55 protein-coding genes (1 of these 55 running past the window's edge) are annotated in these 57,671 nt (G+C 37.6%); 36 read left to right on the top strand and 19 right to left on the bottom strand.

From position 1 onward, the window contains the following. The 3 genes from EGT49_RS04530 to EGT49_RS04520 all read right to left on the bottom strand — a co-directional run. Positions 1–196 carry the beginning of an AMP-binding protein gene (locus EGT49_RS04530; protein ID WP_135371948.1) on the bottom strand. It extends 1,310 nt beyond the left edge of the window, so 196 of the gene's 1,506 nt are visible here — the first part of the coding sequence; the start codon lies at positions 194–196; its stop codon lies beyond the left edge, outside the window. 452 nt (positions 197–648) lie between these two features. Next, positions 649–2,028: a sensor histidine kinase gene (locus EGT49_RS04525; protein WP_167849755.1), complete on the bottom strand. Its 1,380-nt coding sequence runs from the start codon at positions 2,026–2,028 to the stop codon at positions 649–651. After that, entirely contained in the window at positions 2,028–2,720 is a 693-nt protein-coding gene (locus EGT49_RS04520) for a response regulator transcription factor (protein ID WP_135371944.1), read from the bottom strand. Before EGT49_RS04520 ends, EGT49_RS04525 begins: the two co-directional genes overlap by 1 nt. Positions 2,721–2,851: 131 nt before the next feature. On the opposite strand from EGT49_RS04520, the gene EGT49_RS04515 reads away from it, so the two are divergent. Further along, positions 2,852–3,289: a Fur family transcriptional regulator gene (locus EGT49_RS04515; RefSeq protein WP_135371942.1), complete on the top strand. Its 438-nt coding sequence runs from the start codon at positions 2,852–2,854 to the stop codon at positions 3,287–3,289. A 469-nt stretch (positions 3,290–3,758) separates the two neighbouring features. Here the strand turns inward: EGT49_RS04515 and EGT49_RS04510 are convergent, their stop codons facing one another. From EGT49_RS04510 to EGT49_RS04490, 5 genes are all read right to left on the bottom strand, one after another. Then, a complete protein-coding gene (locus EGT49_RS04510) occupies positions 3,759–4,556 on the bottom strand; it encodes a metal ABC transporter permease (RefSeq protein ID WP_135371940.1) in 798 nt (265 codons plus the stop codon). Position 4,557: 1 nt separating this feature from the next. Then, positions 4,558–5,223, bottom strand: coding sequence for a metal ABC transporter ATP-binding protein (locus tag EGT49_RS04505; protein WP_135371938.1), 666 nt, complete (start codon positions 5,221–5,223; stop codon positions 4,558–4,560). Between the two features lies 1 nt (position 5,224). Further along, on the bottom strand, positions 5,225–6,112 hold the full coding sequence (locus EGT49_RS04500; RefSeq protein WP_135371936.1) for a metal ABC transporter solute-binding protein: 888 nt from the start codon (positions 6,110–6,112) through the stop codon (positions 5,225–5,227). A 469-nt stretch (positions 6,113–6,581) separates the two neighbouring features. Beyond that, on the bottom strand, positions 6,582–7,004 hold the full coding sequence (gene arsC / locus EGT49_RS04495) for an arsenate reductase (thioredoxin) (protein WP_135371934.1): 423 nt from the start codon (positions 7,002–7,004) through the stop codon (positions 6,582–6,584). Continuing rightward, complete coding sequence (locus tag EGT49_RS04490; protein WP_135371932.1) at positions 6,997–7,461, bottom strand: Fur family transcriptional regulator; 465 nt, start codon at positions 7,459–7,461, stop codon at positions 6,997–6,999. The genes arsC and EGT49_RS04490 overlap by 8 nt, the downstream gene beginning before the upstream one ends. Positions 7,462–7,665: 204 nt before the next feature. Here EGT49_RS04490 and EGT49_RS04485 point away from each other — a divergent pair, with 204 nt between their 5' ends. The 3 genes from EGT49_RS04485 to EGT49_RS04475 all read left to right on the top strand — a co-directional run bounded on the left by EGT49_RS04485 (position 7,666) and on the right by EGT49_RS04475 (position 10,718). Next, complete coding sequence (locus tag EGT49_RS04485; protein WP_135371930.1) at positions 7,666–8,355, top strand: VIT1/CCC1 transporter family protein; 690 nt, start codon at positions 7,666–7,668, stop codon at positions 8,353–8,355. Positions 8,356–8,370: 15 nt separating this feature from the next. Continuing rightward, complete coding sequence (locus EGT49_RS04480; RefSeq protein ID WP_135371928.1) at positions 8,371–9,072, top strand: VIT1/CCC1 transporter family protein; 702 nt, start codon at positions 8,371–8,373, stop codon at positions 9,070–9,072. A gap of 116 nt (positions 9,073–9,188) precedes the next feature. After that, entirely contained in the window at positions 9,189–10,718 is a 1,530-nt protein-coding gene (locus EGT49_RS04475) for a WxL domain-containing protein (RefSeq protein ID WP_135371926.1), read from the top strand. Between the two features lie 284 nt (positions 10,719–11,002). Here the strand turns inward: EGT49_RS04475 and EGT49_RS04470 are convergent, their stop codons facing one another. After that, positions 11,003–11,329: a thioredoxin family protein gene (locus EGT49_RS04470; protein ID WP_218960988.1), complete on the bottom strand. Its 327-nt coding sequence runs from the start codon at positions 11,327–11,329 to the stop codon at positions 11,003–11,005. A gap of 162 nt (positions 11,330–11,491) precedes the next feature. On the opposite strand from EGT49_RS04470, the gene EGT49_RS04465 reads away from it, so the two are divergent. From EGT49_RS04465 to EGT49_RS04455, 3 genes are all read left to right on the top strand, one after another. Next, positions 11,492–11,761 (top strand): metal-sensing transcriptional repressor, encoded by a 270-nt coding sequence (locus EGT49_RS04465; protein WP_135371924.1) that lies wholly within the window; start codon positions 11,492–11,494, stop codon positions 11,759–11,761. 158 nt (positions 11,762–11,919) lie between these two features. Then, positions 11,920–12,462 carry a TVP38/TMEM64 family protein gene (locus EGT49_RS04460; protein WP_135371922.1) on the top strand — a complete coding sequence of 181 codons (543 nt, stop codon included), beginning with the start codon at positions 11,920–11,922 and terminating at the stop codon, positions 12,460–12,462. A 318-nt stretch (positions 12,463–12,780) separates the two neighbouring features. After that, positions 12,781–13,050 (top strand): hypothetical protein, encoded by a 270-nt coding sequence (locus EGT49_RS04455; RefSeq protein ID WP_135371920.1) that lies wholly within the window; start codon positions 12,781–12,783, stop codon positions 13,048–13,050. Between the two features lie 44 nt (positions 13,051–13,094). On the opposite strand, the gene EGT49_RS04450 is transcribed toward EGT49_RS04455, so the two are convergent. Continuing rightward, entirely contained in the window at positions 13,095–13,583 is a 489-nt protein-coding gene (locus EGT49_RS04450; RefSeq protein WP_135371918.1) for a cysteine hydrolase family protein, read from the bottom strand. A 156-nt stretch (positions 13,584–13,739) separates the two neighbouring features. Here EGT49_RS04450 and EGT49_RS04445 point away from each other — a divergent pair, with 156 nt between their 5' ends. Continuing rightward, positions 13,740–14,762, top strand: coding sequence for an LCP family protein (locus tag EGT49_RS04445; RefSeq protein WP_135371916.1), 1,023 nt, complete (start codon positions 13,740–13,742; stop codon positions 14,760–14,762). Positions 14,763–15,509: 747 nt separating this feature from the next. On the opposite strand, the gene EGT49_RS04440 is transcribed toward EGT49_RS04445, so the two are convergent. Further along, on the bottom strand, positions 15,510–16,238 hold the full coding sequence (locus EGT49_RS04440; RefSeq protein ID WP_135371914.1) for a GntR family transcriptional regulator: 729 nt from the start codon (positions 16,236–16,238) through the stop codon (positions 15,510–15,512). A 173-nt stretch (positions 16,239–16,411) separates the two neighbouring features. On the opposite strand from EGT49_RS04440, the gene EGT49_RS04435 reads away from it, so the two are divergent. From EGT49_RS04435 to EGT49_RS04395, 9 genes are all read left to right on the top strand, one after another. Beyond that, entirely contained in the window at positions 16,412–17,794 is a 1,383-nt protein-coding gene (locus EGT49_RS04435; protein WP_135371912.1) for a glycoside hydrolase family 1 protein, read from the top strand. Positions 17,795–17,833: 39 nt separating this feature from the next. Further along, a complete protein-coding gene (locus tag EGT49_RS04430; RefSeq protein ID WP_135371910.1) occupies positions 17,834–19,153 on the top strand; it encodes a PTS sugar transporter subunit IIC in 1,320 nt (439 codons plus the stop codon). Positions 19,154–19,262: 109 nt separating this feature from the next. Further along, positions 19,263–20,690, top strand: a complete 1,428-nt coding sequence (locus EGT49_RS04425; RefSeq protein ID WP_135371908.1) for a C69 family dipeptidase — start codon at positions 19,263–19,265, stop codon at positions 20,688–20,690. 322 nt (positions 20,691–21,012) lie between these two features. After that, a complete protein-coding gene (sdaAB, locus tag EGT49_RS04420) occupies positions 21,013–21,684 on the top strand; it encodes an L-serine ammonia-lyase, iron-sulfur-dependent subunit beta (RefSeq protein ID WP_135371906.1) in 672 nt (223 codons plus the stop codon). 10 nt (positions 21,685–21,694) lie between these two features. Continuing rightward, the gene (gene sdaAA / locus EGT49_RS04415) at positions 21,695–22,561 is read left to right on the top strand and encodes an L-serine ammonia-lyase, iron-sulfur-dependent, subunit alpha (protein WP_135371904.1); all 867 of its coding nucleotides are present in this window, start codon (positions 21,695–21,697) and stop codon (positions 22,559–22,561) included. 64 nt (positions 22,562–22,625) lie between these two features. Continuing rightward, positions 22,626–23,075, top strand: coding sequence for a DUF6978 family protein (locus tag EGT49_RS04410; RefSeq protein WP_135371902.1), 450 nt, complete (start codon positions 22,626–22,628; stop codon positions 23,073–23,075). A 1-nt stretch (position 23,076) separates the two neighbouring features. After that, complete coding sequence (locus EGT49_RS04405) at positions 23,077–23,841, top strand: DUF1828 domain-containing protein (protein ID WP_167849754.1); 765 nt, start codon at positions 23,077–23,079, stop codon at positions 23,839–23,841. Positions 23,842–23,892: 51 nt separating this feature from the next. Next, positions 23,893–25,305, top strand: coding sequence for a C69 family dipeptidase (locus tag EGT49_RS04400; protein ID WP_135371898.1), 1,413 nt, complete (start codon positions 23,893–23,895; stop codon positions 25,303–25,305). Positions 25,306–25,668: 363 nt separating this feature from the next. Then, positions 25,669–26,220, top strand: a complete 552-nt coding sequence (locus EGT49_RS04395) for a ClbS/DfsB family four-helix bundle protein (protein WP_135371896.1) — start codon at positions 25,669–25,671, stop codon at positions 26,218–26,220. A gap of 137 nt (positions 26,221–26,357) precedes the next feature. On the opposite strand, the gene EGT49_RS04390 is transcribed toward EGT49_RS04395, so the two are convergent. Next, positions 26,358–27,467: an SLC13 family permease gene (locus EGT49_RS04390; RefSeq protein ID WP_135371894.1), complete on the bottom strand. Its 1,110-nt coding sequence runs from the start codon at positions 27,465–27,467 to the stop codon at positions 26,358–26,360. A gap of 190 nt (positions 27,468–27,657) precedes the next feature. On the opposite strand from EGT49_RS04390, the gene EGT49_RS12440 reads away from it, so the two are divergent. After that, positions 27,658–27,810, top strand: coding sequence for a DUF6095 family protein (locus EGT49_RS12440; RefSeq protein WP_167849753.1), 153 nt, complete (start codon positions 27,658–27,660; stop codon positions 27,808–27,810). 62 nt (positions 27,811–27,872) lie between these two features. Next, complete coding sequence (locus tag EGT49_RS12435; protein ID WP_167849752.1) at positions 27,873–28,046, top strand: hypothetical protein; 174 nt, start codon at positions 27,873–27,875, stop codon at positions 28,044–28,046. An 88-nt stretch (positions 28,047–28,134) separates the two neighbouring features. On the opposite strand, the gene EGT49_RS04385 is transcribed toward EGT49_RS12435, so the two are convergent. Continuing rightward, the gene (locus tag EGT49_RS04385) at positions 28,135–29,073 is read right to left on the bottom strand and encodes a Dyp-type peroxidase (RefSeq protein WP_135371892.1); all 939 of its coding nucleotides are present in this window, start codon (positions 29,071–29,073) and stop codon (positions 28,135–28,137) included. 167 nt (positions 29,074–29,240) lie between these two features. Here EGT49_RS04385 and EGT49_RS04380 point away from each other — a divergent pair, with 167 nt between their 5' ends. Then, positions 29,241–30,230: a choloylglycine hydrolase family protein gene (locus tag EGT49_RS04380; RefSeq protein ID WP_135371890.1), complete on the top strand. Its 990-nt coding sequence runs from the start codon at positions 29,241–29,243 to the stop codon at positions 30,228–30,230. Positions 30,231–30,377: 147 nt separating this feature from the next. On the opposite strand, the gene EGT49_RS04375 is transcribed toward EGT49_RS04380, so the two are convergent. Then, entirely contained in the window at positions 30,378–30,968 is a 591-nt protein-coding gene (locus EGT49_RS04375) for an NADPH-dependent FMN reductase (protein WP_135371888.1), read from the bottom strand. A 183-nt stretch (positions 30,969–31,151) separates the two neighbouring features. Here EGT49_RS04375 and EGT49_RS04370 point away from each other — a divergent pair, with 183 nt between their 5' ends. Together EGT49_RS04370 and EGT49_RS04365 are read left to right on the top strand one after the other, a co-directional pair. Then, complete coding sequence (locus EGT49_RS04370) at positions 31,152–31,880, top strand: GntR family transcriptional regulator (protein WP_135371886.1); 729 nt, start codon at positions 31,152–31,154, stop codon at positions 31,878–31,880. A 100-nt stretch (positions 31,881–31,980) separates the two neighbouring features. Continuing rightward, positions 31,981–34,329, top strand: coding sequence for a phosphoketolase family protein (locus EGT49_RS04365; protein ID WP_135371884.1), 2,349 nt, complete (start codon positions 31,981–31,983; stop codon positions 34,327–34,329). Between the two features lie 329 nt (positions 34,330–34,658). Here the strand turns inward: EGT49_RS04365 and EGT49_RS04360 are convergent, their stop codons facing one another. Then, positions 34,659–35,036, bottom strand: coding sequence for a hypothetical protein (locus tag EGT49_RS04360; RefSeq protein WP_135371882.1), 378 nt, complete (start codon positions 35,034–35,036; stop codon positions 34,659–34,661). A gap of 361 nt (positions 35,037–35,397) precedes the next feature. After that, the gene (locus EGT49_RS04355) at positions 35,398–38,109 is read right to left on the bottom strand and encodes a cation-translocating P-type ATPase (protein ID WP_135371880.1); all 2,712 of its coding nucleotides are present in this window, start codon (positions 38,107–38,109) and stop codon (positions 35,398–35,400) included. Positions 38,110–38,616: 507 nt separating this feature from the next. Between EGT49_RS04355 and EGT49_RS04350 the strand changes: the two genes are divergently transcribed. Together EGT49_RS04350 and EGT49_RS04345 are read left to right on the top strand one after the other, a co-directional pair. After that, positions 38,617–38,802: a hypothetical protein gene (locus tag EGT49_RS04350; RefSeq protein WP_135371878.1), complete on the top strand. Its 186-nt coding sequence runs from the start codon at positions 38,617–38,619 to the stop codon at positions 38,800–38,802. Positions 38,803–38,939: 137 nt separating this feature from the next. Continuing rightward, positions 38,940–40,637 carry a BspA family leucine-rich repeat surface protein gene (locus EGT49_RS04345; protein WP_135371876.1) on the top strand — a complete coding sequence of 566 codons (1,698 nt, stop codon included), beginning with the start codon at positions 38,940–38,942 and terminating at the stop codon, positions 40,635–40,637. Positions 40,638–40,740: 103 nt separating this feature from the next. Here the strand turns inward: EGT49_RS04345 and EGT49_RS04340 are convergent, their stop codons facing one another. The 3 genes from EGT49_RS04340 to EGT49_RS04330 all read right to left on the bottom strand — a co-directional run bounded on the left by EGT49_RS04340 (position 40,741) and on the right by EGT49_RS04330 (position 44,220). Next, complete coding sequence (locus EGT49_RS04340) at positions 40,741–41,130, bottom strand: winged helix-turn-helix transcriptional regulator (RefSeq protein WP_135371874.1); 390 nt, start codon at positions 41,128–41,130, stop codon at positions 40,741–40,743. Positions 41,131–41,175: 45 nt separating this feature from the next. Then, positions 41,176–42,378 (bottom strand): MFS transporter, encoded by a 1,203-nt coding sequence (locus EGT49_RS04335; RefSeq protein ID WP_135371872.1) that lies wholly within the window; start codon positions 42,376–42,378, stop codon positions 41,176–41,178. Positions 42,379–43,416: 1,038 nt separating this feature from the next. Then, on the bottom strand, positions 43,417–44,220 hold the full coding sequence (locus EGT49_RS04330) for a tyrosine-protein phosphatase (protein ID WP_135371870.1): 804 nt from the start codon (positions 44,218–44,220) through the stop codon (positions 43,417–43,419). Positions 44,221–44,284: 64 nt separating this feature from the next. On the opposite strand from EGT49_RS04330, the gene EGT49_RS04325 reads away from it, so the two are divergent. From EGT49_RS04325 to EGT49_RS04270, 12 genes are all read left to right on the top strand, one after another. Beyond that, a complete protein-coding gene (locus tag EGT49_RS04325) occupies positions 44,285–45,397 on the top strand; it encodes a glycerate kinase (RefSeq protein ID WP_135371868.1) in 1,113 nt (370 codons plus the stop codon). Between the two features lie 82 nt (positions 45,398–45,479). After that, positions 45,480–45,962 (top strand): universal stress protein, encoded by a 483-nt coding sequence (locus EGT49_RS04320; RefSeq protein ID WP_135371866.1) that lies wholly within the window; start codon positions 45,480–45,482, stop codon positions 45,960–45,962. Positions 45,963–46,009: 47 nt separating this feature from the next. Beyond that, positions 46,010–46,555: a DNA-3-methyladenine glycosylase I gene (locus EGT49_RS04315; RefSeq protein WP_135371864.1), complete on the top strand. Its 546-nt coding sequence runs from the start codon at positions 46,010–46,012 to the stop codon at positions 46,553–46,555. A 40-nt stretch (positions 46,556–46,595) separates the two neighbouring features. Then, positions 46,596–47,087 (top strand): hypothetical protein, encoded by a 492-nt coding sequence (locus EGT49_RS04310; protein WP_135371862.1) that lies wholly within the window; start codon positions 46,596–46,598, stop codon positions 47,085–47,087. Then, the gene (locus EGT49_RS04305; RefSeq protein WP_167849751.1) at positions 47,084–47,893 is read left to right on the top strand and encodes an ATP-binding cassette domain-containing protein; all 810 of its coding nucleotides are present in this window, start codon (positions 47,084–47,086) and stop codon (positions 47,891–47,893) included. Before EGT49_RS04310 ends, EGT49_RS04305 begins: the two co-directional genes overlap by 4 nt. Positions 47,894–48,254: 361 nt before the next feature. Continuing rightward, positions 48,255–48,557 (top strand): hypothetical protein, encoded by a 303-nt coding sequence (locus EGT49_RS04300; protein WP_135371858.1) that lies wholly within the window; start codon positions 48,255–48,257, stop codon positions 48,555–48,557. Positions 48,558–48,623: 66 nt separating this feature from the next. Then, positions 48,624–49,148, top strand: coding sequence for a GNAT family N-acetyltransferase (locus EGT49_RS04295; RefSeq protein WP_135371856.1), 525 nt, complete (start codon positions 48,624–48,626; stop codon positions 49,146–49,148). Between the two features lie 124 nt (positions 49,149–49,272). Continuing rightward, positions 49,273–50,442, top strand: a complete 1,170-nt coding sequence (locus tag EGT49_RS04290; protein ID WP_135371854.1) for a metallophosphoesterase family protein — start codon at positions 49,273–49,275, stop codon at positions 50,440–50,442. A 13-nt stretch (positions 50,443–50,455) separates the two neighbouring features. Next, on the top strand, positions 50,456–52,351 hold the full coding sequence (gene asnB, locus EGT49_RS04285; RefSeq protein WP_135371852.1) for an asparagine synthase (glutamine-hydrolyzing): 1,896 nt from the start codon (positions 50,456–50,458) through the stop codon (positions 52,349–52,351). A gap of 884 nt (positions 52,352–53,235) precedes the next feature. After that, entirely contained in the window at positions 53,236–54,456 is a 1,221-nt protein-coding gene (locus EGT49_RS04280) for a carboxylate--amine ligase (protein WP_135371850.1), read from the top strand. Positions 54,457–54,474: 18 nt separating this feature from the next. Beyond that, positions 54,475–54,939 carry a universal stress protein gene (locus EGT49_RS04275; RefSeq protein WP_135371848.1) on the top strand — a complete coding sequence of 155 codons (465 nt, stop codon included), beginning with the start codon at positions 54,475–54,477 and terminating at the stop codon, positions 54,937–54,939. 146 nt (positions 54,940–55,085) lie between these two features. Then, positions 55,086–57,023 carry a M13 family metallopeptidase gene (locus tag EGT49_RS04270; protein WP_135372004.1) on the top strand — a complete coding sequence of 646 codons (1,938 nt, stop codon included), beginning with the start codon at positions 55,086–55,088 and terminating at the stop codon, positions 57,021–57,023. The last annotated feature ends 648 nt before the right edge of the window (positions 57,024–57,671 follow it).

The following is a 57,671-nucleotide window of genomic DNA, read 5'->3' as shown; positions in this document are numbered from 1 at the left end:
AAGTAACCGAATTAGTAAGAGCCACCAAAACCACATCGTTGTGACCAATACCCTTGTTTTCCCAATAGTTTTTCCAAACAGTTTCCTCTAAGTTAAGTTCACTACCGGTATACCAATGTTGTTTAGCGTCCTGCATAAGAGAACGATTTGCGCCGTTAAGAAGTTGTTGTTTTAATCTATCTGTAAGTTCTGACATATCACCAAGACCTTTCATGTGTTTGATTGAATAAACCTAGTTTACAAGCAAGAAGGAAATGGGACTACTGGGGTTTGGTAAGGTTTAGATAAGATTTTCTTAGAAAGAGAGCGTGGAGCAGGGGCGGTCAGCTCCCGGAGGATAGTGGAACTTCCCAAATTGCACGCGCACTTTGCGTGCGGTTCGGGAAGTTTCACTATCTTGTAGGGAGTTGCCCCTGCGGAACGCGTTTATGCCGCAAGTTTAGGAAAAAGAAAAAGGGAGCACTTATCCAAGAACCGCAATAAAATAAAAGAACAATTCCCATACCAGATTCCCTTCTTAAATCAAACACATAAAGAACAAACAAAAAGAAGTCACACCAACAAAAAAACATCAGCACGACTTCTATATATTTTTTTAAAATTAAACGGAATAAAAAATAAAATCGAGTTTGTTGCGAAAGACGGCAATTAACCACCAACATCAAAACAAACCCGGAACACACAACCATGCGGTTGATTATCCAAAACCTCAATCTCAGCGTTATTCAATTTAACCAACTGCGAAACAATCGACAATCCCAAACCGCTACCTTGAATCTCACTCGAATGGGAAGTATCAACCCGATAGAATCGTTGGAAAATCAATTTCTTCTGATCATCTGCAATACCAAATCCTAAATCTTTAACGCACAAATGAGCTTTGCCATCGACTTGCTTTAAACTAAGCGTAATTGGTGATTTGTCATCAGAATACTTATTGGCGTTGTCCAAAAGGGCGACCAAAATCTGTTTCAAAGTATCACTATCGCCTAAAACGTGGATGTCCGGTTCAATTTCCAAATTAACTTGGTGGGGTAGAGAACTCTGATAGTGCTCGCCGATAGATTGCGTGATAGCTGATAAGTTCACATCCGCTAAAACTAATTTGGCCCGGTCGGCTCGCGATAAATGCAGAAGATTCTCAATCAAATTCTGCATCCGCAAAGATTCTTCGTCGATGAAATCTAAAGATTCGGGGATGACTTCTGGATGTTTTTGCCCGTGGCGCTTGATTAAATTGATGTTGCCACGAACGGCCGCAATTGGGGTCCGTAATTCGTGTGAAGCGTTGGAAACAAAGTCCTTTTCGCGTTGCAGGCGCTCATTTTGAGTCGTCAATAAGTCGTTGAAAGCAGTTCCTAATTCGTTGATTTCTTGCGGACTATCGGGAACCTTCAAAGTCGGTTGATCGACCACGGAATCCTTGATGGTATTGCGCGTTTCCTTAACCAATTGAATCGTCGGAGCACTCAACTTTTCGGCTAAACGTTGGGCCCACCAGGTTCCAAAGCCTAGTGTCACGAAGACGACAATGCTGATGATGATTAATAACAAAATTAAACTATTGAGTAGGCGGTTCATACTGACCCAGATTTGATAAGTTGTATCCTCATCTTTTTGCGAATAAAACAAGAAGAATCCAAAGCCGTTGACGTAAACTACGTGATCAAACAGGCTGAATTTTTTTTGAGCGATAAACTTTTTCGAGGCACTGGAAGTCATGATAACTTGGCCACCGCGGCCGGAAGCAGCCGTGATCGAAGAACTGCTAGTTTTGACCCGAATGACGGTATCTTGTTTGGAATGGCGATTATTTTGGCTACTCCAGTGGATGAAACTAGGAATATCGTCAATGTTGGCTCGGTTCAGACTCATCATCTGACCTTCGGCTTCACGGGTTGTCATCAAAGTTTGTTGCACGCCCACGATGATTAAAATTAAGGCACTGATTGATAGAGTAATAATAATAACTAATTTTTTTATGCCTTGACTGATTAAAGCTTGATACGAAAGTGGTTTTTTAGCCATTATTCCGTCACATCCTCAAGTGAGTAACCGACCCCTCTAATAGTTTGAATCAAAGGCTTATTTTCCTTGCCATCGATTTTACTGCGTAAGTAACCGACATAAACATCGACAACATTTTGTTGCCCAAGAAAATCTTCGCCCCATACGTTGTCTAATAATTCATCACGCGTGAAGACTTGACCGACGTGTTGTAAAAAGAACAATAAGAGATCATATTCACGACGAGTTAACTGGATATTTTCTTCCTTACGAAAGACTTGATGGGATTTAGTATTCAAAGTTAAATCGGCAATCTTGTATGTTTGTTCCGGTTCAGTCATGTGTTCCATTCTTCTTTGAATGACCCGAACTCGAGCTAACAACTCTTCAATTTCAAATGGCTTAGTGATGTAGTCGTCGGCCCCATTATCAAGGCCAGCAACCTTGTCACCAACATAATCACGAGCCGTCATAACGATAACTGGCACTTGGTCATGTTTTCTTATACGCCGCAAAACTTCCATCCCATCGAGTTTGGGTAACATCCAATCAAGCAAAATCAACAGCAATTCGTTTTGATATTTTTCATACATGTCTAAGGCTTCGACACCATCGTTAGCAATCACAACGTCAAAATCCTCAAATTGCAATTCCTTACCGACGTAACTGGAAAGACTACGTTCATCTTCAACAATCAAAATTGTATTTTTCATCACAAATCTCCCAAAAATCGTTTTATCTAATTATAGTAGCAAACCATTCTTAATTCTAACTAAAACTTTCTAATGCGTAATAATTACTAATTGTGTTACACTACTGAATGAACCAAAGAAGGATGATTCAAATGGAAAAAGCAATTGAAATTCTCAAAAAGAATAATTATAAGGTGACTAAGCAAAGAACCGACCTAATTGGTTACCTAAAAAACTTCACGATCCACTATGTAGCAATCAGTGATATTGCCAATTATATGCGTTCGTTGTATCCAGGGATGAGCAACAACACAATTTATCGTAATTTAAAGGAATTCGCTGATATTGGATTAGTTGAGTATCAAGAAAAAAATAAGACGCTGGTCAAATATCAATGTGATTTTGCCCATCGTCATCACCATCATTTTGTCTGTAAGAACTGCGGTCGAGTAACGGAATTAAAAGCTTGTCCAATGGAGTTCTTCTCAGATCAATTACCGGGATACACAATTGAGGGACATGCAATCGAAGTTTATGGTTTGTGTGCTAATTGTGCTAAAAAGTTGAAAAAGGAAACTGCTGACTTATAGTTGGTAGTTTTTTTGTTTTTGAGGAGAAGTATGGTCGCCCTCCACAAAAAACGCGATTGGGACTGGAACGATGTGGGCGCGACTTGGAACTACCGCAAAGTTCGCGGCATTTCCAAGCTCGGCCTTATTCTAAGCAATAAATTGCTAAGAATAATATCACATCTGAGCCCAATCGCATTTTTTGTTCCGGGCTAAAATAACGGATCTATTGGTTATGTGCTTTCTTTTTGGTTAAGGATAGTAAATTCTATTCAAAGTGGTGTTTTCTAACAGAATCAAATAGCGAAAATAAAGAAGCAGTATTAATGAGAAATATCATTAGTGCTGCTTCTTTATTTTAGTTCGTGAGCAAAGTGCATTTGTTATTTTTTGTTGTTAAAGAATAGAAGGTTATATCGTATCCATTTCAGAATTTACCGAGTTGTTGCGGAAGACGGCATCAAACACCACCAAAACTACAGAACAACACTTAATGATTCAATTTATAATTCTTGTATCCTAAGCCAATGAAATACGCAATTACTTCGTAAGTTGCGATGAAAAATGTTACTGGCCAATTGGTAATGAAAGCTAAGTATAAACCTAACCAAACACCGCTCAGTGCTAAACCGACTGAAACTAGGATCATCTTTGGTACGGAATGAGCTAAGTATTTGGCGGTAGCACCTGGTAAAGTCAATAGAACAAAGACTAACAAGGAACCGACAATTTGAGCGCCGATACTAACACTTAGTGCTAATGTAACTAAGAAGATGACTGATAACAAGCGAGTTTTTAAACCGCTGGCTGAAGCTCCGATGTGGTCAAAGGAATCAAAGGCTAATGGTTTGTAAAAGATGATGAAGATGATAATGACAAAGATTGCTAGTGCCAATAATTGTTGGACTTCTTTGCTGCTAATACCGACGATACTTCCAAATAAGATGTTAGTAGCGTAGCTGCTGGATTTTGAGGATAGGGATAAAAATAGAATCCCTAGTCCGATAAATAGTGATGACATGGCACTGATTGAAGCTTCTCTTCTGGAAGATTCGTTGCTGAGACCACCGACGGCGATGGAACTAACGATTGTGAAAAGAATCATTCCTGCTAGTGGTGAAATACCGACCAAAACTCCGAAGGAAGCTCCGGCAAAGCCTATTTCGGAAAGTGTGTGTGAGAGAAATGACATATTTCTGGAAACTACAAAGACGCCGACTAAGCCTGCTGTAATTGCGATGAAAGTGCTAGCGATGAAGGCTTGGCGCATAAATTCATATTGGAGCATTTTATCCCTCCATCTTAAACATATTTTTGGAAACGTCACTGACGTTAACTTGTTTTAAACTCTTATTCTCAAAGAGTAAGGCCCGTTTTGTATATTTCTTAGTTAAATCGTAATCGTGAGTGATAAAAATGACTGTTAAATGTTCCTTTTGATTGAGTTCGGCAACTAAATCCATCAACTGCATTTTTACTTCAACATCAAGACTGGCAGTTGACTCGTCTAAAATCAGAATCTTAGGATCATTTAAGAGTGCTTGGGCTAAATAAGCTTTTTGTTTTTCACCACCGGAAGCTAAGCCTAAGGGGCGATTTTTTAAATTTGTCAGACCAGTTTTTTTGAGAATAGTTTGAATCTTTTGATTTTGTTCTTTGCGCTTAGCTGGATTCAAAGTGAATTTATTGTTCAGACGAATAAATTGCTCAATACTCAAAGGATAGTCATTGTCGATGTTGCGAAATTGTGGAACGTATCCGATGGTGTGATGGGACATTTGCAAGTTTCCTGAAGTTGGCTTTTCCAATCCCATCATGATCTTGATCAAGGTTGTTTTACCGGAGCCGTTGGGGCCAATCAGACTGACGAATTCACCGTCGGAAATTTGGAAGTTCAAATCAGTGAAAACTAATTGATTACCAAAGGATTTACTTAAATGTTGCGCTTGAATCATATTATTCACCTTGCAGAATTTTTTCTAGATCTTGGTACTGGGAGAGCATCCATTGCTTATAAGTCTTACCTTTAGGCAATGTTTCGGTGACTTTGAGGACGGGGATGTCGTTTTTTTCAGCCTTTTGAACGAGGTTGTTAATAACTTTGTTGTCAGTTTGTGAATTGAGTACGAAGAAGGCAACTTTCTTATCCTTGAGGCCATTGTTCATCTTTTGAATTACTTGTGGAGTAGGGTCGGTGCCATTTTCGATAGCTTTTTCAAAACTCTTGTTGGCAACTTTATAACCGATAGCATTTAATGAATAGTCGAAAACAGGTTCGCTGACGTAGACGGATTTGTTATCACGCTTGGCATTTTCCTTTAGCTTGCCTAATTGGTCTTGGACCGGTTTAAGAGTAGCAATGTATTTTTGAGCGTTCTTTTCAAAGTATTCCTTATTTTTCGGCTGTTTCTTACCTAATTGTTTAGCAAGATATTTAGCATATTTAGGCATAGTCTGAGGTTCATACCAAATATGCGGATTGTCACCCATCTTTTTATGCATGACATTTTCACCGATTTTAATGAAAGTACTGTTGTCATCTTGGTTCAATTTGTTCATCCAAGAATCGTAGCCTAAACCGTTGGCAACAGTGATATCAGCTGTACTGACTTTCTTAGCAATATTAGTAGTTGGTTCGTAATCGTGTGGATCAACGTTGGGATTGTCGATGATTGAAGAAACAGTTCCTTTGTTACCGACGACAGCCTTGGCAACTTCACCATAAAAGTCAGTAGTCGTAACTATTTGTAATTTAGATGATTTTTTAGGTTGAGTAGAACAGCCGGTTAAAAAGACGATGAAGAGCAGCAAAATTGTAATAAGACGCGATTTTTTTGAAAACATAGTAATCTCCCTTAATGATAAATATGACTATTCAATCTTAAAGTAATTCTTTAAAAATGTAAATGATAAATTTTACTATTTGATGTTAAGCATGCCGTCCTCCGCAAAAAACTCGATTGGGACTGGAACGTGGTGGGCCGACTTGAAGCCTTTTTCAAAACCGGAAAAAGTCTCCAAGCTCGACCTTAATGTAAGTGCTAAACCACTAACATTAATTTCACCACTGAGCCCAATCGAGTTTTTTGCTCCGGACTGGAGTAGTTGTTCTATGGTTTATTTCTTTCTAATGTTTTAGAAATAGTTATTCTATTTCGATAAGAGTTTTGGAATAAAAATAGTTAAGGTTAATTGTCCCTTTGGGAGTGGCAACAATAAAAAAGAGGATCTTGTTAGAATGTGGCAATGTGCACGGTTCTAATAAGATCCTCTATTATTTTATGTACAAATTATATCAATAGATAAAACAAAACTATTGATTTTTTTGAACGTATTCAGCTAATTTCTTTATGTGTTCTTTGATGTCATTGCGGGCATCACGGAAATCGGCCATAATTTCTTCTTCACTGCCTGTACTGATAGCAGGATCATGAATTGGCCAATGTAGCCAGCGGCTGCTCTGAGGGATGATGCATTTGTCGCGGGCCTCACCGCACAAAGTAACTACGACGGTCGCGTTTTTCATGAAGTCGTTGTCGATTATTTTAGAAGTTTGCTTAGAGATATCGATGCCATCTTCGGCCATTATTTTGATAGCTCTTGGGTTGACGCCGTCGGCTCGGATACCGGCGCTTTGAATATTCCAGTTAGGCAAGTACTTTTTTGCGTACCCTTCAGCGATTTGACTCCGACAGGAGTTTCCGGAACATAGAAAATAAATACTATAATTACTCATTGTTTTTTATTCCTAATTTAATTTGGCATTCTGGACATAATCCGTAAACTTCCATGTGGTTACCGGAAATCATGTAGCCAGAAATTTCAGCCGTTTTTTGTTCGAGATTTTTTTCAGTATCACTAAAGCCGGGATACGTAACGTCTACTATTCGGCCACAGTTGGTACAAATGGCGTGATAGTGGGGGGTTCCGAAATAATCGTAATGGGTACTTCCGTCACCATTTTGTAATTCGACGACTAAATGATGGTCAACAAAAGTATTAAGGGTATTATAAATCGTAGATGCTCCCATATTTGGAAGCTCTTTGCCTAGAGCGTCACGAATTATTTCCACAGTTGGATGATTATGATGGCTAACTAGATAGGCCAAAATGATGTGGCGTTGTGGTGTAACTCGTAGTTTATGATCTTTTAAGATTTGCAATGTTTCTTCCATTACAGCATTACTAGCCATGAGTGTTCTTCCTTTCTACTTAGGAATCATTACAAGGTAATTATATTACTAAAAGCTAAGTGTTTACAATAAAAGGAATTTAAAAAGTTGAAACCGTTTTATTGAGGGCTGAAGGTTTACTTTTCTGAAAATAAGGATTACGATGTATTCGTTAATAAGTAAGAACCATTCCAATGTAATCCAAACAATTAAGGAGTGAGTACCATGCCTAAAGCAAAGAAAAAACAAAGTTTGGCTGAAAAAATCAATGTCATGCGTGCCAGTGTGATGGGCGCTAATGACGGGATTATCTCTATCGCCGGTATCGTTATCGGTGTTGCCAGCGCCCAAAGTAACAATCACGCGATCTTCTTAGCAGGTATTGCTGGGATGCTAGCGGGGACTGTTTCTATGGCTATGGGTGAATGGGTTTCTGTAAGTACCCAACGTGATACTGAAAAACGGGCCGTTGAAAAAGAATCAGCTAAATTAGATGGTCACTACGATGACGAATTCAGTTTCATTCGTGATAAGTATCAAGCAACCGGGATCTCTAAAGAATTGGCAACTCAAGCGACATCAGAAATGTTACATGATGATCCGTTGAATGTTGCTGTTCGTGAAAGATACGGATTCAACCCTAAGGAACAAACAAGTGCCATCGCGGCGGCCATGGCTTCAATGATTTCGTTCCCAACGGGATCAATTTTACCCTTAGTTTCAATTACAATGTTCCCTCAAAACGTCAAAATGATTGCGACAGTGATTGCAGTCATCATCGCCTTGACGATTACTGGTTATGCGGCTGCTACTTTAGGTGGTGCTAAGCGTGGTAAGGCGGTTATCAGAAATATCGTTTCTGGATTATTGACGATGTTTGTAACTTACTTGATAGGATCACTATTTGCACATTAGTAGGAGGGAAAGATTATGAAAACTATGACAATGTCGAAACCAAAGAAACAAAAGAAGACGATGGCTGAACGTTCAAATACCCTTCGGGCTGGTGTGTTAGGATCTAATGACGGAATCCTAACCGTTGTCGGGGTCTTGTTCTCAGTTGCCGTTGCTACAACGAATACTTTTACCATCTTCATCGCTGGATTATCTGATTTGTTAGCATGTGCTTTTTCAATGGCGTCAGGTGAATATGCTTCAGTTAGCTCTCAAAAGGATACCGAAAGAGCTGCGATTGAAAAAGAACGTGAACTGATCAAAAGTGATTTCCAATCTGAATTGGATGTCGTAGCTAACTATTACGTTGATCGTGGTGTTACGAAAGAAACATCTTATAAGATTGCAAAAGAATTAATGGATCAAGATGCTTTAGGAACAGTCGTTAGAGTTAAGTACGACCTAGAACTTGGACACTACATGAGCCCTTGGGATGCTGCCTTTTCATCACTAGTATCAGCTGCTTCAGGTGGTATTTTCCCACTAGTTGCGATGACTTTATTGCCAGCTTCAATCAAGTGGCCAGGAACAATTTTAGCAGTTACTTTGTCAGTTGGTTTGACGGGATTCTTGAGTGCTAAATTGGGTGATGGCTTAGTGAAGACAGCTATTATTAGAAATATCATTGTTGGTTTGATTACGATGGCAATTCACTATTCAGTTGGTTTAATGCTTTAAAAAGTTGAGTATAGGATAAAAAATATCGTAGGATGAAGTATTCCTTACGGTATTTTTTTTGCTTAAAAAGTGAATAATCTTATAATGGAAGTAGCAATGATATTGGGGTGTTTAAAATGGGGAAGAGGATAGTACAACTACTTTTGGTCTTAGTGATTGTTATGGGCTTAGTTAGAACTAGTTCAATTCGTGCAGCTACAACGACTACAGCGAGTTTTTCTGATTACACCATTTCGGGCAATTTTTATCAAGCAAAAGTCAATTTTCAGCTGTCCGGTGGGGGAGATCAACTGATTTTGGATTCACCAGATTCGAAAAATCTCAATTTGTCCAATTTGAGAGAACAATTAGGTAGTGAAAATGTGGTTGTTGGCAGTGATGACCGGATATTGGTCAATTTGAAAAAGGTAGCGAATAATGATTCGGGAACGTTTTATATTCAAATGAAAAAAGCTACCAGCGACGTTTTATCTGTGCGTGATATCAATAATCAAGTTTTAAGTAAATTCGATTTCACTACGGGTCAGTCGGGAACAACGCGGAATAGAATTCAATCCTTTAGTGCGCTTGCCACAAGTTCGGTCCCGGTTATTTCGGTGCAACCAACGACGGTAACGGATTATGATCACGATTTGACGATTCATGGAACGTGGCAGTCTAGTCAGAGTAGTATTACGATTTATTATAAATTTGAATCATCATCTCCGGGCAAATGGAGTGTATTAGGAACTTATAGCGGAACTGCCAATCAAATTCATGATTTTACGGGCACAATTCCGAAAGATTTGATAAGAGGAATGACTGGTGGTAGGAAAATTAATTTTTACACTAATTATGTCAATCCTACGGCAGATAATAAGGGAACTTCATATAATACAAATTTCACATTTGCACCATATGCTTTAAATGCAAAATTATTTATTGATAATAAAGAAATTAATACCACACAAGAGAATCCTTATGTTGCAAGAGGAAGCATTTTAACACTTACTCAAACTATGAGTACAAATGTTGGAGGAACGTTGAAATTCATTGTTGACGGTGATACTTCAAACGTGCCTTCGGTTAATTTAGCAATTCCGGGTATTTCTACTAGTACTACGCAAAGAATTCATCTAGATAGTTTAGGTAAAGATGATAATAAGGTGCATAAGGCAGTTTATCAGTTTGAAGCTGGAGGCAAAGTTTTAGTTTCATCAATTTTGTATTTTGTTGTCGGTAATGACTTGAGGCTAAACGTTCCGAGAACGATTGATTTTGGAACTCATAGACCAAGTGATTATCAAAAAGGATTTGAGAGTTCACCGACGGTTACAGGTGAGTTATCGATTTTTGATGGTCGTAATGGGGATGGAACTGCTCATTATAGTGGAAACTTGCAGCTCTTGGCTTCGGCAAGTGATTTTGTTAATGGTAAAGGGCATCGACTAAATGCTAGTTTGCTCTGGGATGGTCAGAGTATTTCGAGTGATAAGAAAAGTAAGGTCGAGGAATTAGTCCCACCAACCGCAAGTGATCCGGCGTTTAAGGATTTTACTGAAGATGTTAAGCATGATTTGAAGTTGTCGGTTCCTAAAAATACTGCGACTGAAAGTGGGACGTACTCTAGTACTATTACTTGGACCTTGCAGGATACTTTGCAGTGAAAAGTCGGTGTAGGGAAAATTTTGGATATTAAAATAGGCCAGGGTAATCGGTTTGATTGCCTTGGCCTGTGTTTTTAAATTGTTATTTTTTTTGTGAGTAGTTGTGGTTCTTTTGGCTTATAACCATGGGTCTATGCAGAATAGTCAAAACGCGTTCCACAGGCCAGGACTCGGCATATAGCTACGCTTCCCAAATCGCCCGCAAAGTGCGCGTGCAATTCGTGAAGCTAGGCTATCTGTCGAGTCCTAAGCGGGCCTGTTCCACGCTCTATCTAAACCACGCTCTACATATATTTCTCTAATTCCAGTCTAAACTTCTCTTCTGGTTGATAACCAACCATTCTGCCAACAACATTGCCGTCTTTTTTAACGATAAATGTAGGGATTCCTTGGATTCCGAAGTTATTTGGAGTTTCGGGGTTCTTGTCGACGTTCATTGATGTGAACTTGATCTTGTCGCCTAATTCGTCTTTGGATGATAACTTCTCCAAAATTGGGTTCATCATTTTACATGGAGGACACCAGTCAGCGTTAAAGTCGGTGATTACGAGTCCTGAATTTGTTTCGTCATTGTATGTCTTGTCTGATAATTCTGTAATATTAGCCATCATTCAAGCTCCTTCTCAATTTCTATAAAAATAATATACCCCCTAGGGTAAATTAAATCAACTATTTTGTTCTCTCGGCAATCACACAACTAATAAAGTAATAATTTGCGACCCGGTACCCGCATAGGTATAATGGTAGAAAGAATTCCATTTGGGAGGAAAGTTATGACACAAACACCCGAAGAAGTAGCCAGCAAAAAAATAACCAGTCGCCTTAAACGTTCACGCGGACAACTCGATGCCGTTTTAAGAATGATGGACGAAGGCAAGCCCTGTAATGAAGTGTTAATGCAATTGTCAGCCGTTAAATCAAGTGTCGATAAGGCAATGAAACTCGTCATTGCCCAAAATATTCGTAAAAGTTCCAATTGTACTAGCGAAAAGCAATTAGCCGAATTACAAGAATCATTGGATCTAATGCTAAAAACTAAATAGCATATGTAAAATCCGTTTGTGGATTCTGTTGTGATTATCTATTTAAATTGTTGCTGTTAAGTCAAAGAAAACGATTACAAAATATGAAGGGATTCCCCAAAAAAACTTGTTTTTTTGGGGGGTGAATTAAACTAATCGTGAAAAGAGAGGCGATTAGGATGATTCAGTTTGGAAAGAAGATTAACTTGAGACCTTTGTTAATTGGTCTGATTGTGGCTTTTATCCCAGGCAGTTTCTTCTATGCGTTTTTTGGTGCCTGGATAGGCCTATTCGTTGGACTTTGTTTCTTTGCAGCAATTTTTGTTTATTATTACATCAATTCACCAAAAGTTTTCAATTATTGGCAATTCGATGGCGAGAATGTTGAATATTATGATATGTCAAATTCTTGGAAACGTGCTTTGATGATATTGTTCCCACATTTTGTCAAAATGAATTCAATATCAAAAGAAGAAATCAAGTCAGTGAAAGTATTAGGGGATATGAATGAAGTAAAGAAATTGCCATCAATGGTGCCAGTTTCAAATGCTTATAATATTTTCTCAGCGCAAATGTCGATGATGAAAAATCCATTAGCAGTAAAAATTACCACAACTGATGGTAAAGTTATTAATCTAGATATTTCTCGTGATTACACTTATGACAAGGATAAGACAACCCAAAGTGTCGATAACTTCTTGAGTGATGTTAGAATTTCATAATTTAATCAAAATAAAGAAGCCGTACTAGTGAAAATTAGTCGGCTTTTTGTTTTGAATCTTTTAGTTTTTTTTAGGATTAAATTCAGTAACGTATAAACGGTTGGTAGTTATCAATAAATAAATTATGCGAATCATTTTCGGAAGTTAAGCAAGTTGTGTCGAGTGATTGGGATTTAGAATCTATGCCAATAAATAATTTCATAAAATTTTCCTCTCTTTATTTATACATTTTGAAAACTAGCCCCAAATTGACGTTGAAACGTGCTATATTGTCTTATGGTAAACGATTTCAGAATTTATTCAAAGGGATGATGGATAATGGACGAAGTACCAAAGACAGTCACAAATATTAGCTGGTTTGAAGGGGAAATCATCACGATCGACTTTGATCGTTCGGTTGATTTTGACCCCAAACAATTTGTTGAATTGACTAAATTAGGGCGTTGGATCGATTCTGACGACTTGTCAAAATTTTATTTAGTCAGAAAGTCAGATTCGGTTTTCCCAGATGATGTTATCAACAAAGTTTTGGGTAAGCTCAATCTCAATGGCTACGAATTGATTCACAGATACGTGGCATACGCCTAGAACAAAATTCCGACCAATTATAGTAGTTGGTCGGAATTTACGTTTTATTCAAAAGTAACGAAATCTTCATCCCAAATATTTTCGAAGAATGAAATCGTATCTTCGGCAATCATGTAATTGTTGTCGAAAGTCGTGGTAGCGTCGTGTTGCATTTGGATTTTGTAGCCTAAATCATGGGCCACGGTAATTGTAGCGTCGCAACAATATTCAGTTTGAGCACCACAAATTTCTAATGTTTTGATATTTTTTGCTTGTAGAATCTTTTGAAGATCAGTGTGATAGAAGGCATCATAGTGAGTTTTTGCTAACTTGAGGTCTTCTTTTTTTACGTCCAAATTCTTAGCCAGTTGCCACAAATCACTGTTCAAGGCCAAATCTTTATCGTGGTGCTGGATAAAAATAATCGGTAAATCTTGTTCCCGGTAAAGTGCGATACGTTTGTTGATCCGATTGATGAGATCATCGAAATTATAACTGTATCGAAGTGCTTTTTGCATGTCGATCACGATGAGCGTGTCTGTTAATTTTGACATAAAATCACTTCCCCTAAAATTTTCTTCAACTTGAGATTAACATTAAGCTAATCCTAATGAAAGCGATGTTATTACAATATGTCTCTATTTTAAAATTTGTCATTGAGGAGTATTTGTATTTATAATAAGTGATAATAAATTTTAAAGGTAGAAACCATGAAAAAATTAAAAGTGTTTTCAATAATTTTAGGTATCATACTCGTATTAATGTTGGCAATTGGAGGAATCTACGTCAATAAAATGCAGGATGCCCTGAATTCTTTGAATACTAGTAAAAGTAGTGTTTCGAAAAAAATTAAACAGGGGAAGCCATTTTCGATTCTGTTATTAGGGGCTGATACAGGTGCCGATGGGCGAGTCGATCGTGGTAATTCGGATACGATGATGCTCTTGACTTTGAATCCCAAGAAGCAACAAACTGTAGCCTATTCGATTCCTCGTGATGCGTTGGCTGAAATGGTCGGCGACAAAAAGAAGAATGTTCAAAAAATTAACGCAGCCTATAATATTGGGCTATCACCCATGGCTAAGAAAACAGTCGGCAGCTTGTTAGGTGTACCAGTCGATTATCATGTGGCAATTAATATGGATGCTCTGAAAAAGACCGTTGATTTCGTCGGCGGAGTAACGGTAACAAGTGATTTGAAAGTTTCTTTTGATGGTGTAACGATTCCTAAAGGAACTCATCATCTCAATGGTAAGCAAGCTCTTACTTATGCTCGGATGCGTTATCAAGATCCACGTGGAGACTATGGCCGTCAAATTAGACAGCAACAAGTTTTAAAAGCTGTAACTAAGAAATTAGAAACACCTAAATATATCGTTAAAATTCCTGAATTGATCAAGACCGTAAAAGACGACATCAGTACCGATTTAACGGCCAAAGAAATTGACGAAATCGTTTTGAAGTATCGCTCAAGTTCTAAGAATATGGACTTCAATCAAATTCAAGGCAAGACCGCTTGGATCAATGGAAGTTCTTATCAAATTTTACCAACCGATACAATGCAAAGAGCTTCAAACAATTTACGAGATAACTTAGGTCTGAGTGATCAAACCTTGAATAACACCGAAACCAAGTTGAACGCAAAGAATGAAGACTTCTTCTCCGATGAGGACAGTACCGATTACGATACGTTTGGCTTGAATACTACTTTTTATAGTAATAATACTTACTAATAAATTGTTTGTTGGCTAAGGATGCCGTCCTCCGCACAAGTCCTGTGATTGACTGGAGAATGTCGGCACAACTTTGAGCTTTTTCAAACCCGGAAAAATCTCAAAGATTGGCCTTTTGTAGGTGCTAAAGCACCAACAAAAATTTGGAGCCTGACATCACAGGACTTGTGCTCCGGACTGAATAGTGATTCTATGATTTATTTCTTTCTACTGATTTAGGGATGACCATTCTATTCAAAATTTTCTTTGGATGATTTAAAGAATAGTAACATCTGTTCTGTAGAACCTGATAATTCGGTTATCACAGAACTTTCAACAAAATATTCCATTTAACTCAAAAATAAAGAAGCTGTATTAATGAATAATTATTTCATTAACATAGCTTCTTTTTTTGCTTTATGCGATTCTTTATTATTTTTGGAATTAAATTAATCGAATCTATAAACGTATCCAGACCATGTATCAAGGTTTGGCTTACTAATAAATAGAAGTATATCCATTACAGAATTTATTGAAATACTGCAAAGATTTGAAATCCAGTCTGGAGCAACAGCTCTGGGAAATGCTCAGCCGTGAAATTCTTGTTGGCGATTTATCGCTTACAAGAAGGCCAATCTTGGAGATTGCGCGTACTTTGCGTAAGCTTCAAGTTGTGCCCACAGCGTTCCAGCGTTTCCCAGAGCTGTTGCGGAAGACGGCATCTAACCACCATCCAAGGAAACAAGATAAACAAGCTTGTTCCACTCTCTATAAAGTAATATCCGCTGTAATTGAACTGGTCTTATATGGAAAGCGAGATTGAGAAATTTCAAATGGTTGACCGTCGTCTAAATAGCTTAGTTGGTCAATCACCATCACAGGTTCACCAATTTTTTCGGCAACACCAGTTTCAAGGTCTTCTTCGTTTGCTGCATCAGCTCGAACAGTTCGATGTGAGCCTTCGATACTTAAATTAGCTACTTTTAAGAGATGCCCATAAATTGAGCCTTCTAAAACCTTTTTGGTTAAAGTGGCAATGGAAGTGGGCATAATCGTGTGTTCGTAAGCAAATATTTCGCCATTAACATAACGAACACGACGAATGACATAAACTGGTTGAGTAGGAGGGATGATTAGCTCATCGGCCTCTTTTTGAGTAGGGATACGAGCGGATAATTCTAAGACTTTACTGGTTACTTTTTTGCCTTGGTTCGTCAAGGTTGCCCCTAATGGCTTATCAATAGGAGAAACTTGTCCGCGATTGGTTGTCGCATCATCTGGTAAATAGTCTTTTCTGACATAAGTTCCAGAGCCTCGTTTTGAATAAACCATTCCTTCGACAATCAATAGTTGTAATGCTTTATGAACGGTGATTCTAGTAGTATTGAACTTTTTTGCGATTTGATTTTGATCAGGCATTAGTTCACCGGGTTCGTATTTCCCAGATTTAATATCTTCTCTGATGCCGTCAGCAACTTCCTTATATTTATATGCCATCTTACCGATATCTCCCTAATAATTCATTCGAATTCATTCTATCATGATTGAAAACGTTTTTCCTTATATTTTAAAAAGTATATACTTTTTTCTCTGAAAGTGTTTACAAGAGTAAAAAATAATGTATACTGTAAACGTATTCAAAAAATAAATGTGTGAGGTAGATGAATAGTATGACAGATAAATTACCAGAGAATTTCTTTTGGGGTAATTCCACTTCCAGTATGCAAACTGAGGGCGCTTGGAATATTGGAGGCAAAGGTAAATCCGTCTACGATGTGAGACCAGCTACAAAGGATGCTTCTGATTGGCACGATGCAATCGATGAGTATCATCGTTACGGCGAAGACTTTGATTTGATGGCTAAACAAGGGATGAATTTCTATCGTTTCCAAATTTCCTGGAGCCGTGTAAATCCAGAGGGTGACGGTGAATTCAATGAAGAAGGTATCGAATTTTACAATAAGTTGATCGATGCACTTTTAGCTAAGAACATCACACCGATGATTTGTTTGTACCATTTTGATATGCCTCTTCATTTAGCAGAGGAATACAACGGATTCTTATCACGCCACGTTGTTGATGCTTTTGTGCGTTATGGCGAAGAAATGGTTAAACGCTTTGGAGATCGTGTTAAATATTGGATTACCTTCAATGAGCAAAATCTCTATCACATGAGTGAAGCATTTCGAATTGCTGGTTACTTAAAGGGTGACAAAACAGATGATGAGTTGTATCAAATCAGCCATCACGTAATGTTGGCTCACGCAGGAGTAACTAATTACATTCATGAAAATACTGATTGCAAAATTGGTGGGATGCTCGCCTATAGTGAAGTCTATCCAGCATCACCAAATCCAAAAGATATTTTATACGCTCGCCAAATCAACGAGTTTCTCAATCGTGATTTGTTAGATGTTTTCGTTTATGGTCGTTATTCCAATGAAGTTCTTACCTTCATTAAGAACCACAACATTGATATGGATTATCAACCAGAAGACGATGAAACTTTAATCAAGGTGACATCTGATTTTATTGCTTTTAGTTACTATCGTAGCGATACGATCGATTCAACTAAGGTTCCTGAAGGAACAATTCCAAATTACTACTTAGACAAAGGTGTTAAGAAGAACCCTTATTTGGAAACTTCAGAGTTTGGTTGGCAAATCGATCCACTCGGTTTCAGAGACATTTTGACAAAAGTTTACAACGAGTACGGAGTACCAATGTTCCCAATCGAAAATGGTATCGGTGTTCGTGAAGACTTCGATGGCAGTGAGATTCAAGATGATTATCGTATCAAGTACCACCGCGACCATATCCAAGCTATGAAAGATGCTATTTTTGAAGATGGTGTTGAGGTAATTGGATACTTAGGCTGGGGCTTGATCGACATTCCTAGTTCAAGCGGTAACATGGATAAGCGTTATGGAACTGTCTATGTTAACCGTACAAACCACGATCTTTTGGACATGAAACGTGTTCCAAAGAAGAGTTACTGGTGGTTGAAGCACGTTATCGCAACTAATGGAGGTGATTTGTCGGATTTGGATTAGGATTTGAATTTTTTATAAACTTTTTTCGGGGGCGAAAGTATGTCATTACAGAATTCAAAAGCGGCTGACAAATTTGCGACATTTGCAGCCAAAATGGGTGCGCAAATTCATCTACGTTCATTGCGTGATGCGTTTGCCACAATCATGCCGTTGTATATCCTTGCTGGATTAGCGGTTTTGTTAAATAACACAGTGTTCACATGGATCTTCAAAGGTGACACTTTAACGCATGTTCAATATTGGGGAACCTTATTGAGTAATGCGACACTAAATATTTCAGGTATTTTAATTGCAGCTATGATCGGTTATTGTTTAGCTAAGAATAGAAAATTCGATAACCCAATCGCTGCTGCCTTGGTATCAATGGCAGCCTTAGTTACTATGATGCCTAACACAGTTTCATTAATTCCTGATGGTGCTAAAAAAGCAGTTGATGTTTCAGCTGTTCTACCATATTCAAACTTAGGTACAGGAGCAATGTTCGCCGGTGTTATCGTTGGTTTGCTTGCTACTGAAGCTTTTGTTAGAATTTCAAGAATCAAGAAACTACAAGTTCACTTAGGTGATAACGTTCCACCAGCTGTTGGTAAATCATTTGATGTTTTGATTCCTATCATCATTGTTCTATCATGTTCAGCTATTATTTCAGCACTACTTTACAACTTGGCCGGAATGAATTTGATCAACTTGATCACAACATTCATCCAAGAACCATTACGTCACATTGGTACAGGTATCTGGGGAGTTATCATTCTTTACTCACTAGGTAACTTACTCTGGTTGTTCGGTATTCACCAATCAGTTATTTACAGTTCAATCCTAGAACCACTTTTGATCATCAATATTACACAAAACATTGCCGCATATAATGCTGGTAAAGCTATTCCTAATATTATCAACGTTTCCCAAGTTCAAACTTATGGTTTGATGGGTGGTTCAGGTTCAACACTTTGTTTACTAGTTGCTACATTCTTAGTTGGACGTAGTGCCGTAACAAAGAACGTTTCAAAATTATCAATCGCACCTGGTATTTTCAACATTAACGAACCTGTTATCTTCGGTTACCCAATCGTTTATAACATTTCATTAGCTATCCCATTCGTATTAGTTCCAGTTATGGGTCTTGTAATTAGTTACGTAACAACAACATTAGGTTGGATGAGTCCTTGTGTCATTCAAGTTCCATGGACAACACCAATCGGATTCTCAGCCTTCCTAGCAACTGCTGGTGACTGGCGTGCCGTTGTTATCCAATTGATTACCTTTGTTCTAGGTGTTCTAGTTTACATTCCATTCGTAATGATCAACGATAAAGTTCTTATGAAGGAATCTAAAGACGACACTGTACAAGCAGCTTAATAGTTAGAAATACTAATTACTTAACAAACACTTCACAAATTATGTGGAGTGTTTTTTTTATAACGAGTATGATGATAATTGTAAGAAACAAACAAATGGGGGAAATAAAATGACAGATCGTATCGAATTATCAGCTTGTACCTCAATCATGGTAGGCAAGAAAGCTTCCATGGATGGCGCAACTTATATCTCAAGAAATGAAGATCGAATGAACGCAATTTATCCGAAAAAAGTGATCGTGCAACCAAGTGTTAATAACCGTCACGCAACTTATGTTTCAGCTTACAACCAAATGACCATGCCATATCCAGAAAATGGCTATCGCTACACTTCTACACCTAGTGTCGACCAAACGACTGGCCCTAATGAAGAAGATGGTTTTAATGAAAAAAACGTCGGTATGAGCGCAACTGAAAGTGTTTATGCCAACGAAAAAGTTTTAGCCTGTGATCCTTATGTGGAGAATGGTTTGGCTGAAGATTCACTAGCTACCTTAGTGTTACCTTATATTGATTCAGCACGAGAAGGAGTTAAATATCTGGGTGAACTAGTTGCCAAATATGGTTCAGCTGAAGGAAACGGTTTGCAATTCAACGACAAAGATGAAGTTTGGTACATGGAAGTTGTTACTGGTCATCAATGGGTAGCGGTTCGTATTCCTGACGACTGTTACGCCGTAGCTGCCAACCAGGTGGCAATTCAAGATATCGACTTCAACGACTCAGAAAATTACATGTGGGCCGATGGCATTCAGAAATTTGTTGCCGAAAACAATTTGAATCCCGACTCCGACCGTTGGGACTTCCGCCACATTTTTGGCACGGATACTGAAAAAGATCATCATTACAACACACCAAGAGTTTGGTTTGCTCAAAAATACTTGAATCCATCAATTGAACAAGATCCTGAATCAGCTGAATTACCATTCATCAGAAAAGCTGAAAAGAAAATTGCCGTTGAAGACGTTCAGTATATTTTGAAGTCTCACTACAACGAAACAAAATATGATCCACTAGGCAGTGGCAGTGAACACGACAAGAAAACTTATCGTTCAATTTCACTCTCCAGAACTGCCAATTCCCACATTCTTCAAATGCGTGATTCCAGTAAAAATGGTGCTGCAGGCCTAGAGTGGACCGGCTTTGGAATTCCAAGCTTCTGCCCACAAGTACCATTTTTCACCAACGCCAATGATATCGACGAATCATTCAGTTACACACCAGAAAAATTAGATTTGAAGAGCGCTTACTGGCTATATACAACCTTAGCGATGGTAGTGGAAAGTCACTACAAGGAATTCGTCGAACCAAATTTAGACTATCAAAAAGCTTTGTCACAATGGGCTAGAACTAAGATTGCCGAAGTAGACAAGAAAGCTAAAACCATGTCAGGAGAAGCATTGACAGACTATTTGACACAGATGAATAAAGAAATAGTTAAACACTATAATGATAAAACCAGAGAACATTTGGCCGATTTAGTTACGAAAGGTGCCGAGATGTCGAAGTTGACATTCTTGATGGATCCAAATTTGTAGAGCGTGTAGCAGGGGCGGTCAGCTCCCGGAGGATAACGTAATTTCACGAATTGCCCGCCGCACTTTGCGGGTGATTTGGGAAATTTTGTTATCTCGGAGGGAGTTGGCCCTGCGGAACGCGTTTTAGCTATATGGCATAGAACCATGGTTATTCCCAACAGAACAACCGCCATAACCAAAAAGAACCATGGTTATCCAAATAGAAACAAACCAAAGTCCAAACCAATAGAACCCCAACCCAAAACATAGTAAAATAACAGCGAATACAAAAAGGTATCCGCTGCTTTTGTTTTTAAAAGAAAAATATCCTGAGGTAAAAGTTATGAAAGAATTACGTTTCAAAAGCGTTTTTGACATCATCGGTCCGGTTATGGTCGGCCCTAGTAGTTCACATACGGCTGGAGCAGCTAGAATCGGTAAAGTGGTCCACGATATTTTTGGTGAAAAACCAGAAAAGATTACTATCGATCTCTATGAATCTTTCGCTAAAACCTATCGAGGCCACGGCACTGACGTTGCCTTAGTCGGTGGTCTATTAGGGATGGAACCTGATGATCGAAGACTCGCAGATTCTTTAAAAATGGCCTATGAGCAAGGAATTAAAGTGGCCTTTGTTCCTAAGAGTGACAAAGTTGAACATCCTAACACGGCTAAAATCACTCTCGTTAAAGGGGACCACGATCTGAGCGTGACAGGTGTCTCGATTGGTGGCGGAAATATTCAAATTTCGGAAATCAACGGATTCAAGATGTCGCTAAGTTTGGGCACCCCGACTTACATCACGGTTCATCAAGACGTTGCCGGAATGATTGCTAAAGTTACTGATGTCTTCTCGGAATTGAATATCAATATCGGCACCATGACGGTTACGCGCGCTTCCAAAGGTGAAAAAGCCATCATGATAATTGAAGTTGATGAACGCCGCGACAAAGCAGAAATCCTACAAAAATTACGTGCCTTATCACATGTTGATAACGCTACTTACTTTGAATAGAGGTACTGAGATGTTTTATACGATAAAAGAATTAGTTAAACAAAGTGCTGATTATGATTCAGTGGCTGATTTGATGGTTCAAACGGAAATGAAAAATACTGATCGTAGTAAAGAATTTATCCGCATGACGATGGAACGTAATTTGAAAGTTATGGAAGACTCGATCAAAGAAGGTGTCGCCGGAGTGAAGTCGGTAACTGGCTTGACTGGTGGGGATGCCAAAAAGATGAACGCTTACATCGAAAATGGTGATTTTTTAAGTGGAGAGCCGATTTTAGAAGCCGTTCGTAACGCTATAGCGGTCAATGAAGTCAATGCTAAAATGGGCTTGATCTGTGCAACACCAACTGCTGGTAGTGCTGGAGTCTTAGCTGGAGTTTTAGTAGCGACCCGCGACAAACTACATTTAACTAGAGACCAACAAGTTGACTTTTTGTTCACTGCTGGAGCTTTTGGATTAGTGATTGCCAACAACTCTTCAATTGCTGGTGCCGAAGGAGGTTGCCAAGCTGAAGTAGGTTCCGCTGCCGCAATGGCCGCTGCTGCTTTAGTTTGTGCCAAAGGTGGAACAGCCCAACAAGCAGCTGAAGCAATTTCCATCACTTTACAAAATATGATGGGCTTGATTTGTGACCCAGTTGCCGGATTAGTCGAAGTTCCTTGCGTTAAAAGAAATGCCTTAGGAGCCTCACAAGCAATGATTTCAGCTGATATGGCTTTGGCTGGTATTACTAGCGTTATTCCAACTGATGAAGTAGTAGAAGCAATGCATCGAGTTGGCCAACAAATGCCATCGATCTTTAAAGAAACTGCCGAAGGTGGCTTAGCAACGACACCAACTGCTTTGAAATTGAAGAAAGAAATATTTGGTGACTAGAAGTGTTTTTTACGTAATTTGTATATTGTGAAAAGATTTTAATAATAAAATTTGAGGTTTTCTAATGGATAAAGATACATATAAAAAACTCTTGAGTTTGGAAAAGATTTTGACCAATAAACAAATTACTGTGGCTTCCCAGGATGAACAACGAAAGTATCCATCTCGGGGAATTTTTTCTGTTAATCATAAGTTTGAAACTGTCATGAATAGAAAGGGACATAAAAGAGATAAATTGTCTTTAATGATGAATTCAAATGATGGGAATATGATGAGATTTGATATTATTGGCAAACCTCATCAAGGGTATCCAACTCCACATTTACATGTTTTTACTGGAGAAAATACATTTGATAGTAAATTTTTGTCAAGTGAAGAATTACCGTATACATTTGATGAAATTGTGAGCAACCCTTCAGCTTTTAAAAAAGATTTAGAGTTGTTCTTGAAATATAATAATGTCGAATTAAAAAATGTTATTTTTTATGATTCATCGATTAAAGGAGGGAATTGAAATGATGAAGTCTTCTTGGGTTGAAGAATACCTTGATTGGCTAAAAGAACAGTACCAAATTAGTGATCTGGGAAATAGTGAAGAGATAATTACACCGTTTGTAAATTCAATTGGGGATAATATCACTATCTATGTTTCTCCAAATGAAGATGGATCTATCACTTTGACAGATGATTTTGATACAATTGGTGATTTAACAATGATGGGCGTAAATTTATCTTTACCGTCTAGAAAAGTTTATTTAAATAACATTATTAATGAATATGGTATTCATAATGTGGATGGTGAACTCTTTGTTGTAGGTAGCAAAGGGGATTTTCCAATGATGAAACAGAATTTGGTTCAGGCAATAATTCATATTGATGATTTACTTATGACTCGTAAGGAGAATGTGACAAGTATTTTTAAAGAAGAAGTATATAGCTACTTTGATGAAAATGATTTTGGTGGACTAAAAACTTATCGGCCATTTGGAAGTAGTGGTAATAGTTATTTGATTGATTATACAATCCCTAAAAGAGAACACCGACCATATAGATTTATTAATTTTACTAATTCTTCGTCGTTTGCAAGTATTGCAACTACGGGGGCAATGTATGGTGATATATCTTCGGGTACGGAATATAATGTGAAAAATTCAGAATTCATATTAATCTATAACTCCGAAATAGCTTCTCCGAGTCAAAAAGGATTTAATATTGCGGAACGTTTCAATTTAAAATTAATACCTTGGAATAATAAACACGAAATACTAAAATTAAAGTAATTATCGAACCTTTGGAATTCCAAAGGCTCTTTTTATAAGTGGGGGAAAATTATGAAACGACAGACACATTCAGCTTGCACATCAATCATGGTAGGTAAAAAAGCTTCACGAGATGGCTCAAACTTTATTGCTCGAAATGAAGATAATTTCGTCGCTATTTGGCCTAAGAAATTCTTTGTTAAAAAAGCAGTTGAAGATCAAGATAAAAAATATGTTTCACCCTATAATCAATTAACCGTTGATTTGCCTAAAAAAGCATACCGTTATACAACTTCACCTGATGCTGATCCAAGTGAAGGATTGTATGAAGAAGACGGTGTTAACGAGAAAAACGTGGGGATGAGCGCTACTGAAAGCGTGATGGCTAACGAGGCAGTTTTAGCCTATGATCCATTGGTGCCAGAAGGGGTTGCAGAAGACTCCATGACGACACTTGTTTTGCCTTACATCGATTCTGCTCGTGCTGGTGTTGAAAGACTCGGTGAGTTGATTGAAGAATTTGGCTCCGCTGAAAGTAATGGCGTGGAATTTGTCGACGCTGACGAAATTTGGTATATGGAGATTGCGACTGGTCATCACTGGGTGGCAATCAAGATTCCTGACGACTGTTACGTGGTAGCTGCCAATCAAATCGGTATTGAAGATATTGATTTTACGGACTCCAACAATTTTATGTGGTCAAAGGGAATTGAGGATTTCGTCGAAGATAATCAGTTGAATCCTGATTTTGATCGTTGGGATTTCCGCCATATCTTTGGTACAGATACGAAAAAAGACCGTCATTACAACACGCCAAGAGTTTGGTATGGTCAAAAGGTGTTGAATCCAAGTACTCAACAAGATCCAGAATCTTCTGAGTTACCATTTTTGAGAAAGCCAGAAAAGAAAATTGCTGTCGAAGATATTCAAAGAATCCTGGCCTCACATTACAACGAAACCAAGTTCGATCCACTAGGTAGCGGCAGTGCTGAAGATAAAAAACGTTATCGGGCAATTTCGCTGTCCCGGACAGAAAATTCTCACATCCTACAATTGAGACCAAATGGCGAGACTATTGAATGGAAAGCATTGGGAATCCCAAGTTTCAGCCCCTATGTGCCATTTTTCACCAACGCTAATGCAATTGACGACTCCTACAGCTATGCACCCGCAAAACTAGATTTAAAGAGTGCCTATTGGATGTACGAAGCTTTGAATATGGTAGTTGAAAGCCATTATAAGGAATTTGTTGAGCCAAATTTGGATTATCAAAAAGAATTGAGATCCTGGTCACGCAAGAAAATTGCCGAAGTAGATGAAGAAGTTAAGAAGCTCGATCAAGTTGCTGCGGTAGATTACTTAACAAAACAGAACCATTTGATTGCTGAACACTTTAATGAAGCCACTAAAAAACATATGACCGATTTAGTTACCAAAGGTGCCGAGATGTCGAAGTTGACATTTTTGATGGATCCAAATTTATAGAACGTGGAAGCCAACGGGTAGGAGTCAGCAGATAGTCTAGCTTCACGAATTGCCCGCCGTACTTTGTGGGCGATTTGGGAAGCGTAGCTATATGTTGACTCCTGTTGGCTGGAACGCGTTTTGACTATATCGCATAGAACCATGGTTATAAAAAAATAAAGCACCAAAAAAACACTGAATCTAACAACAGATTCAGTGTTTTTTAACCCCAAAAATCCAGAAAAATTGCATAACTTTTAAATATACCACAATTAAAACGCTTTCTCACGAAAAATATGCTATATCATGAGCGTTTTTTCCCCAAAGTGACAATTTCTGTCCTATAATAGAAATTGGGATGTTTTCGTTTGAGAAATCAAATCAATGAAAGGTAGCGAAGGTATGCAGGTATATAAAAATTCAGCAGAATTAATAGACCAAATCAAAGAGAGTTATCATAAGTTCATTGATGAATATGAGGGTATAACAGATGATGTTGCCGATGAAAGAATTGAGCAAGTGGATAAGACTCCACGTGAGATGCTCTCATATCAAGTCGGATGGATTAATATGATTTTGTCATGGGAAAAGGCCGAAGCTGGTGGGGAAAATATTACGACCCCAACCCCAGGTTACAAGTGGGATCAAATGCGTCAGCTTTATCATGACTTTAATATCAAGTATGGATCCGATGGCATCGAAAATGAAAAAGAGGAATTAAGTAGTACTGTTGATGAGCTGGTCTCATGGGTCGGCAATATGTCACACGATGAACTATTCAAACCTGGCGAACGCAAGTGGGCAACCACAAAAGCAATGTGGCCAGTAGCTAAATGGATCAGAATCAATGCAGTTTCACCATTTAACAATTACAGTCGTCAAGTGAGAAAGTGGAAGAACTTTAATCTAAGAGATAGAAAGACTGTAAATTCATAATTATTAAGTACGGATAAAGAGTAGCTACCACGGGTAGTGAAAATTATCCGTATTTTTTTGTATCCGTTTTACAATAAAGATACTAATTGTTTCTAAAATTGGGTAAAATAAAAAAGTCATCCTAGTGTAGATGACTTTTACATTCCGAAATCTATTAGGAAATATCCAATTGTTCCTAAAATTATCAACATTGTAAAGTTAATAATTGTGAAATACATTAAATATTTTCCTGGATTCTTTTTAAAGAAGAATCGATATTGTTTGAAGGCCAATAAGTTAGCGAGGGATCCGACGACCGTTCCCAAACCACCAAGGTTAGTACCCAAGAAGATTGCATGGATATACTTGGAGAATTTTGAAACTAAGATTGTTGTTGGAACATTACTAATGAATTGACTAGTTATAATTGAAGTTAAATATGTGCTAGTTCTCGTTTGTAAAAATTGATGTAGATTATTAACGATTGCTGGTTCACGATTGATATTACCAACGGCGATGAAGAAACACATAAAGATTAAAACGATTGAATAGTCCACTGACTGTAAAATGTGAGGATTGATGAAGATTACCAACAGTAGTGCGGCAATCAATGATCCCCACATTGGGATTACAGAGAAGATTCCTAAGAAAATAATCACAGTGACGATAACAGTTAGTGTTAAACTTGGGATATTCAATTCAACAGCAGGCAACTCAGTGAGTTCGATTGGATCACTTGGAAAGAATCGAGTCACGAGAAAAACGGCCAAGAATGTGACAATCGTAATGGGTGTCGACATAATAAAGAATTGTTTAATACCAAGGTCAAAATGTGTTAATAGGAATAAGTTGTGGGTGTTACCAAACGGAGTGAACATACTTCCAAGGTTAGCCGCCATCGCAATTATAATGACGGGGAAAATTGGATTTACTTTAATGTGTTTGGATAGTTGATAAAAAAGTGGAACTAAAGTTAAAATTGTTACATCATTAGTTAAGAACATAGCTCCAAAGAATGCTAATGAGGCTAACATAAACATCATTTGCCGAGTAGTTTTCGCTTTGTGTGTCATGTACGCGGCATAATATTTTAGAAAGTCCAAATAGTCATAGATTTGGATTATAATCATCATAGATAAAAGTGAAGCAAGTGTCTTCCAATTAATGTCCATCATTTGCGGTGGACTAATGAAGATTGAGGTGAGGATTGCTGCTGCCCCAGCTATCCAAAGCACCTTATCCGAAAATACACGTTTTAATACAGCCATTTAAGTTTTCCCCTACAAAAAAGAAGTACCTTATCTAGTATAAAGATAAAAGTAACGTTAAAAAAGATAATTATGCAAAAAATGACGAATTATTTTTTAAAACTTAAATTCTTTAAAAATTTTTATCATAAAAAGCATAATACATCTTATCCTAAGTATACTAAAAGTCAATTATGAGGAGTGAGAATAAATGCAAATAATTTTATCAATTTTACTATTCATCGTCGGAATTGCCGTTATGGCAGTTTCTTTTAAAGCTAAGAAAGAATTAGTGTATTACTTGCTCCTAATTGCAGGGCTAGTTTTGTTTTTTGCAGGTATCCATGTTATCTTCCCAAAATAATCGTGCCAAGTGGACACTAGACTGATATAATCTAGTCGTATCAAATATTGGGGGTAACGCCTATGATCTTAAAGAGAACATCTCTTTTAGTATTAGTTTCAATAATTTTAAGTGTTATTGAAATGACCGTTGATCCTGCATTCATCTTAGGACGAGTGTCATTAGTCTTTTCAGGATCACTGTTGATTTTATTGTCGTTACTATTTATTAAGAATCTGTGGAAATCCACAAATTAATAAGATGACCAAAAAAGGAATCATGTCCAAAGTTAATTGGAAATGATTCCTTTTTTGATTTGTTTCATAAAATGTTTCACAGGAAACATTAATAGTCTCCGTCAGCAATTTTTTCGAGAGTTGGTTTTGAAGGGATGAAGAATAGATTACCAGTTATTGGAGTACTGAAGTCGAGTAAACGATCACTCTTAGTAAACATATTCGTCAACATTCGATTAGTGATAGCGAAATCCTTTGAGTAGCCAATAAAGTAGGTTCCTGTAATATCTTTAGCAGGGTCAGAGAAAGGAACGTTCATTCTAACAATCTTATGTTCAACGCCGCCTTCTTCATCTTTAGAGGCAACGTTATGAGCGTTAGGTAATTTCTCGTCGTCGGCTAATTCACGATCGGAGAACTTATGACGACCGATAGCTTTTTCCTGGTCTTCAGTTTTTAGATTCTTCCAAGCATCCATATTATGGATGTATTTTTGAGCAAAAGCGTAAGATCCGTTATTGAATTCAGGGTCATCGTCGATCAAAGTGTAATCCATTGACTCAACACCAGCAGGATTTTCAGTTCCATCGATAAAGCCAATGATGGCACGACCTTCCATGTATCTGAAACCATGAGTTTCATCTTCAACACTGGTGATAGGACGTAAAATACCCATAAATTGATCCATTAATTCGTAACAAACAGCCATCTTGGTAGCACGGACGTGAATAAAAATATCGCCGGGTGTGGAAACAGCTGTATATTTTGGTCCTTTGATTTCTTTAAAGTTTTCTAATTCTTTTGGTTTAGGAGCGTTTGGGAATAAATAATCCCAAGCATCTGATCCAAATCCCCAGGCAACGTGTGCTTGAGCTTCTGGGTCACGAATTCGCATACTATTAATGATTGAATTAGACATATCGGAAAAATCAGCAATAGCTGCCTTTTCTTTATCCAAATCTGTTCGATTCAACATTAAAGTTGTAAAAATAACACTTTCGCCCGCGTCTTTATAGACGTCTTGGGCTTTTTTTATGTCTACTGTCATGGAATCTACCTCCGGAATATTTGTTTACACAGTTAGCTTATCATATTACAAAATAAATCGTTGGGATTAAAATTCGTAAAATAAAATTCTTGATAATGTTAAAATTTTAGAGAATAATAATTTTTATATTATGTACGTTACAAGAAGTACGAAAGGGAGAAAAATTTATGTGTACAAGTCTTAGTTTAGAAGCCCTAGACGGATCAAAATTCTTAGCCAGAACAATGGATTTTGCCTTTGAATTGAATGGCCGGCCAACTTTCTTACCACAACAATACGAATGGATTTCTTCATATGATAAGAAATCTTATACAACTAAATATGCCATTATGGGAACAGGAGCCAAATATGGTCATAATTATATGGTAGCCGACGGTTTTAATGAATATGGTCTATCAGCTGCCGAATTGTACTTCGCTAATGCTGCAACTTATGACAAAGAACCAGTCGACGGTGAAATGAATCTCGTGGCGGAAGAATTTATTCTTTGGGCATTAGGAAACAACAAGTCAATTGAAGATTTGAAAGAAAATCTCAAACAAGTTCATTTGATCGAATCTGATCGTGGGGTCATGCAACAAAATCAACCACTTCACTGGATTTTTAGTGACGCAACTGGTGCTACTTACGTCTTGGAACCAGAAGGCGATGGGTTGAAATTGCAAGAGGACAAAGTCGGTGTGATGACTAATACTCCAGATTACAACTGGCACAAAACTAATTTGTCGAACTATTTAGGTGCTCAAACGACTAACTTTGGTGCCAAGAAGTTTGGTGATGAGGAAGTTATTCCATTAGGTCAAAATGGTACCTTTAGATTGCCCGGTGGTTACACTGCAGTTGACCGTTTCGTGAGAACTGCTTTTATTCGCAATTCAACTGAGAAACCTAAGGATAGTAAACAAGCTGTTAATACAATTTTGCATATGCTTGATAGTGTAACGATTCCTCGTGGCGTTAATATTAAGGAAAATGGCGAAGCTAGTTATACTCAATACCAAACAGTTTTGGATTTGACTAACAAAATCATGTATTTTGTTCCTTATGGTAATCGTAAGGTTTACGCTACAAAATTGACTGACGATTTGATTAAGAATCAAAAAGAACCAAAAGAGTTCGAAGTAGCTCTTGATCAAGAATTTGAAGCCTTGAACTAAAAAACTAAAGGTTAAAAATTGAATAAGCCTGATGTTATTAGAAACTGACGAAGAATTGTAGATTTGACCTACATATAAAATACCCGTTACACCTTGTGCGCAAACTATCGCATGGTGTAACGGGTATTTGTTTTAAGCAAAATTTTTTTATTTGTCGAAAGGATTATTTTTCAAAACAGAAGTGTAAAAGTTAATTTCAGCAATTGCCTCTTGCAGACGTTTTGCAAAGTGATCACTATTTTTGACATCAAGTAAGTGACCATCGTTGTCGAAATTATCATCGGCGTTCCACAACAAAACTGGTGTAGGCAAAACAATCATCTTGAGCATCTGTAGTATTGGTACGATTGAGTTAGCCGCCAAAATTCCACCGTCACTAAAATGTGAGTAAGCAATCGTTAGAACCGGCTTGCGATTAACTTCGGGATCAACCAAATCGAGTGCATTTTTCAAAGCACCAGTAATAGCGTGATCGTATTCTGGTGTCAAAATCAAGTAACCATCTTGTTGCGCTAAGGTTTTCAGCCATTTGTCTTCAATGTTATTTAGATCGTGAATGTGAGTCTCAAGTGGCGTTTCTTCGTGATCGTAAAGTGGCAACGGATAGTCACGTAAGTTGATCCAATTGTATTGCACGTCGGCGTTTTCCTGGACGCTGTTTTGTAAATATTTAAAGATTTTTTCACCGAGTGAAGTTTGGCGTGTCGTTCCTAAAATGACACCAATTTGTATTCCCATATTAGATACCTCATTTCTATATAATAATGTTATATCTGAAAGCATTTAGAGTGCAAATGATTGAATTGAGGGACCAAAAAATTTCTGGTATGTAAATGTTGATGATTATAAGGTATACTGATTTCGAAAGATAGTTACCATGTATAAAATTGGTTCGTCCCAATTTATGAAACGAGGAAAATTATGGCAGATTTAGTTTATCAAAAAATTATTACATCATTAAAAAAGTCAATTGATGAGGGTGAATATTCCGACATGCGCTTACCGGATGAACGGTCACTGGCTGAAAGTTATAGTGTCAGTCGTAGTTCGATTAAGCGGGCCTTAGGTTTAATGGCTGACCAAGGAATCATCTTTAAAAAACGTGGTTCAGGTACGTTTGTTAATCCACTCTATTTAAAGCAAGGTTCATCATTTAGTTATAGTGGTAAGAACTTAGGTATTACCGACAGTTTTAATGCGAACGGACAAAAGCCTGGCGTTCAGGTATTAAAATTTGACGTGGTCCATCCCGATAAGGATCTTCAAGATAACCTGTTTCTAAAGTCGAGTGAATTCGTATATTCATTCAAACGTTTACGTTTTTTGGACGACGTGCCTTTTATGATTGAAACTGGTTACATCCCCATCAAATTAGCTCCAGAATTGTCTGAGCAAATTGCTTCCGAATCGATCTTTAATTATGTAGAGTCTGAGTTAGGAAAAGAAGTTAATAAAACTTATCTGACGATTTCAGCGCAACCATCCGATGAGGAAGGCAAAGAATTGCTCAAGTTGTCTCCAAACGAGCCGGTCGGGATGATGGAAGGTATTTTCTTCTTGGACGATGGAACACCGTTTGAATTCTCTACCATGAAGTTACATTATAAGTACTTTAAGTATGATTCATTCGTTGATTTAGGTAATAAGTAAGTGTTTACAAAAATTGGGTCGAACCAATTATAAAAGTGGTTGACTTTTAATTGTTTTATGGTTATGATTACATTGTAAAAACGTAAGGAGTGTGCTGGTAATGACTGATTACTCATCAAAAGAATATTTAAACTTGATCGATAGATATTGGCGTGCAGCCAACTATGTTTCTGTTGGACAATTATATTTAAAAGATAATCCTTTATTAAAACGTGAATTAAAACCTTCCGATGTTAAGGTTCACCCAATTGGACACTGGGGAACTATCGCTGGTCAAAACTTTATTTATGCCCATTTAAATCGTGTAATTAACAAGTACGGTTTGAAGATGTTCTATATCGAAGGCCCAGGTCATGGTGGGCAAGTTATGGTTTCAAACTCATACCTTGATGGTAGTTACACGGAAATTTATCCAGAAATTACCCAAGACGAAAAGGGTATGCAAAAATTATTTAAGCAATTCTCATTCCCAGGTGGTGTCGCATCTCATGCTGCCCCTGAAACTCCTGGATCAATGCATGAAGGTGGAGAATTAGGTTATTCTCTATCACACGGTGTTGGTGCTATCCTCGATAACCCAGATGAAATTGCTGCAGTTGTAATTGGTGATGGTGAATCTGAAACTGGTCCATTGGCTGCTTCATGGTTCTCAAATACTTTCATTAACCCAGTTAATGATGGTGCCGTTCTACCAATTCTAAATCTAAACGGCTTCAAGATTTCTAACCCAACAATCTTGTCACGTAAGAGTGATGCAGATTTGACTAAGTACTTTGAAGGTATGGGTTGGGATCCAATGTTCGTTGAAGGCGACGATCCTCAAAAGATGCATCCTGAAACTGCTAAAGTTATGGATGAAGCTATTGAAAAAATCAAGGCTATTCAAGAAGAAGCTAGAAAACACCCAGCTTCAGAAGCTAAGATGCCAAAATGGCCTGTAATCATTTTCCGTGCACCTAAAGGCTGGACTGGTCCTAAGACTTGGGATGGCGAACCTATTGAAGGTTCATTTAGAGCTCACCAAATTCCAATTCCTGTTGACCAAAACGATATGCAACATGCTGACAAGTTAGTTGAATGGCTAGAATCATACAAACCAGAAGAACTATTTGACGAAAATGGTAAGTTGGACAGTGACATTGCTGCAATTATCCCTAAGGGACAAGCAAGAATGGCTATGAACCCTATCGTAAACGGTGGAGTTGATCCTAAACCATTGAAACTTCCAGACTACAAGAACTATGCTTTGAAGTTTGACAGACCAGGTACAAAGACAGCTCAAGATATGATCGAACTAGGTAAGTACTTAGGCGATGTTATCAAGAACAATGAAAAGACATTCAGACTATTCGGACCTGATGAAACAATGTCAAACCGTCTATATGGCGCATTCGATGCTTCTCCTCGTCAATGGATGGAACCTGTTAAGGAACCAAATGACCAATACGAAGCACCAGTTGGCCGTATCATCGACTCACAACTTTCAGAACACCAAGCTGAAGGATTTAACGAAGGTTATACTTTGACAGGTCGTCACGGTATCTTCGCAAGTTACGAAGCCTTCTTGAGAGTTGTTGACTCAATGTTGACACAACACTTCAAGTGGTTAAGAAAAGCAAATGAATTGAGCTGGAGAAATAAATACCCATCACTCAACGTTATTGCTACTTCAACTGCTTTCCAACAAGATCACAATGGTTATACTCACCAAGATCCAGGTATCATTACACACTTAGCTGAAAAGAAACCAGAATACATTCGTGAATACTTCCCAGCTGACACAAACTCATTGCTTGCTGTAATGCCTAAGATTTTGGATGACCAAGAAAAGATCAATTTGTTGGTTACATCAAAACAACCAAGACTACAATTCTACTCAATCGAAGAAGCTGAAGAATTAGCTGACAAGGGACTTAAAGTGATCGACTGGGCATCAAACGATAATGGAGATCCAGACATCGTTATCGCCTCAGCTGGTACAGAACCTAACCTAGAATCATTAGCAGCTATCAGTATTCTTAGAAAAGAAAAACCAGATATCAAGATTAGATACGTCAACGTCGTTGACCTATTGAAGTTGAGATCACCAAAAGTTGACCCTCGTGGTTTAACAGATGAACAATTCAACGAAATCTTCACAGTCGACAAGCCAGTCTTGTTCGCCTTCCATGGTTTCGAAGATATCATCAAGGAAATCTTCTTCGATCGTGCAAATCATAATCTATACGTTCATGGATATCGTGAAAACGGTGATATCACAACACCATTTGATATGCGTGTAGTTAACCAAATGGATAGATTCCATCTAGCAGAAGAAGCAGCCGTTGCCGTACAAGGCGATGCAGCCAGCGACTTCGCCGATGAAATGGAAGCCATTGTTGATAAACACAACAAGTACATCCGTGAATATGGTGATGACTTACCTGAGGTTAATAGTTGGAAATGGTAAAAGCAGAGCGTGGAGCAGGCCCGCTTAGGAGTGAGCAGATAGCCTAGCTTCACGAATTGCACGCCGCACTTTGCGGGCGATTTGGGAAGCGTAGCTATATGCTTACTCCTGGCCTGCGGAACGCGTTTTAGCTATAAAGCCAAGAACAATGGTTATTCCAGTCAAGAACAACCGTTATTCCAAAAAAGAAGTATGGAAGTTCTCAAAAAGAACAACCCATATTCCCAACCAAACAAGTCGTTATAAAATAAAATCCACTTCGAATACCAAAACCGTGGTCAAAAACCACATAATCACACCCAAAAGAAAATCAAAAACAAAAAAGAGACTCAGAAATCCCACCAAAAGGATTCCTGAGTCTTTTTTTCGTATTCTTCAAGCGGATTGAAGGCAAGCGGCTGATAAAGCATAATTGAAATCCCAATAAATGCAACAAATTGACCGCAAAAGAATATCCAATTAGTAGTCGCAAGTCCCATGTAAAGACCTAAAGAAATCACCAATTCACTTACAAGTGACATGAAGAAAAACATTATAACTAGATAAATAAAATAATCAATTATCAATTGAAGTATGGAAAAAGCCTTACTATTTTCTAGCTCGTATTTTTCAAAAGTGGTTAAGTTTTTAGTAGCTAGAAAACTAGATATTTCTAAAAAAGTGAATATAAGAAAGGTTAGTATAAAATAAAAAAAGAGATCTGACATAAAAAAACCCTCCCAATTTGTATAGACCACTTAACTATAAAGTAGTCGAGGATGTAAATTGGGAGGAAATGGTATTTTTATTTTTTTGAAAGCGAAAATATTTTTATAGTGGGATAGTGGTGGATGCAGCGTAAACGCGTTGCACAGGGGCAACTCCCTCCAGATAACAGAATTTCCCAAATCGCCCGTATAGTTCGACGTGCAATTCGTGAAATTACGTTATCCTCCGGGAGCTAACCGCCCCTGTTCCACGCTCTATCTAAAACGCGCTCCACAGGCCAGATTCCTGTGCTTTGCTACAGAACTGAAATCACTCGCAAGTACGGCGAGCAATTCCAGTTCTTAGGCAAATGCTCGGAATCTAAACGGGCCTGCTCCACGCTCTGATTTCTTTGATCCCCGACAAAATAAACGTTGGCAATGCAGGGACAAAGATCACGATCCAATAAACAATCCCCGGTAACTGAGCTGTTCCCATTACGACATTAAAGAACGGAATAGCAGTTACTAATATTGAAGAAATTCCTGCAAATAAAACAGCTGCAATTAAATGTTTATTTTCAAATGGATTGCGTCTGTATATTGATTTGGAACTTCTGGCATCAAAGACGTGCCACAATTGACCGAATACTAAGGTTAAGAAAGCAACGGTTTGAGCTTGATTACTTGTAGCGCCCATTTGAGCGGCCCAGGCAAAACCGAAGTAGACCATGGCACCCATGACGGTTCCGCGAATCAAAACTCTGGACCAAGTATTATTGGCCAAAATTGATTCATTGACGTCACGAGGCTTTTCTTTCATAATATCTGACTCGGCGACGTCATAACCTAGTGCAAATGATGGAAGTGAGTCGCTGATCATGTTGACCCACAAGACCATCAAGGCACTTAAAGTAGCAGTACCGGCAGGGACTTGTCCAACTGATTGGGTAAAGAAAAGACCAAATAGTAAGGACATTACTTCAGCTACGTTAGTTGTTAATTCATGACGCATGAAGTTTTTGATATTAGCGTAAATCATCCGTCCACTGCGAACTGATTTTTCGATCGTCGTGAATTTATCATCTAGTAAAATCAAGTCAGCCGAATCTTTAGTAACTTCAGTTCCGTTGATTCCCATGGCGATTCCGATATCAGCGGCCTTCAGAGCTGGAGCATCATTGACACCATCACCAGTCATCGCTACAACTTGTTTGTGACGTTGAAGTTGTTTGATGATTCGTTGCTTGTGTTCAGGGGTAACTCGAGCATAAATATTAGTGCCAATTACTGAATTGAAAAGTTCGTCATCACTCATTAGTTCGATTTCAGAACCTTCAATTACGCGAGCATCTTTAGATTTAACGATACCAAGGTCATAAGCGATGGCCCGAGCGGTTTTAGCGTGGTCACCAGTGATCATTACAACCTCGATTTTAGCGTCGTTTAAAGTTTTTACTGACTGTTTAACCTCAGGACGAGGAGGATCAATAATTCCGGCTACACCAGTAATAGTTAAATCCTGTTCCAATTCTTCAAGACTAGCCGTTTCAGCTTGACGTTTGGTTAAATCGCGGTAGGCGACAGCAATCGTTCGTAGCGCTTGTTCAGCAAAGTTATCAATAATGCTTTCAAATTTAGTAGAGTCCTTCGTCAGTTGTCCATCAATCAGTAAATTCTGACTGTGCTTCAACAAGACATCCGGTGCCCCCTTGGTGTATAGACGAAATCCGTTTGGCATCTTGACCACGACACTCATCATTTTTCGGTCACTTGAGAAGGGCAGAGTTCGTAAAATTTGATTGTCGTTAGTGAGAGATTGCTTAGTCACGCCAGCTTTTTGACCTAAAACGTTTAAAGCAATATCAGTCGGATTTCCAAAAGTTTGGAAGTCATCACCATCTTTAGTCACACTGGATTCGTTAACGAGAACGGCCCCGTGGAAGAAAGGTGAGTTAGTGTTTACTTCTAAATCCCCATCACCCACTGAGAATTCGTTATGACCATCGTAAAACTTCGTGACAGTCATTTGATTTTGCGTTAAAGTACCAGTCTTGTCAGAACAAATGTAAGAAGTACTACCAAGTGTTTCGACACTGTTGAGGGATTTAATTAAGCCATTGTTGACGGCTGTTTTGGTAGCACCAATTGTTAAGACGATAGATAAAACAATCGGCATGGCGTCAGGAATCGATGCCACAGCTAGAGAAATAGAAGTGGAAAGTACTGAACTCAGAGACGTGATACTGAGTTCTCCAGCTTTGATAATTCCGATAATGAAAGTTAATAAAACGATTCCACCAGAAATTTTCATTAAACTGGCAGTTAGTTTTTTGATAGTGATTTGTAGAGGGGAAGTCTTTTTATCGGTGTTGCGCAACATTGAAGCAATGTTACCTAATTCGGTATTTTCACCGATACCGACGACAACTCCTACTCCAGAGCCATTAGCAACGGTTGAACCTGAATAGCCCATGTTAGTTCGTTCAGCTAATTCAGTGTCAGCACTAAGTGCTTTGGTTATTTTTTCAATCGCATCTGGTTCACCGGTTAAGTGAGATTCAACCACAGACAGTTCACTACTTTTGATCCAGCGAACATCAGCTTCTACGAAATCTCCCATTTTGACTTTGATAATATCGCCGACAACTAAGGCAGTTGTAGGAATAACTTGCCACTTATTATCGCGTAAAACGACGGTTGTCCTATTGTTCATTTCCTTTAGAGCGTCGAGACTTTTTTTAGTACTCATCTCTTGAAAGAAGACGATTACCGCGTTGATAATTACCAAAATAAAAATAGCGACAGCTTCGTAGAGTGCTTCTTTTCCGTGTTGAACGTTATTTTGAACTTGGAACGCATAAGCAGAACTTAATAGTGATAAGATTATTGCTCCAAGTAACACAATCACGATTGGTTCTTTGAATGCTTGCAGAAAAATCTTCCATGCAGGGTCAGATTTATCTTCATTTAGTTCATTTGAGCCATATAGTTCTCTATTGGTTTGGACTTGTTGATCAGTAAGGCCAACATTAGAATCGACTAATAGCTTATCTAAAACATCGGTAGTTGTTAGTTGATGAAATTTGGTCAGAAAATCAGTCCTTTCAGTTTTTTGCGAAAAAATAGGCTCTAACTAATTGTTTATCCCTCTACAAACGAATTAATTAGAGCTTATAATAACTATAATATCCGCCTATATATAATTCTATCATATGGTATATACACCATGTCAATACAGGTGCTTACTGGTTTTATCAGTGAAAAAAAGTGTTCATTTATAATTAACACCTGTCTGTAAGCGTTGATATAACAAGGCTGAGGAGTGAAATAAGATAAAAAATAATTGAATAAGTTTTATCTTAATTTAGCTTTCATTAAAATTTAGAAAACTTTAAGTATTTTCTGAAATTGTTGTCGCAGTAAGGTTTTCAATTTAATTTTTTCTAAGATAATAATATTGATTATTAGAAGAACTTTATCAGTTTTTAAAATGGCTGAAAGTGCTGATTTAACGGCTTGTAAATCATTTTTTAGCATGTTATTCTCATCTGTGGACAAAAAGGAAACTAAATAAAAAATCACTTAAGGGGTGGATGTTATGACAACAAAAAACGTAAAATTCATGAAAGTAACAGTAATGGCGGTAATGGCTGTCTTATTGATGATTCTCTTCGTTTTGCAAAGCCGATACTCCATTCCATTAGCTGCACTATTTGCAGTAATGATTGCAGTTTACTCAGAAAATCATATTTCTAAGAAACACACATTCAAATATACAATGTAATTAAAATACTAAATCAAGGGCTCTTCTATGGCAGTTGGAAAAATCCAATTGTGATAGAAGGGCCTTTATTTGTTTATGTGTCGAATAAAAGTTGGTGCTATAATTAAATTTAACCAAAAAGAGGGGGTTGATCTGACTTGGGTGTACGACAAAAAATTGGCATAGTAGCGACTATTTTGATTTCTTCAGTTTTGTTGAGTAATCAATTAGTTGTTAAAGCCAGTACTGTTGCTAATTTAGCAGATGAGACCACAACGCCTACTAATAGCGAAAAGTATTCGGGGACTGATGGAACTTGTCAGTGGTATATTTCTAACACGGACATTTTGCACATCAAATCTGGAACCTTGTCTAAGGGTGCTTTGGGGAACACTTTAAAATTAGACGAAAATAAATATTCTAATGTTAATTTCAACAGTGTTAAACAAGATATTAAGGGGATTTCCTTCGATGGGCTAGTTGTTTTGCCAGCCAATTCGTCGTGGCTATTCACCGGATTAGGTAACAACTTGCAAGGCGTTTCGGGGCTGACTGAAATAGCGAATACAGACCGTTTGGATACTAGTCATGTCACAGATATGAGTCACATGTTCGACAGCGTAGCCTTGAAGTCGCTTGACGTGTCAACTTGGGATGTCAGCCATGTCACAGATATGAGTTACATGTTCAGCGATACTGGTTTGACCGCATTAGATCTCAATAACTGGAATACTAGTTCAGTTACCAATATGAAAAATATGTTCAGTTCGACTGACGTCGATTCGAAATTGCTATCACTCGACCTTGCCAACTGGAACGTCGGTAATGTGCGTGATATGTCAGCAATGTTCATGAAAGTTGATAAGTTAAAGAATCTTGATATCAGTAACTGGAACGTCGCCAACGTTCAAAAGATGGTCGGGATGTTCAGTGATGCTGGCGATATTAAAGAATTAGATTTCAGCCATTGGGACAATCATTCCGCCAAAAAAACTGGTTTACTATTAGGAACCAATTTAAGCCGCTTGACCTTAGGTTCAAATTTTTCATTGAAACATACCGATTTAGGTCAAGACTTAAATGGCAACAATGCTAATCAAAAATGGTTGATCACTGAAAAAAACGACGACCTCAGAATTATTTCTAGTAAGCAGTTGCTCAAAGGAAAATATCAAGGTGAAGTTATCAGTGCCAAAAATGTGGCTATTTTTGATATTGAAGTACCAAACAATCTCAAAGAAACAATAATCGATAAAAACGTTAAAGGAACGATCCACAACGGAGTTGCTACCTTGACGATTAAAGTACCAGATAAAAATGGCTACGATCCCAACAAACATTTGGTTTCGTTTGATGTTAATGTCGATGAATTACATTCTAAAAAGGGCCGTTACGTCGTTACCTTACCAGAAAAAGTTACTTATTCTAAAGCCAAGACGACCCAAAAAAATGTTCAATATGTTGATCAACTTCTAGCAACTTATCCGGACGCCAAAAGTGCCTTGTTGTTCAAAGATAATGCGACAAGTTCAACTAGCCGACCACTCTTTGCCGGAACCAATTGGAAGAGCGACAAGCAGATGAAGAAAAATGGTGAAACGTATTATCGAGTTGGCAATAATCTCTGGGTCAAAGCAAAGGACGTTTACACTTACGAAAAGCAATCACTCATCATCATGACCAGTGATTTGCAACAGAACATCTTTACCTCCCAAGGCAAAAAAGTTACTAACCGTAAACTTGCGGCTAATACTAAGTGGCAAGCCGACCGCCTAGCCTACATTAACGGCAAAACGTATTATCGAGTCGCCACCAACGAATTTATACCAACCGGTGATGTTACGATTGTAAGATAGATGTAGATTGTTGTTGTAATAATTTTGAAAAACAAAAAAGAAGCTGTACTAATGAATTTACTAATCATTAGCGCAGCTTCTTTATTTAGTTTTGAGTTAAAAATTAATCTGCATAGGGCAGTGCATCATTAGGAACGTCTTCGCGGTTTAGTAAAATAATATTTTCGCCATTAGCTTTGCGGCGGTCAATATCATTTTCTCCCCAAACACATAATTCTTCGAGAATCTTATTGAGTGATTGCCCATAAGCAGTTAACGAATATTCTACTTTTGGCGGAATTTGATTGTAGACTTTACGATTAACGATGTCGTCGTCTTCAAGTTCACGCAACTGTTGGGTCAACATTTTTTGAGTGATGTTGGGGATAGCACGCCGTAACTCGCCAGTACGCATTGCACCATGTTTCAGATGGCACAAGATAATTGGTTTCCACTTGCCCCCAATGATCTTCATTGTATTTTCAACGCCAATATTGTAAATTGCTTGTTTCATTGTGTTATCCTTTCGTTTTTGTAATCTTACCATCACTATTTGTTCTTAGCAATTCTCTAAATCTAATTTTGGTTCAGGATCTTTTTCCATTCGTTTCAAAATGGCAATCAGAAGAATGCCGAGTACCAACATTCCAATTCCAATCCAAGGTGTGTTAATGAGTTGATTGTGAGCAACTGCTTGCCCACCAATAGTTGATCCCAAAGTGATACCAACGTTGAAAGCAGAAATATTCAAAGCTGAAGCCAAGGGAACTTCGTTAGGAGTATATTTTTCAGCCAATTGAACGATGTATAGTTGTAATCCAGGTACGTTCATAAAAGCGAAAAGTCCTAATAATAAGATTGCCAACAAACCTAAGAAGTGGAAATTGATAGTTAAGCGGACCACGACTAAAGCCACACCTAAACCAAGAAACATCTTTAATAAAGCAGATAACGGTGACTTGTTAGCCCATTTTCCACCGAGCGTGTTACCAATTGCGACTGTCACGCCGTAGAAAATCAGAATAATCACGATAGCACTTTGTGACCAATTCATATTTTTATTCAAAATTGTGGATAAGTATGTGTAAACTGGGAAAGTTGCGCCATAACCTAAAGAAGTTACTAACAGAATTAGTAACAATTGTGGTTGTTTGAGAATTTTCCAAATACCACTAACACTAGTTGGCTTAGGTAATGGCAATTTGTTAGGAACCAAAATTATGTTGGTAATCAAACCAATTAAACCTAAAGCAACTAAAAATAGAAATGACATTCGCCAATTAAAAGTTTGACCGATAAAAGTACCGATTGGCACACCAGTAATAGTGGCAACTGTCAAACCGGTGAACATAACCGCAATGGCTGAAGCACGCTTATTAGGAGCAACAACGTCAGCCGCAATCAATGAAGCAATCGTCATAAAAATCCCATGTGATAAAGCAGCGATAACTCGACCAGCCAAAAGAATAGTGAAGTTAGGAGCCAAAGCAGACAATAAGTTACCGATGATAAAACTGATCATGATACCAATCAGCAATTTCTTACGGTCCCAACGATTAGTAACCAAAGCTAAAATCGGTGCACCGAACATGATCCCGATAGCGTAAATGGAAACTGTTAGGCCTCCTTGTGCCAGACTGATGCCAAAAGTTTTAGTAAGCAAAGGCATGATTCCAACACTGATAAATTCAGTTGATCCAATTGCAAAAGCACTGATGGCTAATGACAAAAGAATCCAAGTAGATGAAACTTTTTTATTCATAATAATTAATCCTCCTAAGTCATGAGTATCATTATATGGGGTTGGGATAAATAAACAACTACGCACTTTAAAGTGGGGTAGATACTAAAAAGTACCTGTGGAAGATTTATTTTGTTCTGTTTGATGGTGGGGTGTAGTATGCCGCTCCTCCGCAACAAAGCTGATTGGGCTGGAACGATGTGGGCCGACTTTGAACTACCGCAAAGTTCGCGGCATTTCAAAGCTCGACCTTATTCTAAGCAATAAATTGCTAAGAATAATTTCACATCTGAGCCCATCAGCTTTGTTGCTCCGGTGCTAAGTATCGGATCTATGAATTATTTGATTTCCATTCTATTAGAAATAGATGTTCTATTGGAATTAACCTATGTTCTTATTTTTATGGAATTAGATTTTTAATTAGTGTCACACTATTTTGGAAAACAGTTTTGGAGAAATTGGAATAGAATTTCTATTCTTTAAACAATTAAATTATGAAGAGCAAAAAATCCAAAACAAGTTCGGAATAGAACACAATACGCCAATCCCACAAGATATTACCTCAATAGAAATTAGAATTGTTCTATAGTCTGGAGCGACAGTCCTGGGAAATGCTCAGCCGTGAAATTTTTGTTAATGCTTTAGCATTTACAAAAAGGCCAATCTTGGAGACAATTCCCGGGCCTGGAATTGGCTTCAAGTTGTGCCCACAGCGTTCCAGCGTTTCCCAGGACTGTCGCGGAAGACGGCAATCACCCACCACCCAAACTAAGGAATAAAAACTATCAACCAAAACCAAAACACAAAAAAATAGCCAACCATTGAAGGGGATCAATAGTTGGTTACTTAGATTATTTAGGTAATCCACATATCAGGGAGGAAGGGTGGATTACGAGATTTATATATTATGAGATTTTTCTATTTCGGTTTTCTATATGAAGATAATTTTAAAAAGGAGAAGTAAGCTAAAAGTTCTTTCCTTTAACTTACAAATATCATGATAGACACCAAATGTGAAGAAAGTGTGACACTAATATTATTAAAATTTGATTTAAAATATTAATTTAAATATATTGCTCGTAAATCTCTTATCTCTGAAGGAATTACCTTTAATTCATCTTTGATATAATTGTCTATATTACCAGACAATTCGGCGATTTCTTTTTCAGCCGCAGCTAAATAATCAGTGTGAACGGTCATTAAATCACGGACGGAACTGAGGATGTTTTTGTCGGTGTAGCCTTTTGTTTGAAGTGTTTTGATCAAATTATCGACAAATTGTTTGTTGGCTTGGTTAGTCAATAAGTAGTCTTGTTTGATAACGTTCATTGGTACTCCTAAAGCACTCAACAAGTAGACCGCTCCCATACCGGTCCGATCTTTTCCGGCACTACAATGGAAAAGTAAGACTTTGTCATCTTGGTCATTTGTTAATAATTTATCAAAAAATGTTCGATAAGCACTCTTTGCCTGTTGGCCTGTGATAATATCACGGTAAACGTCTTTCATATGTTCGAAGCCATCAGTTGGATCACCACCGATTTCGGGGATGAAACTCTTACTTTGAACTTTTGAAGCTTCAGTTTCGTCGGCCTCAAAGACAGAAGCTTGCACGTATTCAGCATTTTTTGGTAGCTTATCTGGTTTGTTGTTGATTTCTTCTTGTGAACGGAAGTCGACATCAAACTTCAAGCCGTATTTGTCTAAAAAATTGAGATCGTTGGTCGTTAAATCACTTAAACCAGCAGATCTAATAACTTTGTGATATTTGATAGTTTTGTCGTCGACTGTCTTATATCCACCTAATTCACGGAAATTAACACCCTTTTCAAGGTTCAAAACGCGTTTGTCATCGTTATTCATTAGCGTACCTCTATAAATTTTATTTCATTACATTATTATATCAAAAAGGAAGAGTCATCCTATCATGAAGTTCATTATCGCACCTGGAAAATATAGTAATAATGTTAGCTCGGCCAAAATTGGTCAGGCTATTTATAGCGGAATCTCCCGTGCCATGCCGCAAGCTCAGATCGTTACTATGCCTGTGACTGACAGTAAAGATGGGATGCCCGCACTCGTTGCCCAAACGATTGGTGGACAGTGGGAAGAACTCTCCTTTTTTGATGCTTTCTGGCAGAATCGTCAAGGACGATATTTAGTTACCAAAGTCGATAACCAAGATACCGCGATTATGGATTCTGAGCAAGTAGTTGGGGTTGACCTTGCGAAAGAGAAATCACGCAATGAATTGTTCCATGCGACTAGCTATGGTTTGGGGGAATTCATCATGGATGCGGTCAGTGACGGTTTGAGAAATATTGTTATCTGTTTGGGTAAGACAGCCGTGGCCGATGGGGGCTTAGGAGCTCTACAAGCCTTAGGAGCAAAGATTTACGATGAGGACGGTAAACTTATCCCTGAAGGAGAAAACCCACTGATTAACGCTTATAAGGTGGATTTGGACGATGTCTACGAATTACTAGGTCGCCGAACTAGAATTACCGTGTTGTTGAATTATTCAACAACTAAGAAGTTAGTCGATACGGTGAATTATTTGAACGAAACACAGCGTGGTTTTTTAGAAGATAATTTAGTTTTTATTACTGAAAAAATAAATCAGAAGTATAATTTAGATATACACCCGATGCCACATTCAGATTCGATCAAGACACTGGCAGGGGCGTTTGCGATGATTGATGCACGTATTTTTAGGTCGTCTTTTGAATGGATCGTCAAAGTTACTGGGATGGATGAAACGATTCGCTCAGCTAATGTTTTGGTAACTGCGACGGATAAAATTTCTCGAGAGTCAATGCATGATGACGTGCTGTATCACTTGAGTCGAATTGCGGAAGCCTCGAAGATACCGACATTTGCGTTGTGTAATAGCTTTGTCGACGATTTTCAAAGCTATGAGCAGCTTTTCACCGGAATCTTTTCGACCCAGATGACCGAATACGATGATGAAATGACAATGTTTGAAAATTATGAATCAGTTTCCAACCAGTTAGTGAGGACTTTAAAGGCTTTCAAATAACTGGTAAAATATTGAATAATTATTATGAATGCATTAATCTTAAAATAGTAAGTAGTTAATAAGTGCATTGGAGGATTGAATTATGGAACAAGATTATAAGAAAATTTTGGTTCCAGTAGATGGATCAAAAGAAGCAGAAATGGCTTTTAAAAAGGCCGTAACAGTTGCACAAATGAACGGCGGACACATCGATGTATTAACAGTCCTAGATACGAAGCAATTTATTGGTTTGCACGGTGGAATGTTGAATGGGGATGTCATCTACCAACTTTCTGAAGATGCTCAAAAGTATCTCAATGAATTGAAAGATGGTGCCATTAGTGGTGGATTCAAAGAAGAAGATATCGACATCCACGTTCGTTTTGGTGAACCAAAGACCGTCATTTCTCAAGAATTCGTTGAAGAATATAAGAACGATTTGATCATGATCGGATCTACCGGTATGAACGCTGTGACAAGATTATTAGTTGGTTCCGTTTCTGAGTACGTTACTAGAAATGCTAGAACCGATGTGATTATTGTTAGAACTGATAGTGATAATAAGAAGATCGTTGATAAAAAATAAAATTTTAAGAAGCTGGCGATTGCCGGCTTTTTTGTTAGGTGGAAAATATGCGTTGTGAGTGGGCTAATAGTTCAAAAGAGATGCAAGCTTATCATGATAACGAATGGGGCAAAATTAGTCATGATGAAAATTATTTTTTTGAAATGTTGATTTTAGAAGGCGCTCAAGCGGGCTTGTCATGGGCAACTATTATTAAACGTCGCCAAAATTATCAACAAGCGTATGAAAACTTTGATGTAGACAAAGTGGCAGCTTTTGACCAAATAAAAAAAGACACCTTGTTAAAAGATTCAGGGATTATTCGTAATCATTTGAAAATCGATTCTTCAATCAATAATGCTAAGTTAATTGTGGCAATGCATCAAAAAGGTGAAAAATTTTCTGATTATATTTGGAATTTTGTTGATAATCAGCCGATAATTAATCATTATAGTGATATGAGTGAAGTTCCAGCACAGACGCCATTGTCACAAAAAATCAGTCGTGATTTGAAGAAACGTGGTTTTAAGTTTGTGGGACCGACGATTATTTATTCATTTTTGCAGGCAGTCGGTGTGATCAATGACCACTTAGATTCCTGTAATTACAAGTAAAAATTAGTATAATGGTATTGAAGACGGAGGATAAATGTTTATGAATTCTGAAACTATTAGCAAATTAGCCGAAGGGCTTTATGAAAATCGAAAAAAGATTGAAGATAAATCTGAAAAATTTGATGCCCAAAAAGTTTATGATATCTTGGATTCACTAGAAGTTTTGAGAAAGCCAATCAAAGATTATTTTGAAATGACTGAAGATGACTACTATCAAAATGAATCAGACCATCGCTTAACCCTGCAACATCCCGATCACAAATTGAATCAATTACATGACCGCGTTCAAGTTAACCACGTTGATGGTTCACTAATGGGACATGAGATCAATTTTACATATAACCACGAAGACCCATATGCTGGTGGGGATTATAAAGTGATGACCGATATCAATTTGATAAGTTTTGCCTTTACTGTAATTGGAGCCGTTTACGATAACACCATTGTCGCTGATGTGAGAAATTCAGTTTCAAAAGATGCAATTCTTTCGATTGGTTTGGCAGCAAAAGCCGTTGAGGAATGGCAAAAATGAAATTAATATCAGTCAATGATTTATCATTGCAAAATGAGGGCTACTTTGCATTTAAGCATGTAGCTTTTTCTTTAGCTCAAAAAGAGATCATTGGCATCAGTGGCGACAACGGCAGCGGCAAAACACAGCTTTTAGAAGCAATTGCAGACGATAGAAAAGTTGATAGTGGAGAAATTAATTACACTCCGGGGGTAAGAATCGGTTACTTACCACAACAAGATCCTCAAGAAATTTATCAAACGACCAGAAAATATTTGGAACAGATTCGAAAACTTTCCAAGAAGTTAGCTGTCCGTAAAGATCAAATGGATGCGATGATAACTTATTTGCGCCTGAGTCCTTATTTAGACCGCAACGTCAATCAATTATCACTCGGCACACAGAGAAAAATTGGCTTTTTAGCAGCCGTTGTCGGTCATCCCAACGTCTTGTTACTAGATGAGCCATTCATTTTTCAAACCGATGAAACAATATTAAACATGCTCGATATGATTCAGGACCTAAAGGACAATGGTTCAGGCATTATCATCAGTGCCAGTCAATTTAGTCCTAATGTAGAAAAAATTTTGACGACACAATATCAATTAAAGAATGGTCGCTTAGTTACTCCGGAAAAAGTGGCGACCGAAAACTTGCAGTTTAGAATTCACGCTGACTCAATCGCGATTACCAAAGAATTGTTCAAGTATGTGACGAGTAATCAGAATAACTTGTTGCAAATGCAAGTTCCAGCACAACTCAAAGATAAAATCGTCAGTCAGATGATTGCCCTCAATTATCAATTTGTGGAGGTGGAGCATCATTAAACTTTTATTGAAGAACTATTTGCAGTTTATTTTTCAAAATTTTCTCTATTTAACTTTACTTTTCTCCATCATTGTCTTTGGATTAACAGCTGATAAATTATTAAGTATTGATTCTCATGAGAAATATAGCCTATTATTAATAGGGATATTCTTTTTATCATTATTTTCAACGATGAATTTATATTATTACGATAAAAAATATAATCATTATTTAAAACAAAAGGTAGATAGCTACTGGGCGGAATTCTTTAGCCAGTTTTTAACGATAATAATCTCCAATTTAATTTCAGGAATTTTGATTTTTGCTTTCAGTCAAATTTTCAGTCCTGACATTATTTTGGACTTAGTAGGAGTACTAACTTTGATTTCGGTAGGAATCTTAGGAGGTTCAATCGCAGCTTTATTTAAAACTCAGTGGTACAATCATTCAAGTTTCGGTCAAATAGGAATTTTAGTTTTCGTCTACTTAGCCTTATCCGGTAGCGTGATTTCTATTTTCAAACCGGTGCAGATTCTCTTTCCACCATTGTCAGAATTGATTACCAACTTGCACAGTACTGCTTCGATTGTGAGTTTGTTACCAGTTTCCGGTCAAACGTTGGCCTATTCGTTGGTCTTGTTTTTGATTAGTAGCTTTATTTACAAAAGAAATAGGAAAAGTTGATAAAAAGTATTGCAATGAGGTATTATTTTTTGTTTTAATGTCTTGATGAAGTAAGGAGGCAATTTTATGAGCAACATTTATTTGCGTCAAGCAACAGTTGACGATTTGCCAAAGATTATTGACATCATCGATGGGGCCAAGAAAACCCTGAAGGACCGCGGTGTTGATCAATGGCAAGCAGGTTATCCTGATCAAGAAATCCTGAAACGAGATATTCAAGAGGACATAAGTTATGTTTTAATACTAGATGGTGAGGTAGTGGGATCTGCTGCTTTGCAACAAGGTTATGATAAGAATTATCAAGACATGACTTCTGGTGAGTGGTCTAGTAATTCCGACGTAACTTATTCCATTATTCACCGTATAGCTGTTGAACCAGGCCATCAAGGTCAACACCTTTCGAGTGCTTTGATTCAACAATTATTGACTATTTCTCATTACTTAGGTTATCAAGACGTTAGAATCGATACACATCCCGATAATTTAGTAATGCAACACGTAATTACTAGTAATGGGTTTGTGGAAAAAGGTACCATAACGATGGATGAAGATCATGGTATTAGAAAAGCCTACCAAATTCTTTTAAAGTAAGGCTTCTAAAGATTATTTTTCAAATCTTTGGGATATAATTGGACTAAGAGACCATCGTTAAGATGGTTTTTTTACTATAATTCTATAATTCGTTTCCAGTTATTGGATATTGGAGATAAAAAAATTGAAAATCAAAAATATTGCAAGAAAGATGTTGAACCCTAAACCAGCAGAATTCGTTTCAGCACAAACGGATCTGTTTTTAAAACGCTTAAAGCCTAGACCATTCGTCACTGACTATATACAAGGTGTCTATGACACAAACGTCAAGCCGAATGTCACTGACGATACGTTGACTTTATCCGTTTTGACAGATACCCATGCTAAAGCGATTGCGAGTGCCTCCTATTATGGAATCAACGGTGCACGACATATCATTGAAGCCAATGCTGTCAGTAATGCCGTTGGTTTAGATTTAAATGTGCATCTAGGAGATTTGATCGATGGCAGTGACAAACCTGAGATTAGTCGCGGTTTGTTGCAATTTGCGGTGGAAAATTACCAAAACAGTAAGCCACCATTTTATCTTCTAGAAGGAAACCACGATGAGAATGACAAGTATGATGAGCATCGTTTCTTTGGCTCGGCCTCATTTCATCGTGACGATTATGATTCATTAGTAACACAATATAACTTTGATCAACCACAGATTCATCGTCTCAATCCCGTTTCGAAAGTCGGCTGGTTCGACAAAGGTGACATCCGAGTCATTTTTATTGATACTAGCGATATTCCTTATATACTAAGCAATGGTTCAAAGAAATACGATTTTAAGAAAGTTCGTGGAGTCAGAGAACAACAACTGGAAGATTTAATTACAATCTTGGAACAGACGGTTGATAAGCATGTTGTCATGATGGGACACGCTAACATTATTAGTCCCAGTGGCCGAAGTGCTTTAAACTTCAACGGTGACTTGATTCAACAGCTGCTAGTAAGCTTTAACAATAAGACCTCAGGACAATTGAAAAATGAATTAACGGGAGATTTTGGAGTGAATTTACGCTATGATTTCTCATCTACAGGCATTTCAAAAGTTACGACCTATATTTGTGGACATATGCATTATGAAAAAAACTACAAAGTTTCTGAAATTAATCATATAATATTAAATTGTTCGGCCTTAATGGGAAAGAAACATGGTTTAACAACTGACTATAATAAAAAATGGGATAGACGTTATAATGAAATTTCAGAATTAGCAGGCTATTTCATTAATATCGACCCGAACAAATTGCGCTTACAGATTTTCGGTTACGGAGCCGCTACAAGATATGTAAGTTTTGAAATATAAGGGAGAAATTTTTATGTGTGGAATTGTCGGATTCGTAGATAAGAATATTGCAGACAAGAAGCCTGTAATTGAAGCGATGATGGATACAATCAAACATCGTGGTCCAAATAGTTCTGGTGAACTAGTTGATGGTGATGCAGCACTAGGCTTTCGTCGTTTGAGCATTATCGATATTAGTAGTGGTATGCAACCTATTTACAACGAAGACAGATCAAAAGCCGTGATTTTCAACGGTGAAATTTACAACTTTAAAGATGTTAGAAAAGAATTAAAGAAAGCTGGTCATGTTTTTACAACTGACACAGATACTGAGGTCCTCCTTCATGGTTTTGAAGAATGGGGTATCGAAGATCTTTTGAAGAAGATTCGTGGGATGTTTGCTTTCGTCATTTATGATTTAAAAACTGGTGACATTACTGGAGCAAGGGATTTCTTCGGTATCAAGCCACTTTATTATTACAACCGTGAAGGCACCTTTATCTTTGGTTCAGAAATCAAGTCATTCTTGAAAGAACCAAACTTTAAAAAAGAATTGAACAAAGCTGCTTTGAAACCATATTTGACTTTCCAATACTCAGCTTTACACGAAACATTCTTTAAAAATGTTTTCCGTATTCCTGAAGGTCACTACTTCACTTTCAAGAATGGCAAGTTAAGTATCAAGAAGTACTGGGATATGTCCTTTAAAGCTAATAACTTATCATTTGAAGAAACTGTTAAGCGAATCGACAAATCAATTCGTGAATCAGTTAATGAACACTCAATCAGTGATGTACCAGTTGGCTCATTACTTTCAAGTGGGGTCGATTCAAGTTATGTAACAGCTATTTTGAAGCCACAACATACTTATTCGATTGACTTTGATACAAGTACTTATGAAGAAGGAACCGCTGCTAAAATGCTAGCAGACAAGCTAGGACTCGAGAATACTCGTGGTATCGTTACAAAAGAGGAAGCGGTCAAGTCCATTCCATTAATTCAATACTATATGGATGAGCCAGACTCAAATCCTTCATGTATACCACTTTACTTTTTGACCAAGTTAGCTAGCCGCGACGTTACCGTTATACTATCAGGTGAAGGTGCCGATGAATTGTTTGCTGGTTATGCAAATTATGGTTTCCATTCACATTCAAAAGTAATTCGAGTAGTTGCTGAAGATTTGAAGCATTTACCAAAAGGTGTGAAGTACAAGTTAGCTCATGGTTTAAAGAAAATGCCAAACTTCCCTGGAAGACTACATTTGTATGAATCAACTGCTAAAGCAGAAGAATTCTTTATTGGTCAAGCCAAGATCTTCACTGAAAAAGAAGCAGCTGATCTAGTTAAACCAGAATTTGAGAAATCACGTTCAGTTAAAGACATCGTTATGAGAAGTTATAGCAAAGTTAGTGGTTATAACGATGAAGTTAAGAAGATGCAATATCTTGACCTACACCAATTCATGTCAAACGATATCTTATTAAAAGCCGATCGTATGAGTATGGCAAATTCGATGGAATTACGTGTGCCATTCTTGGATAAAGAAGTAGCCAAAGTGGCATCAGGAATTCCAACGAAGTATCTTTTGAACAGCAAGGACAGCAAGTATGCATTAAGAGTTGCTGCTGAAAGAGCTTTACCAGACGAATGGGCTAAGCGAGAAAAATTAGGCTTCCCAGTTCCAATTAGAGATTGGATCAAGACTAAGGAAGTTTACGAAAAATTCCGCGAGTTATTCAGTGCTGATTTTGCGGGTGAGTTCTTTGACCAAGATGCCATCTTGAAGATGTTAGATGGTTGTTATCGTGGTGAAAACGACGATCGTAGAAAAGTATGGACAATTTATACTTTCTTAATTTGGTACAAGGTTTTCTTTATCGACGGTGGCAAGAAACCAGATGTCGATCCACAAGTTAAAGTGGGATAATTTTAATTTAATTTTTTGTTTGATGAAAAGCTGATTTATATATTGAATCGGCTTTTTTTGATGGGGGAGGTAGTATGCCGCTCCTCCGCAACAAAGCTGATTGGGCGGCAACGTGCTGGGCCGACTTTGAACTACCGCAAAGTTCGCGGCATTTCAAAGCTCGACCTTATTCTAAGCAATAAATTGCTAAGAATAATTTCACATCTGAGCCCATCAGCTTTGTTGCTCCGGTGCTGAATAACGGATCTATGGGTTATTTGATTTCCATTCTATTAGAAATAGATGTTCTATTGGAATTAACCTATGTTCTGATTTTTATGGAAATGTATTTTCAATTGGTGTCACACTATTTTGGAAAACAGTTCTGGAGGATTGGAATAGAATTTCTCAATTAAGTTATGAAGAGCAAAAATCTAAATCGAATTCGGAATAGAACGTAATACACCAATCCCATAAGCTATTACCTCAATAAAAATTAGAATTGTTCTATAGTCTGGAGCGACAGTCCTGGGAAATGCTCAGCCGTGAAATTCCACTTAGCGCTTACGTGGAAGGGTGAGCTTGAAGACAATTTCCGGGTTTGAAATTGGCTCCAAGTCGCCCCACAGCGTTCCAGCGTTTCCCAGGACTGTCGCGGAAGACGGCATCCTACCACCACCCAAACTAAGGAACAAAAACTATCCATAAATTAAAATAATAATTTAAGAAAACAATAAACCTCAAAATTTTAGTATTAATGCCAAGCTCGTTGTGCTAGATTGAGTATGGTATAATTTTGTGTGAAATGTGTGTAATTTTAAAAATAGAATTAATATAGTAAGAGGTTGATCCCTATCGAAACTGAATCAGGAAAAAAGTTCACACCCATTCTTTTGGGTAGTGATATGAACGTATATGGAATGGCCCGAGCTTTCCATGAACTTTATGGTGGCACTGTAAAGGCCTATGCCGAAATTCAATTAGCACCAACTAGATTTACAAAAATATTAGACTTAACTCTTTATTCAGGATTTTCTGAAGACCCTGTTTTCATCGAAAAAATGCGTGAAATTGCGAAAGTTTATCAAAACCATGATGAACCAGTTATTTTAATTGGTTGTGGGGACGGTTATGCTGAACTTATCAGCAAGCATAAAGATGAATTGTCAAAGACCTTTGTCTGCCCTTATGTTGACTATGACTTATTGAAGTCATTGAACAACAAAGAGAGTTTCTATCACGTTGCCGATAAACATGGTTTGCCACATCCATTGACAAAAATCATCACTAAAGACATGTACGAAAACAAGTCCGACTTGGATGTTCCTTTCGAATTTCCAGTTGCTTTAAAACCTGCCAATAGTGTTGAATGGTTGGATATTCATTTTGAAGGACGTAAAAAGGCTTTCATAATTCATTCTCAAGAAGAATATATGACAATTGTCGGTAAAATTTATGATAATGGTTATAAATCTGACTTGATCCTTCAGGACTTTATTCCTGGGGACGACTCTAACATGCGTGTTTTGAATGCCTATGTTGATCAAGATCATCACGTGAAGATGATGTGTTTAGGACACCCAATTTTGGAAGATCCTACACCACAATCGATCGGTAATTACGTTGCCATTATCCCTGAATTTAACCAAGATGTTTATGATCAAGTTCAAAAATTCCTTGAAGATATTGAATTCACTGGTTACGCCAACTTTGATATGAAATATGACTCGCGTGATGACACGTTCAAATTCTTTGAAATCAACTTGCGCCAAGGTAGAAGTAGTTTCTTTGTTACGCTCAATGGCTATAATCTTGCCAAATATGTGGTTGAAGATTATATTGAAGGTAGCTTGGAAAATGAACCAACTGTCTACGCTAATAAGAATAAGGCGCAACATAAGCTTTGGTTAGGTGTGCCTGAAAAAGTCTTTAACAAGTACGCTGCTGAAAATGATGCAACTAAGTATGCTGACGAACTTATCAAGCAAGACCGTGTTGGTACAACTGTTTTCTATAGCAAAGACAACTCCTTTAGACGCTGGTTGCTGTTGACATATATGTTCCACAATTATGTTAAGAGATTTGATAAATACTTCCAGGAAAATAAAGGACGCGACTTTAAATAACCGAGGGGGTTTACCTATATGGATGAATTAAAGGAATACAAAGTTAAGAAAATTGAGTATTCTAAGATTTTGATCTGTGTTGATTCTGATGATTTTGAGTCATCAAAAAATGCCTTTAATTATGCTTGTTCTTTAGCAAAACATTACAAGGCTGAGTTGGGTATTGTTTCAGTACTTGAAACAGGAGATTTGAATATTTTCCAATCTCTAGATCCAGATGTTTTGACAGAACGTCGTGAAGAAATTAAAAAATTGCTTGAAGTTTATGGACAAAAAGCAAAAGAATACGGCGTTGAAAATGTTCACTTGATGGTTACTGAAGGTGGTCCCGGAACAGTTATTTCTGAACAAGTAATCCCTAAGTTCCAACCTGATTTGGTTATTGTCGGTGTTGAAAAGAAGAACAGAAACCGTAATACGATCGGTTCACAAGCAGCTAAAATCGTTAATAACGCTAATGTTTCTGTTAGTGTTATTAGATAATATGAAAATTGAAGATGCCAAAAATTTTTGGCATCTTTTTTCGTAATTTAAATTAAGTTGAAATGATAAAAATGAAAATTATTCTAATAAAAAGTAATTAGTGTTATAGTATTCTTTAAAATTAATAGGCGGTGAAGAATTTGTTAATGAATAAAGTTATCGGTGGTGCAGGGGATTTAATCAATGCTAAACCCGCCGATTATAAAGATAATTTGTATTTGGCAGTTAATGGGGCTTGGCAAGAAAAGGCCGTTATTCCAGCTGACAAATCAAGAACTGGTGGTTTCACAGATTTGGATGAGGGTGTTGAAAAGACACTGATGAAGGACTTCCACGAGTTCGCTAATGATGAAAAGAAAGTAACTGATCCAAAACTTTTACAAGCAGTGAAATTGTATCGTTTGGCTAATAATGTGGAACATTTGAGTAAGTTCCACCAACAACCAATCTTGAAGGATATGCAACGTATCACTGACTTAAACAGTTTAAAGGACTTGAGTGATGGCTTGGCTGCCTTGTCCAAAGACGGCTTTAGCTTGCCAATTGATTTGGGCATTGATGCTGATATGAAAGATACGGCTAAAAATGTCGTTTACATCAATGGTGCAGGTTTGATTTTGCCTGACAAGAGTTACTATACTGATGACAATGAATCTGGTAAGCAATTACTTGCTAAATATGCTGACGTCGCTGGTCGCTTGCTTTCAATGATCGGCTACAAGTTGGATGAAGCTAAGGAAATTGTTTCAAAGGCTTTGGAATTCGATAAATCATTGGTACCAATCGTAAAAAGTTCTGAAGAGTGGGCTGATTATACAAAAGTTTACAATCCAATGGACTTTGACGAGTTTACTAAGAAATCTGATGTCCTAGATTTGAAGAGCTTAGTAGTAGATTCAGTTAACGACACACCAGAAAAAGTAATCATCACCGAACCAAGATATTTGGATAATTTGAATAAATTAGTTAACGCTGATACTTTTGAAAATATCAAAGCTTGGATGATGGTTAAATTCTTAACTGGTAATGCTTCGATTTTGGATGAAGAATTCCGTCAAGTTATCGGTGAATACAACCTTGCCCTCAGTGGTGCCAAGGAATTGAAGAATAGAACTAAGTATGCTTACAACTTTGCCGCTGGTATTTTCAGTCAAGTTGTTGGTACTTACTACGGTCAAAAATACTTTGGTGAACAAGCCAAAGAAGATGTTCGTAACATGGTCAAGAAAATGATTGCCGTGTACGAAGCCAGACTTTCAGAAAATGATTGGTTGAGTGAAGATACTAAGAAGAAAGCTATCGTTAAACTTGAAAAAATTGTTATCAAGGTTGGATACCCAGATAAGGTCGACCCACTTTACGACAAATTTGAAATCAACGAAAATGATTCCTTGTATGACAACGTCTCAAGAATTAGAAAGATAGTCGCTCAACATAACTTAGATCAATATCACGAACCAGTCGATCGCAAGAAGTGGTTGATGCCAGGTCATATGGTCAATGCTTGTTATGATCCATCAAGAAATGACATCACCTTCCCAGCTGCCATTTTGCAAGCACCATTCTACAGTTTGAAACAAACTAATTCCCAAAACTTCGGAGGAATCGGTGCCGTTATCGCCCATGAAATTTCACATGCCTTCGATAACAACGGTGCTCAATTCGATGAGTACGGTAATATGAACAACTGGTGGACTGAAGAAGACTACAGCAAGTTCAAGCAGTTAACTCAAAAGATGATCGAAGAATTCGAAGGAATTCCATACGCCGGTCATAAAGTTAACGGAAAACTAGTAGTTAGTGAGAACGTCGCTGATGTCGGAGGACTTCGTTGTGCCTTAGAAGCCGCTAAATCCGATTCAGACTTCGACGTCAAAGCTTTCTTCATCAACTGGGCCAGAGTTTGGAGAAACAAGTCAACACAACAATTGACCGAAATGTTCCTATCAATCGACGTCCACGCCCCAGCACCATTACGTGCTAATGTTCAAGCGCAAAACATGAACGAGTTCTATGATGCCTTTGGTGTTACAGAAAAAGATGGCATGTGGTTGGATGAAGATAAACGAGTAAATATTTGGTAATAAGAGTTTAAATTTTTTAGTGTGATTCTGTTTGTTAGGCGGTGGTTAGATGCCGTCTTCCGCAACAGCTCTGGGCACAACTTGGAGCCAATTCCAAAAGCGGGAATTGTCTTCAAGATTGGCCTTCCACTAGGCGCTGAAAGCGCCAAGAGGAATTTCAGGGCTGAGCATTTCCCAGAGCTGTTACTCCAGACTGGATTTCAGATTTTTGCAATTATTTCTGTAAATTCTGAAAGGGATATGGTTCTATTCAGTGTAATTGTGAGATAGATTTATAGTCTGGACAGTTATAATGTCTCAATATTTTAATCCACTAAAAATAGAAGAGGATCTTATTAAAATCGCTGTGTAAATGTGGCAATTTAGTAAGACCCTTTTTTGATGTTATTACTTCTATTTTGAATTGAGGGGAATTTGATAATCGATAAAAATACCTGTAATGATTCAGAATAGAATCACTATTTTTAAAGGAATGGAAAGCAAATAAATAATAGAATTTCTATTCAGTCCGGAATAGTAAAGCCGATTTGGCTCAGTGGTGAAATTTCTACCAGAAGTCAAGAGAAATACTGATTTAATAGTAATTATAGTGAAGTTAATTTGTTATAGATCTAAGACATCAGTCAGATGGTATGAACCAAGGCAAAA

The sequence above is a fragment of the Companilactobacillus suantsaicola genome (assembly GCF_004745525.1).
GTDB lineage: Bacteria > Bacillota > Bacilli > Lactobacillales > Lactobacillaceae > Companilactobacillus > Companilactobacillus suantsaicola.
This window is presented reverse-complemented; position numbering and strand designations above follow the sequence as displayed.

Excerpts from the sequence above, each read along its gene's own strand:
- EGT49_RS04335 (WP_135371872.1), bottom strand. The coding sequence starts at position 42,378 with ATGAATAAAAAAGTTTCATCTACTTGGATTCTTTTGTCATTAGCCATC.
- sdaAB (WP_135371906.1), top strand. The coding sequence starts at position 21,013 with ATGAAAGAATTACGTTTCAAAAGCGTTTTTGACATCATCGGTCCGGTT.
- EGT49_RS04500 (WP_135371936.1), bottom strand. The coding sequence starts at position 6,112 with ATGTTTTCAAAAAAATCGCGTCTTATTACAATTTTGCTGCTCTTCATC.
- EGT49_RS04520 (WP_135371944.1), bottom strand. The coding sequence starts at position 2,720 with ATGAAAAATACAATTTTGATTGTTGAAGATGAACGTAGTCTTTCCAGT.
- EGT49_RS04365 (WP_135371884.1), top strand. The coding sequence starts at position 31,981 with ATGACTGATTACTCATCAAAAGAATATTTAAACTTGATCGATAGATAT.
- asnB (WP_135371852.1), top strand. The coding sequence starts at position 50,456 with ATGTGTGGAATTGTCGGATTCGTAGATAAGAATATTGCAGACAAGAAG.
- EGT49_RS04275 (WP_135371848.1), top strand. The coding sequence starts at position 54,475 with ATGGATGAATTAAAGGAATACAAAGTTAAGAAAATTGAGTATTCTAAG.
- EGT49_RS04400 (WP_135371898.1), top strand. The coding sequence starts at position 23,893 with ATGAAACGACAGACACATTCAGCTTGCACATCAATCATGGTAGGTAAA.
- EGT49_RS04460 (WP_135371922.1), top strand. The coding sequence starts at position 11,920 with ATGATTCAGTTTGGAAAGAAGATTAACTTGAGACCTTTGTTAATTGGT.
- EGT49_RS04410 (WP_135371902.1), top strand. The coding sequence starts at position 22,626 with ATGGATAAAGATACATATAAAAAACTCTTGAGTTTGGAAAAGATTTTG.
- EGT49_RS04390 (WP_135371894.1), bottom strand. The coding sequence starts at position 27,467 with ATGGCTGTATTAAAACGTGTATTTTCGGATAAGGTGCTTTGGATAGCT.
- EGT49_RS04455 (WP_135371920.1), top strand. The coding sequence starts at position 12,781 with ATGGACGAAGTACCAAAGACAGTCACAAATATTAGCTGGTTTGAAGGG.
- EGT49_RS04270 (WP_135372004.1), top strand. The coding sequence starts at position 55,086 with ATGAATAAAGTTATCGGTGGTGCAGGGGATTTAATCAATGCTAAACCC.
- EGT49_RS12440 (WP_167849753.1), top strand. The coding sequence starts at position 27,658 with ATGCAAATAATTTTATCAATTTTACTATTCATCGTCGGAATTGCCGTT.
- EGT49_RS04350 (WP_135371878.1), top strand. The coding sequence starts at position 38,617 with ATGACAACAAAAAACGTAAAATTCATGAAAGTAACAGTAATGGCGGTA.
- EGT49_RS04430 (WP_135371910.1), top strand. The coding sequence starts at position 17,834 with ATGTCATTACAGAATTCAAAAGCGGCTGACAAATTTGCGACATTTGCA.
- sdaAA (WP_135371904.1), top strand. The coding sequence starts at position 21,695 with ATGTTTTATACGATAAAAGAATTAGTTAAACAAAGTGCTGATTATGAT.
- EGT49_RS04405 (WP_167849754.1), top strand. The coding sequence starts at position 23,077 with ATGATGAAGTCTTCTTGGGTTGAAGAATACCTTGATTGGCTAAAAGAA.
- EGT49_RS04510 (WP_135371940.1), bottom strand. The coding sequence starts at position 4,556 with ATGCTCCAATATGAATTTATGCGCCAAGCCTTCATCGCTAGCACTTTC.
- EGT49_RS04330 (WP_135371870.1), bottom strand. The coding sequence starts at position 44,220 with ATGAATAACGATGACAAACGCGTTTTGAACCTTGAAAAGGGTGTTAAT.
- EGT49_RS04425 (WP_135371908.1), top strand. The coding sequence starts at position 19,263 with ATGACAGATCGTATCGAATTATCAGCTTGTACCTCAATCATGGTAGGC.
- EGT49_RS04475 (WP_135371926.1), top strand. The coding sequence starts at position 9,189 with ATGGGGAAGAGGATAGTACAACTACTTTTGGTCTTAGTGATTGTTATG.
- EGT49_RS04480 (WP_135371928.1), top strand. The coding sequence starts at position 8,371 with ATGAAAACTATGACAATGTCGAAACCAAAGAAACAAAAGAAGACGATG.
- EGT49_RS12435 (WP_167849752.1), top strand. The coding sequence starts at position 27,873 with ATGATCTTAAAGAGAACATCTCTTTTAGTATTAGTTTCAATAATTTTA.
- EGT49_RS04445 (WP_135371916.1), top strand. The coding sequence starts at position 13,740 with ATGAAAAAATTAAAAGTGTTTTCAATAATTTTAGGTATCATACTCGTA.
- EGT49_RS04515 (WP_135371942.1), top strand. The coding sequence starts at position 2,852 with ATGGAAAAAGCAATTGAAATTCTCAAAAAGAATAATTATAAGGTGACT.
- EGT49_RS04305 (WP_167849751.1), top strand. The coding sequence starts at position 47,084 with ATGAAATTAATATCAGTCAATGATTTATCATTGCAAAATGAGGGCTAC.
- EGT49_RS04485 (WP_135371930.1), top strand. The coding sequence starts at position 7,666 with ATGCCTAAAGCAAAGAAAAAACAAAGTTTGGCTGAAAAAATCAATGTC.
- arsC (WP_135371934.1), bottom strand. The coding sequence starts at position 7,004 with ATGAGTAATTATAGTATTTATTTTCTATGTTCCGGAAACTCCTGTCGG.
- EGT49_RS04375 (WP_135371888.1), bottom strand. The coding sequence starts at position 30,968 with ATGGGAATACAAATTGGTGTCATTTTAGGAACGACACGCCAAACTTCA.
- EGT49_RS04380 (WP_135371890.1), top strand. The coding sequence starts at position 29,241 with ATGTGTACAAGTCTTAGTTTAGAAGCCCTAGACGGATCAAAATTCTTA.
- EGT49_RS04525 (WP_167849755.1), bottom strand. The coding sequence starts at position 2,028 with ATGGCTAAAAAACCACTTTCGTATCAAGCTTTAATCAGTCAAGGCATA.
- EGT49_RS04435 (WP_135371912.1), top strand. The coding sequence starts at position 16,412 with ATGACAGATAAATTACCAGAGAATTTCTTTTGGGGTAATTCCACTTCC.
- EGT49_RS04295 (WP_135371856.1), top strand. The coding sequence starts at position 48,624 with ATGAGCAACATTTATTTGCGTCAAGCAACAGTTGACGATTTGCCAAAG.
- EGT49_RS04280 (WP_135371850.1), top strand. The coding sequence starts at position 53,236 with ATGAACGTATATGGAATGGCCCGAGCTTTCCATGAACTTTATGGTGGC.
- EGT49_RS04320 (WP_135371866.1), top strand. The coding sequence starts at position 45,480 with ATGGAACAAGATTATAAGAAAATTTTGGTTCCAGTAGATGGATCAAAA.
- EGT49_RS04360 (WP_135371882.1), bottom strand. The coding sequence starts at position 35,036 with ATGTCAGATCTCTTTTTTTATTTTATACTAACCTTTCTTATATTCACT.
- EGT49_RS04315 (WP_135371864.1), top strand. The coding sequence starts at position 46,010 with ATGCGTTGTGAGTGGGCTAATAGTTCAAAAGAGATGCAAGCTTATCAT.
- EGT49_RS04440 (WP_135371914.1), bottom strand. The coding sequence starts at position 16,238 with ATGGCATATAAATATAAGGAAGTTGCTGACGGCATCAGAGAAGATATT.
- EGT49_RS04325 (WP_135371868.1), top strand. The coding sequence starts at position 44,285 with ATGAAGTTCATTATCGCACCTGGAAAATATAGTAATAATGTTAGCTCG.
- EGT49_RS04470 (WP_218960988.1), bottom strand. The coding sequence starts at position 11,329 with ATGATGGCTAATATTACAGAATTATCAGACAAGACATACAATGACGAA.
- EGT49_RS04465 (WP_135371924.1), top strand. The coding sequence starts at position 11,492 with ATGACACAAACACCCGAAGAAGTAGCCAGCAAAAAAATAACCAGTCGC.
- EGT49_RS04490 (WP_135371932.1), bottom strand. The coding sequence starts at position 7,461 with ATGGCTAGTAATGCTGTAATGGAAGAAACATTGCAAATCTTAAAAGAT.
- EGT49_RS04310 (WP_135371862.1), top strand. The coding sequence starts at position 46,596 with ATGAATTCTGAAACTATTAGCAAATTAGCCGAAGGGCTTTATGAAAAT.
- EGT49_RS04340 (WP_135371874.1), bottom strand. The coding sequence starts at position 41,130 with ATGAAACAAGCAATTTACAATATTGGCGTTGAAAATACAATGAAGATC.
- EGT49_RS04505 (WP_135371938.1), bottom strand. The coding sequence starts at position 5,223 with ATGATTCAAGCGCAACATTTAAGTAAATCCTTTGGTAATCAATTAGTT.
- EGT49_RS04385 (WP_135371892.1), bottom strand. The coding sequence starts at position 29,073 with ATGACAGTAGACATAAAAAAAGCCCAAGACGTCTATAAAGACGCGGGC.
- EGT49_RS04450 (WP_135371918.1), bottom strand. The coding sequence starts at position 13,583 with ATGTCAAAATTAACAGACACGCTCATCGTGATCGACATGCAAAAAGCA.
- EGT49_RS04395 (WP_135371896.1), top strand. The coding sequence starts at position 25,669 with ATGAAAGGTAGCGAAGGTATGCAGGTATATAAAAATTCAGCAGAATTA.
- EGT49_RS04370 (WP_135371886.1), top strand. The coding sequence starts at position 31,152 with ATGGCAGATTTAGTTTATCAAAAAATTATTACATCATTAAAAAAGTCA.